Here is a 54,347-nt window from a genome sequence, read left to right as displayed (position 1 = left end):
CCGCCCGCTTAGCTGCCGTTCCCGCTTCCCCGTCCCTCCGGGCCTTCAGCAGGCTCCGGGTCCCTGACGAAAGAGTGAGAACACCTTGGGCAACCTGCAACACATCCCTGGACCGATCGTGGTCCTCATCCTGCTGCTGTTCTTCGGCGGCAGCTTCTACATGTCGGTCCGCATCAGCCGGAAGAAGGAGAACGCCGACGGCTACATGACGGGCGGCGGCAAGGTCGGCTTCGGAATCTCCGCGGCGTCGATGACCGCCACCTGGATCTGGGCGTCGTCGATGTACGCCTCCGCGACGTCCGGCTACACCTACGGTCTGTCGGGCCCCATCCACTACGGGCTCTGGGGCGCCCTGATGATCCTGCTCATCTACCCGTTCGGGCGCCGGATCCGCGCCGTCGCGCCGCGCGCGCACACGATCGCGGAGGTGATGTTCGCCCGGCACGGCCGCTCGAGCCAGCTCATGCTCGCCGGGTCCAACGTGCTCGGCAGCGTCATCAGCCTCACGTCCAACCTGATCGCCGGCGGCGCCCTGGTCGCCATGCTGACGCCCTACACGTTCACGCAGGGCATCGTCGCCATCGCGGCCGGCGTGCTCCTGTACACGCTCTGGTCCGGGTTCCGGGCGTCGGTCCTCACCGACTTCGCCCAGGTGGTGGCCCTGCTGGGCGCGGTCGTCGTCATCATCCCGGTGGTGTTCTTCGCCGCCGGCGGGCCCGGCCTGTTCGAGACCGGCGCCGCGAACCTCACCGCCCAGCAGAAGGACTTCTTCTCCTCCGACGCGTTCTTCAACCAGGGTGCCCCGTACATCGCGGCCGTCCTGGCCTACGCGATCGGCAACCAGACGATCGCCCAGCGGCTCTTCGCGGTCCGCGAGGACCTCATCAAGAAGACGTTCGTCACCGCGACGTTCGGCTACGGCGCGACGATCATCGGCGTCGGCATGCTCGGCGTCATCGCGCTGTACGCGGGCATCGAGCCCCTCGGCGGGGACGTGAACAACCTCGTCCCGCAGATGGCCGCGACCTACCTGAACCCGCTGCTCCTGTGCCTGTTCTTCGTGATGATCATCGGGTCGCTCTCGTCGACGGCGGACTCCGACCTCACGGCGCTCGCGTCGATCGCCATGGCGGACGTCTACGGGCAGAACGTCGCGGGCAAGAAGCGTGCCGACCCGCGGACCATGATCCTCGTCGGCCGGGTCACGATGGTCGTCGCGATCGCCGCGGGCCTGGTCTTCGCCGGCGCCCGGTTCAACATCCTGGACCTGCTCGTGTTCGTCGGAGCGATGTGGGGCGCGCTCGTGTTCCCCGTCATCGCGAGCTTCTACTGGGACCGGGTCACCAACGTCGCCTTCAGCGCGGCGGTGGTCGCGGGCCTCGCCGTCTTCCTGCCGGTGCGCTTCTCGTGGGTGGACCTCTCCGGCGGGCTGGGCATCGCGTCGGACGTCCTGGCCACGCTCGGCATCGGGGTCGTGCTCGGCCTGATGGCCTTCGGCTTCTTCGGCACGCGGGTCGCGCTCGTCGTCGGGGCGGTCGCCACCGTCGCGGCCGCGCCCTTCGCGATCGGGTTCCTGCACACCTACCCGGTGCTGTCGGGGTCGCTCGTGGCCTATGCGGCCAGCACGGTCGTGTGCGTCGCCCTGACGCTGCTGAGCAAGGACCGGTTCGACTTCGCCCTGATCAAGGAGCGCACCGGCGACTTCGACATGGAGCCGGCGGCCACGGGCCGTCCGGCCGACGAGCCGCGCCGGGGCGAGCCCGTCGCGGCGGGAGAGGGGATCTCATGACGTTCCTGCTGACGGTGTACGTGCTCGTCTGGCCCGTCGTCGTGGCCGGCGTGCTCTTCGTGATCAGCCGAGCGTTCTACCGCGAGCTGCGCCAGGCGAAGGCCGAGGGGCGCAGCGTGATCTAGCGACGACGCGGCGAACGGCCGCCCCGCCCCGATGCACGGGGCGGGGCGGTGTGCCGATCAGGCGCGCTCGGTCGTGCCGGCGATCGCCGCGGCCGCCTCGCGGGCCGGCAGCTCGTTCCGCCGAGCCAGCCCACCCAGCCACGCGAGGCTGGGCTTGGGCGTGCGCTCGAAGGTCCGCCGGTCCACGGCGACCAGGCCGAAGGTGGGCGCGAACGAACCCCACTCGTAGTTGTCCAGCAGCGACCAGTGCAGGTAGCCGAACACGCGGCAGCCGTCGTCGACGGCCGAGGCCAGCCCGGCCAGCGCCCCCGTCGTGTACGCGATCCGTCGCTCGTCGTCCGAGGTCGCGATGCCGTTCTCCGTCACGATCATCGGCAGCCCGCCGGTGACGCGGTGCGTGTGCTGCAGCGCGTGGCCGAGGGCCTGGGGGTAGTACTCCCACCCCGTCAGGGTGACGTCGGTGCCCTCGGGCCACGGCTGGGGGCCGTAGCCGCGGGCGTCGTCGGTGGGGCCGATGACGGTGCGCAGGTAGGCCTGGACGCCGATGAAGTCGTCGCCGCAGGCGTGCTCGAGGTAGAAGTCCTCGCGCCAGTACTGCCACGTGTCGCGCTGGGCCTCCCAGCCGGGCACGGCCTGGTAGTCCTGGTTGGCGACGGTCCAGCCGACCTGGACGCCGGGGATCTCCTGGTGGAGCACGTCGACGGCGGCGTGGTGGGCGGCCGCGATCGCGCGGGCGAGCTCGGGGTCGGGCTCGTCGGGCACGTTGACGCCGGTGCCGGTGTCGACGGTGGACTCGGCGTTGACCACCAGCATGTTCGGCTCGTTGATGGTCACCACCCAGCGCACGTCGCCGAGGATGCTCGCCGCGGTGCGGGCGTAGCGCGCGAAGACGTCGGCGCTGTCGGGCGCCTGCCAGCCGCCGCGCTCGCGCCACCAGCGCGGGAACGTGAAGTGGTGCAGCGTGACGAACGGCTCGACGCCGCGGGAGCGGCAGGTGTCGATCATGCGGCGGTAGTGGGCGAGCTGGGCGTCGGAGACGACGCCCTCCTCGGGCTCGATGCGGGCCCACTCCAGCGAGAACCGGTAGGTGGTCAGGCCGGCCTCGGCCAGCAGCGCGATGTCCTCGCCGAAGCGGTGGTAGGAGTCGCAGGCGTCGCCGGACGGCTCGCGCACGGTGGCCCGCGGGTGGTACTCGTCGGCCCAGTTCGTGGTGTTGGTGTTGCCGCCCTCGATCTGGTGCGCGGCGGTCGCGGCGCCCCACAGGAAACCTGCGGGCGCGGGCACGGTGGTGGTCATTTGATCCCTGTCATGGTGATGCCCTGGATGAAGTGCTTCTGCATGGCGACGAACAGCACGAGCACGGGGAGGACGATGAGGAACGAGCCCGCCATCTGCAGGCCGTACTCCGCCCCGTGGTTCCCGGCGTCCGAGGAGAACAGCGCGAGCGACACGGGCAGCGTGTACATCGAGTCGTCCTGGGAGATGATCAGCGGCCACAGGAAGCTGTTCCACGACCCCATGAACGTGAAGATCGCCAGGGTCGCGAGGGGTGCCTTGCACAGCGGCAGCACGATCCGGAAGAAGATCCGGAACTCGCCGGCGCCGTCGATCCGGGCGGCGTCGAGCAGCGAGTCGGGGATCTCCAGCATGAACTGCCGCATGAGGAAGACGCCGAACGCGCCGACGAGGCCCGGCAGGATGAGCCCCCAGTACGTGTTGACCATGCCGAGGCGGGCCACGAGCACGAACTGCGGGATGAGGGTGACGATGCCCGGCACGAACATCGTGGCGAGCACGACCGTGATGAGCGCCTTCTTGCCCGGGAACTCCAGCTTGGCGAGCGCCCAGCCCACCATCGAGCAGAACAGCAGGGTGCTGGCGACGGCGACGACGGCGAGCAGCACGGAGTTGAAGAACGGCCGGGAGATGTCGAAGTCGAACAGCCACGACCGGAAGTTCTCCAGCGTGGGGTTCACCGGCCACCAGGTGACCGGCCGGGACATGATCTCGGCCTTCGTCTTGAACGCGCCCAGCACCATCCAGACGAACGGCAGCAGCGTGAACGCGAGCCCGATCGACAGGACGGTGAGGACGGCGAGGTTGCCCCAGCGCACCGGCTTGCGGCGGCGACGGGGGGTGGCGGGGACGTCGGCCCGGGGCTCGACGTCGGGCGGGGTGATCACAGCGGTCATGGGTCAGGTCCTCTGCCGGAAGAACCGGAACTGGATGATGGCGAAGATGCCGATGAGGACGAACAGCACGTAGGCGCCTGCCGACCCGACGGCGTAGTTGCCGTACTTGAACTGGTTGTAGACCTGCAGGGCGATCGACGTGGTCGACTCCAGCGGTCCGCCGTTCGTCATCACGAAGGGCTCGTCGAAGAACTGCATGAACCCGGTGGTCGTGAGGATCGCGTTGAGCAGGATCGTCGGCATCATGATCGGGATCGTGATCCGGAAGAAGCTCTGGACCGGGTTCGCGCCGTCGACCGAGGCGGCCTCCTTGACCTCCTGGGGGATGCCCTGGAGGCCCGCGAGGAAGATGACCATCGTGGAGCCGAGGCTGCGCCACACGGCCATGACGGTCAGCGCGAACAGCGCCGTGCGGGTGTCCGACAACCAGTTGGGGCCGTCGATGCCCACCCACCCCAGCATCGTGTTGATGACGCCGGTGTTCTGGTACATGATCCGCCACACGATGGCGACGGCGACGATCGTCGTGACGACCGGCGTGTAGTACCCGACGCGGAAGAAGGCGGCCGCCCGCTTGCCGAGCGAGTTGAGCAGGACGGCGAGCACCAGCGACAGGAACAGGCTGAGCGGCACGCCCACGGCCACGAAGAGCAGCGTGTTGCGCAGCGCCTTGAGGAACGACGTGTTCGTCAGCACGGTCACGAAGTTCTCGAGCCCGACGAAGTTGACGGCGAACGGGCTCCGGATGTCCCGCGCGTGCATGTCGGTGAACGACATCCCGAACGAGCTGATGAGCGGGATGAGGCCGAAGATCCCGAAGGTCACGACGAACGGCGTGACGAACAGCCAGGCGACGGCCGCCGTCCGGCGGCGCCGGGCGGACAGGGAGACGGTCTTCCCTGTCCGCCGCGGCGTCGTCGGTGGTGCCGTGGTGGTGGCGGTCACCACCCGAACCCGAGGGAGTCCGCCTGGGTCTGGATCTCCTTGGCGGCGGCCGCGGAGGTCATCTCGCCGTTGGCGACGCGCTCGGAGTAGGTGCCGATGAGGTCGGAGATCTGCGACCACGCCGGGTAGCGCGGCGTCTCGATCGTGTGCTGCATCTGCTCCTTGACCACCGCGGTCACCGGGTTGTCGGTGATGGCCGGGTAGTCGGCGGCCGAGATGTTGGCGGGGAACTCACCGTTGAGGTCGTACCACTTCTGCTGCTGCTCGGGCTTGCCGAGCCACGACAGGAAGGACCAGGCGGAGTCCTTGTTGTCGGAGTCCGCGAAGACGCCGAGGTTGCCGCCGCCGATGTACTGGTCGTTGTTGCCGCCGGGGCCGGTCGGCGCCACGGCGTAGCCCACCGAGTCCATGGTGAAGTCCTTGGGCGCCGTCTTGCCGTCGATCGCGTCCTGGTAGACGTCGAGCATCCACGGGCCCGAGATGAACATCGGGGTGCCGCCGTTCTCGAACGTGGCGTCGGAGTCGCCGCCGTCGATCGGGGCCTCCTTGCGCTGGAAGAAGCCGGCGTAGTAGTCGAGCGCCTGGATGAACTCCGGGGTGTCGATCGTCCACCCGTCCTCGTCGGCCATCGCGCCGCCCGCCTGGGAGACGAACGGCACGACGACCTGCGCCGGGGTCTCGACGGGTCGCGGCAGGCTGATGCCGTACGTGCCGCCCTTGCGGTCCTGGAACGCCTTCGACATCGCCTGCATCTCCTCCCACGTGGTGGGGGCCTTGAGGCCGAGGTCGGCGGCGATGTCCTTGCGGTAGAAGAGGAAGCGCGTCTCGACGTACCAGGGGATGCCGTAGCGGGCGTCCTCGCCGGTCACGGAGGCGATGGAGGCGGGGTAGAAGTCGTCCGGGTCGTAGACGCCGTCCGGGACCTCGTCGAGGGCGCCCGTGCCGATGACGGCGGACGTCTGGTCGGCGCCGGCCATGATGATGTCCGGCCCGGTGCCGGCCGCCGCGGCGGTCTGGACCTTGGTGAGGATCTGGTCCCAGGGGACGTCGGTGACCTTGATCGAGGCGTCGGGGTTGTCGGCGAGGAACGGCTCGGCCAGCTTCTTGAGGTTGTCGGCGTGGCCGTCCGCGGTCCAGATCTCGATCTCGCCCGTGGCCTTGCCGGAGATCGGGGCCGCGTCGGCGCCGTCGGCGGAGGCGGCGTCGTCGCTGCGGCCGCAGCCGGTGGCGAGGAGGGCGACGCCGAGCGCGGCGGCGGTGAGCGTGGTGAAGCGCGTGGTGCGCATGATCACTCCTTCGTGATTTCGAACGCCTTCGCTCGAAATTTCGAGCGCTCAGGGCGAAACAGCGGGAGGAGAGTAGGGCTCGGGCGGGGGCGTGTCTAGTCGCTCTCGCCAGGTCATGACGGGTCGCACCAGGTCACAACAGCGTCATGACGGGGTCAGGGCGCACGGTCGGGGTTCCCGTACGATGTCGGCGAGCGATCCTGAGTTTCCGAAATCATCGCCCTGAGGTGTGAACCAATGACGATCCCCCTCGCCGTCGTCGCCGCCGCGGCCGGAGTGTCCGTGCCCACGGTGTCGAAGGTGCTCAACTCGCGCCCCGACGTCTCCGAGGCCACCCGCGGCCGCGTGACCGAGGTGCTCAAGCAGCACGGGTACGCCGTCCGGCGCCCGACGCCCCGCATCACCGGGCTGCTGGACGTCTGGATCATCAACCTCGAGGGCGCGTGGGCGGAGACGGTGGTGCGCGGCGCGGCCGCCGCGGCCCGGCGCCACGGCAAGGACCTCGTGCTGACCGTCGGACCCGACCCGGACGACTGCGACCGCTGGGTGCGCCACGCGCTCGGGCGCGGCACGGACGGGCTGCTCAGCGTCGTCGCCGTGCCGAGCGCCAAGGTCCGCGCGGCGCTCGCGGAGGCGGGCGTCCCGCTGGTCGCGGTCGACCCGCTGCGCCGCCCGCCCGAGGGCACGCTGTCCATCGCGTCGACCAACTTCCAGGGCGCGTTCGACGCGACCCACCACCTGCTCGGCCTCGGGCACACGCGCGTCGCCACGATCACGGGCTCGCTCGACCAGGACAACGCCATCGCGCGCCTCGCCGGCTACCGCGCCGCGATGCTGCAGGCGGGGGTCTCCGTCGACGACGACCTGGTGATCCGCTCCCGCTACGGCATCAACGAGGGGTACGCGGCGGCGCAGGCGCTGCTGGCCCTCGACGACCGCCCGACGGCGGTGTTCGCGTCCAGCGACGACACCGCGCTCGGCGCGATCCGCGCCATCCGCGACGCGGGCCTGCACGTGCCCGACGACCTGTCCGTCATCGGGTTCGACGACGTGCCCTACGGGCGCTGGACGGACCCGCCCCTGACCACCATCCGGCAGCCGCTGGCGCAGATGGGCGAGGCCGCCGTCGACATGCTCGTGCGCACCCGCGAGGACCCGAGCGCCATCCCGCGCACCGAGCTGGCGACGAGCCTCGTCGTGCGGTCGTCGACGGCGCCGGGCTGACCCGGCCCGCGCGGCTCACGGGCGTCGCGGGGCTCAGGGCTCCGCGTGCTCCAGCGCCTCCTCGGCGCGCGCGGGGCTGCCCTCGGCGAGGCCGCGCCCGATCGCGCCGCGGGTCGCGACCAGCAGCCCGACGCCGACGAGGCACACGACCACCTCGGTCACGGTGAGCGCCCAGACGATGCCGGGCAGCCCGAACCAGAGGTTGCCGAGCAGCACGACGGGGACGAACAGCACGCCCTGCGACACGGACATGACGACGGCGGGCACGGAGCGGCCGGTCGCCTGGAGCAGCGACGTGAGCAGCCCGGCGAACCCGTTGGCGACCATCGCGACGAGCTGCGCGGTGAGGATCGTGGCGCCGATCGTCAGGACCGCGGGGTCGGCGACGAACGCGGTGACGACCTGGTCGCGGACCAGGAAGACGGCGACGGCGAAGAACAGCCCGACGCCGCCCACGGTGAGGGCGGACACGCGCAGGGCCGCGGCGAGGCGTCCGCGGTCGCCCTTGCCGTAGGCGTAGGCGAGCAGCGGCAGGACGCCGAGCGTCACGCCCATGAGCAGGAACTCGGGCACCTGCGCGATCCGGACCGCGACGCCCATCGCGGCGAGCGGGCCGTCGCCGTACGCGGCGGCGAGGTTGTTGAGCACCAGCGAGGTGACGATGAGGAACGACGCCTGCAGCAGCTCGCCCACCCCGACGCCGAGCACGGGCCGCAGCACCGCGGGCGACAGGGTGAACCAGCGCGGGGCGAGGCTCATGTGGGCGCTGTGCCGCGTCAGCCAGGCGGCGAACCAGGCGACGACGGCGAGGTTCGACAGGCCGGTCGCGAGGGCCACGCCGGCGACGCCCCAGTGCAGGACGAGCACGAAGACGAGGTCGAGGACGAGGTTCGCCACCGTGGAGCCGATCAGGGCGGACATCACCTGGCGCGACGCGCCCTCGGCCCGCACCAGCTGCTCCAGGCAGAACGCCGCCGCGAGCACGGGGACGAAGGCGAGCATCACGGCGACGTAGGTGCTGGTCGCGGCCGCGGCCGCGGTGGCGGCGTCGGCCCCGAGGAGCGTGACCAGCGGCTGCAGCAGCAGGAGCCCGGCGACGCCGAGCACGGCGCCGGCGACGACGGCGCCCCAGAGCGCGAACGAGGAGACGTGCCGGATCTTCGTGGCCTCGGCGGGGTCGTTCTCGGCCGCGCCGAGCAGCCGGGCCACGAGCGCGCCGCCGCCGACGCCGAAGACGCCCCCGACGGCCATGACCAGGCCGAGGACCGGGGTGCCGAGCGTGACGGCCGCGAGCAGGGTGTTGTCGTGCAGGGAGCCGACGACGCCCGCGTTGACGACGTTGTAGACGGCGCCGACGATCATCGCGGCGGCCATCGGCACGCACAGGTGCACGAGGGCGCGGACGATCGGCGCGGACGAGAGGTACCAGCGGTCGCTGCCGACGGCGTCGGGCGGCGTGGTGGCGGGGGGCGTGGGGGAGGTGAGGTCGGTGGTGCTCATGGCTGCTCCTCTCCGGGCAGGCCGGAGCGCACGCCGACGGGAGCCGGCGCGGCAGGGTGGGACGGGCAGGGGTGGGTCAGGGCATGACGGCGTGGGGGCGCGGCGGCGCCTGCGGGGTCAGTCCCGGGTGGGCTGCGGGAGCTCCGCGGCGATCTTGGTGAGCAGGGCGCGCAGGGTGGCGCGCTCGTCGCCGTCGAGCGGGGCGAGGATCGAGTCGTCGGCGGCGGACATGGCGTCCGCGAACCCGGCGATGAGCGCGGCGCCGGCGGGGGTGGGGTGGACGCGCTTGACGCGCGCGTTGTCGGGCGCCGTGCGGCGCTCGACGAGGCCGCGCTGCTCGAGCCCCTTGAGGAGGCTCGTGACGGACGCGGGGCTGGTGCGGCTCACCTGGGCGATGTCGCGCTGGATGGCGCCGGGGTTCTGGGCCAGGTAGCCGAGGACGAAGGCCTGCTCGTGGCTGAGCTCGCGCTCGCGGACCCAGTCCTCGGCGGCCTTGCGCTGCGCCCAGCCGATCCAGCGGACGAGCTCGAGGCTGCTGGTGGGCACGGGCTGCTCGGTCATGATGTGAACTCTAACGATTAGAAATCTAACTGTCAACGGGTGACGCGCCCGGCGCCCGGAGGATCGCGACGAGGTTGACCCCGAGGCCCACGAGGAGCACGCCGATCACGGGGGCGAGGAGCGCGGCGCCGAGGTCGGGCCCGGTGGCCAGCAGGTCCCAGCGGCCGACGGCGACGGTGCCGCAGAGCAACGCCCAGAGCACGGTCTCGAGCGCCCGGAGCCGCTCGTCGGCGCGCAGGTGGAAGCCCGCGGCCATGAGCGTGACGACGGCGAGGCCGCCGGCGGCGAGGGGCGTGACCCACGGGAGGCGCCCCAGCAGCGGGGGGAGCACGAGCGCGAGCGACCCGGCGATCTCGGCGGCGCCGATCAGCACCGTGAGCGGGCGCGGCAGGGCGTCGAAGCCGGCCCAGCGGTCGAGGCCGCGGCCCAGCACCTTGGGCAGGCCCGCGAACAGGAAGAGCAGGGCGAGCACGAGCTGTGCGGCCCCGAGGGCGATGGCGAGCATGACGTTCCTTCCGTCGGCGGCCGGCGGTCGCCGGTCGTTCCGGGAGGGGACGGGCGGCGCGCCGGTTCCGTGACACCGGGCCCGGCGCCGCCGCCCGTGGCGCGCCCGTCACGTTCGCGAGGGCGGGATCGTCCAGTCTGCATGGGAGTCATCGAGGACGGCGCCGCGCGGGTCGCGGCCGCGTCGCGCGCCGACCGCGCCTACCTGCGCGCCGTCGCGGACCGGATCCTGGCCGACCCGGCCGAGGCGGAGGACGCCGTGCAGGACGCGTTCGCGCGGCTCGCCGCGCAGGACGTCGAGCAGATCCGCGACCCGCGCGCCTGGCTGGTCGTCGCGGTGCGGAGGCTCGCCCTCGACCGGGTGCGCTCGGCCCGGTCGCGCCTGTCGGCGCCGCGCGAGCCCGCCTGGCAGGGGTTCGACGGCGCCGCCGACGTCGCCGGCCCGGCCGACCGCGTCACTCTGGACGACGAGGTCCGCCGGGCCCTCGCCGTCGTGCTCGACCGCCTCACGCCGGGGGAGCGCACCGTCTTCGTGCTGCACGACGTGTTCGGGGTCCCCTTCGACGACGTCGCCGAGGTGGTGGGGCGCACCGCCGTCGCGTGCCGGCAGCTCGCCAGCCGCGCCCGGCGCGCGGTCCGCACCGCCGGGCGGGCGGCGGGCACCGCCCTCGCGGACCCCGTGCCCGCGGACCCGGCGCTGCACGACGTCGTCGACCGGTTCGTCGCGGCCTGCGACGGAGGCGACCTCGGCGCCCTCGTCCGCACGCTGCACCCGGACGTGGCGGGCTGGGCGACGTGGCGCGGCGAGCGCGTCGGTTCCGACGTCGGCGCGGCGCGCGTGGCGGCCCGCACGCTGGTCCACCTCGGCCCGGGGTCGGGCTGGACGCTGGCCCCGCTCCGGCGGGGGGAGGAGGCGGTGGTGCTGGCGGTGCAGGACGGCGAGCCCGTGGCCGTGGTCCGCCTGCTGGTGGCCGACGGGCGGATCGCCGCCGTCCACTCGGTGGTGCTGCGGCCTCCGCGCTAGCGGTCGCGCTCCTCGCGCTCGACGGCGCGGTCGAGGGCGTCCACCTCGGACCGGTCGCCCAGGAGCTCCCACCGCTGCAGCGAGAACGGCACGTTGCCGTTGCCCCACACGCGGTCGTGCAGGTCGCGGAAGCGGAAGGCGTCGCCGTCGCGGGCGATGACGTCGGCGGCCAGGCGCAGGAGCTGCTGCTTGCCCACGTGGTACGACATCGCGAGCCCCGGGGTGTTGAGGTAGGCGGCGCACTCCTCCTGCGCGGTCGTGCGGTCCATGGGGACGGTGCGGACGAAGAGGTCGACGGCCTCGGCGAGGGTGAGGTCGCCGGTCGCGAGGGAGACGTCGACGACGACGCGCAGGCAGCGCAGCCGGTTGAAGTTGTGCACCACGGTCTGGGAGTGGGGGGCGTCGTCGAACAGGCCGGCGAGCAGCATCAGCTCCTCGTTGTAGAAGGCGATGCCCTCGTTGGCGGCGGAGTCGACGTAGCGGCGTCGGATCGGGTCCGGGTGCGCGTGCGTGAGGGCGAGCTGCTTGTAGTGCGCGCCCTCGTGGACGATGCCGAGCCGCGGGTCGCGCGCGGCCGCGGCGTCGAAGTACTGCAGGTCGGGTCCGGGCTGCGGCTTGTAGGTGACGCCGTCCTGGTCGAGCCGGTGCTCGTCGGTGAGGTCGTCGTTGACGCCGAGGAAGCGCAGCGGCTCCAGGGACGCGGGCAGCGGCCGCGACAGGTAGCGCCGCAGGGTGGGCGGCTGGCTGAGCAGGTCCTCGCGCTCCAGGAAGTCGCGCGTGCGGTCCTCGAGCGCCGCGGCGCGGGCGCACTGGGCGTCGACGTCGGCATCGAGCGGCGCCTCCGGGACGTCGCGGTGCCGGTGCCGGGTGACGGTCTCGGCGACGACGGCGCGCGCGTGGTCCTGACGGGCGGCGCGGACGAGCTCCTCGGGCTCCTCGGCGATCAGCGCGACGTGCCGCAGGAACCACACGAACTGCTCGCGGCCCACGGGCCGGGACGGCTCGAACGTCCCCATCCGCTCCTGCAGCCAGGTGCGGAGGCCGGCGAGCGCGGCCCCGGCCGCGGGCGCGGCGTCGCGCAGGGCGGCCAGCACCCCGGGGTCGACGACGCCGTCGAGCCCGTCGACGGACGCGGCGAAGCGCCGCTCGATGTCGGCGAGGTCACCCGCGGCCACGACGGCGAGGTCGGCCACGGCGCCGCCGGCCAGGTTGGCCAGCGCCAGGTCGACCCGCGCCGGGATGCCACGGGCCACGGCGAGCAGGGCGTCCTGGACCTCTGCGGGGTACGGGGGAGGCGGCAGGAGCAGGTCGAACCACGGCCCGAGCACCTGCCCGAGCAGGAAGACGGGGTCGTGCTCCCAGCTGCGCAGGACGTCGAGGTCCCAGCGGCCGCGCGCGAGGACCGCGCCGAGCAGCCGGTGGTCGACCTGCACGGCGACGTCCTCGCCCGACACGTCGAGGGCCCGCAGCCGGGCCTCGAGGGCCGCGCGCCGCGCGCGCGTCTCCGCGACGTCGGACGGCGCGAAGAGCGGCACCCAGGCGGGCGGACGCGGGGTGCGCGGGATGTCGTCGGAGGGGCGGAACCCGCGCGACGTGCTCCACGCCGCCACGTCCGCACCGAGCTGCTGGAGGTCCTCGGCGATGGTCATGGGCCCCATCATCCCGCGTCCTCCGAGCGCACCGTGCCGTGATCTGACACGGTGTCACCTGGTGGCGGTGCCGGGCCGCCGCGCACGAGGCGAGAAGTGGAGCATGGGAGCAGGGACGGCCGACGACCCGACGAGCGGGACCGCGGGAGACGTCGAGCCCGCGGTGGACGACCGCGCCCACGCGCACCGGTGGCGCGCGCTGGTCGTGCTGTCGGTGGCGCTGTCGATGGTGGTCATCGACGGCACCATCGTGGCGGTCGCGATGCCGGACATCGTCGCGGACCTGAGCCTGGGCCTCAGCGAGGCGCAGTGGGTGAGCGCGTCCTACGCCGTCGTGCTCGCCGGGCTGCTGCTGTCGGCGGGGCGGCTCGGCGACCGGCTCGGGCGCCGTCGCCTGCTGGTCGTGGGCGTGGCCGCGTTCCTCGTCGGGTCGCTGCTGTCGGCGGCGGCCGACGACGGCGGCACGCTCATCGGGGGCCGCCTGGTGCAGGGCCTGGGTGCCGCGGCGATCCTGCCCACCACCCTCTCGACGGTGAACGCCACCTTCCGCGGCAAGGACCGCGCCGCGGCGTTCGGGGTGTGGGGCGCGGTGATCTCGGGGGCGGCCGCGATCGGGCCCCTGGCCGGCGGCTGGCTCACGACGTCGTTCACCTGGCCGTGGATCTTCCTCGTCAACCTGCCGATCGGCGTCGCCGTCGTGGTGGGCGCGTACCTGTGGGTCCCCGAGACGCGCACCACGGTGACCGCGCCCGGCCTGGACGTGGACGGGCTGCTGCTGTCGGGGCTCGGCTTCGGAGCGCTCGTCTTCGGCCTCATCGAGGGGCAGACGCTCGGCTGGTGGGCGCCGAAGACCGACTTCGAGGTCCTCGGCCTGACCTGGCCGGCCTCGGCGCCCGTGTCGCCGGTGCCGGTGCTGCTCGCGCTCGGGGTGGCGCTCCTGGTGCTGTTCGTCGTGTGGGAGCGGCACCGCGCCCGGGTCGGCCGCTCGGCGCTGCTCGACCTCCGGCTGTTCCGCATCGCCACCTTCCGCTGGGGCAACGTCGCCGCGACCGCCGTCGCCGTGGGGGAGTTCGGCATCATCTTCGTGCTGCCGCTGTTCCTCGTGAACGTGCTCGCCCTCTCGACGATGGGCGCCGGGCTGGTGCTCGCGGCGATGGCGATCGGCGCGTTCCTCTCCGGCGCGTCGGCCCGGCACCTCGCCGCGCGGGTGGGCGCGCCGCTCGTCGTCGTCATCGGGCTGGTGCTCGAGGTCGTGGGGGTCGTCGCCGTCGCGCTCGTCGTGACGCCCACCGTCTCCCCGTGGCTGCTCGCGCTCGTCCTCGTCGTGTACGGCGTCGGGCTGGGGCTGGCGTCCGCGCAGCTCACGAGCACGACGCTCGCGCAGGTGCCGCCCGCGGAGTCCGGCCAGGGGTCGGCGACGCAGTCCACCGTGCGGCAGGTCGGGTCGGCACTGGGCACCGCCCTGGTCGGGACGGCGCTCGCGGTCCTGCTGTCGACGACCGTGCCCGCCTCGCTCGACGGCCAGGGGCTGCCCGACGCCCAGGTGACCCAGCTCGCCGACGCCACCAGCGGGTCCGCGGGCAACGTCATCTCCGGTCTGCGCGCCCAGGGCACCGACGGGAAGCTCGGCGACCAGGGCCCCGCGGTGGTCGACGCGCTCTCCCTGGGCTTCGCCGACGCGACCCGCGGCTCGCTGCTCGTGGCCGGCGTGTTCCTGCTGCTCGGCCTGGCCGCGTCGCTCGCCGTCGTGCGCGCGTCGCGACGGCTCGGCGACGTCGGGGCCGACGGCTGAGCCCGCCGGCGCCCGGGCGGCTCCCGCCCGGCGCGCGGGGCTACGCCCCCGGCCGCGTGCGCTCGTGGATCGCGTCGAGGTGGGCGCGCAGCGCGGGCGGCCCGTGCACCTCGAAGGCGCAGTCGAGCGCCAGCAGCCGCAGCGCGAGCCACTCGACGGTGTCCGCCGCGCTGCGCCAGCGGGTGTCCTCGCCCTCGGCGGCGAGGTCGCCGTCGCCGAGGTGGTCGCGCAGCCGGGCGCGGGCGTCGTCGAGAGGCAGGCGCAGCGTGACGTCGGCCCGGGCCGTGGGCGCCAGCGCGCGCTCGCTCGCCTCGAGGTGGGCCAGCACGTCCGGCGCGGCCAGGTCGTGACGCGAGCGAGCCCCGGTCGCGCGCGGGGCGCGGACCCGGTCGGCGCGGAACGTGCGCCAGTCGTCGCGGTCGAGGTCGAACGCCACGAGGTACCAGCGCCGGTGCACGACGACCAGCTGCTGCGGCTCCACGTGCCGCGGCCCGTGCCGCCCGTCGCGGGTCTCGTACTCCAGCCGCACGCGCTCGCGGTTGGCGGCCGCGGCGGCCAGCGCGGTGAGGACGTCGGGGTCGACGGCGCTCGCGGGCCGGTCCCCGGACATCGCCGCCGCGCCGAGCGTGCGCACGCGGTGCCGCAGCCGGGGCGGGGGCGAGCGGCTCAGCTTGGTCAGCGCGCGGACCCCCGCGTCGTCGAGCCCGGGCAGGCCGTGGGCGGCGACCGTGCGCAGGCCGAGAGCGACGGCCACCGCCTCGTCGTCCTCCAGCAGCAGCGGTGGCATCGACGCGCCCGCGACCAGCCGGTACCCGCCGTGGGCGCCGAGCGTCGCCTCGACGGGGTAGCCCAGCTCGCGTAGCCGGTCGACGTCGCGCCGCACGGTGCGGTGCGTGACGCCGAGCCGGTCGGCGAGCTCGCCGCCCGACCACGTGCGGGCGGTCTGCAGCAGCGACAGCAGCGAGAGCAGGCGGGAGGTGGGTCCGGGCACGCCCCCATCCTGCCCGCTATCGAGGACAGGAACGGTCCTCATTCCCTCCTAGCGTGGCCGGCACAGCGTCACCCCACCCGAGAGGACACCGTCATGACCGCCACGCAGCACCCCGCCCCCGCCGGCTACACGAGCGTCGCCCCCTGGGTCGTCACCGACGACACCGGCGCCTTCCTCGACTTCGTGACCGCGGCGTTCGACGGCGACGAGCTCGCCCGCGTCGTCACCGAGGACGGCTCGGTCGGGCACGGCGAGACCCGCGTGGGCGACACCGTCGTGCTCGCCTTCGACCGGCGCCCCGAGTGGCCCGTCATGCCGAGCCTGCTGCGGGTGTTCGTGCCGGACGCCGACGCGGCGTTCGCGCGGGCGACGGCGGCCGGCGCGACCGTGGTGACCGACCTCGCCGACAGCGCCTTCGGGCAGCGCGGCGGCCGGGTCAAGGACCCGTTCGGCAACGTGTGGTGGGTCGTGAGCCACGTCGAGGACGTGCCCGAGGACGTCATGTGGCAGCGGCTGCAGGACCCGGTCTACGCGGGGCAGATGCGCGTGGCGCAGGAGACCCTCGACGCCGAGCTGAGCGGCCGCCACCACGGCCGCAGCAGCGCGCCGGTGCGCTGACGGCGGTCAGCGACCCGCGAGCACCTCGTCGTAGTGGGAGTTCTCCATCACGCCGAGCACGTTGCCGAACGGGTCGACGACGGCCGCGGTGACGAACCCGGGGCCGCGCTCGACCACGTCCTGGTAGGGCGCGGCGCCCAGCTCCAGCAGGCGCGCGCGGGCGGCGCGCACGTCGTCGACCGCCCAGTAGGCGACGGCCCCCGCGACGCCGTCGGGCTGCGGGGGAGCGAAGCGCCGGTCCATGATCCCGAGCTCGTGCTGGTAGTCGCCGATGCGGAACTCGGCGTAGGCGAGGCGGTCGCCGGCCTCGCGGGCGAAGTAGGCGTCGGTGCCGAGCACCTCGGCGTACCAGTCGCGGGCGGCGGCGACGTCGTCGGCGAGGTAGGTGATGGTCGTCAGTCCACGCAGCACGGGTGCTCCTCGGTCGAAGATGCTCTCGGGGCGAGAGGTGCAGGTCCGGACGACCTGACGAGCACCACTCTTCCGGTCAAAGTGCTCACCTACCGAGCACTTTGCGTGGCAGTCTCGGAGGATGCGCGCCGACCGGCTCATCCAGGTCCTGCTCCACCTCCAGTCGCGGCCGCGCGTGACGGCGGCGGAGCTCGCCGACGCCCTCGAGGTGTCGGTCGCGACCGCGCGCCGCGACCTCGAGGCGCTGTCCGCCGCCGGCGTGCCCGTCTACCCGCAGCCCGGCCGCGGCGGGGGCTGGTCGCTGCTCGGCGGCGCCCGCACCGACCTCACCGGGCTGACGGCGCCCGAGGCCCGCGCCCTGTTCCTGCTGGCCGGCCCCGGCACCCGCTCGTCCGACGACGCGCGGGCCGCCCTGCGCAAGCTCGTGCGCGCCCTGCCCGCCACGTTCCGCGCCGAGGCGGAGGCGGCCGCGGCGGCCGTCGTCGTCGACCGGGAGCGCTGGAGCGCCGCGGACCGCGCGACCCCGCCGGCGGTGGAGGCGCTGCAGGGCGCCGTCGTCGGGCGCCGGCGGGTGCGGATCGACTACACGGGCGCGACCGGGCGGTCCTCGCGCCGCGTCGTCGACCCCTGGGGCCTCGTGGACAAGGACGGCGTCTGGTACCTCGTCGCGGGCACCGGGCGCGGGCCGCGCACCTACCGGGTGGACCGGGTCGGCGCGCTGGAGGTCACGGACGAGACCGCCGCCGTGCCCGACGACCTCGACCTGCAGGCCGAGTGGCGGCGCGTCGTCGGCGAGGTCGAGGAGCGGCGCTCCGCCACCTGGGCGACCGTGCTCGTGGCGCCGGAGCACGTCGCCGTGCTCCGCGACCAGTTCGGGCGCCACACGCGGGTCGAGGACTCGGAGGGCCGCGAGGACGGCGGCGAGGACGGCGGCGAGGACGGCGGCGAGGACGGCGGCGACGCGGGCATGGTCCGGGTGCGCGTGGCCGCGCCGACGCCGCTCGACGTCGCCCGGCACCTGGCGGGCTGGGGGGCGCAGGCCCGCGTGCTCGGGCCGCCGGAGGTCCGCGCGGAGCTGGCCCGCCTGGGGGCGGAGCTGGTGGCGCAGCATCCGATGTTACTGTCTTCAGGACAGTAAATGTGTTCCCTCAGGAGGTCGTCCATGTCCACCACCGCACGCTTCGCCGACAAGGTCGCGCTCGTGACCGCCTCGGGCGCGGGGATCGGCGCGGCCGTCGCCACCCGGCTCGCCGCCGAGGGGGCCGCGGTCGTCGTCTCCGACGTCGACGCGGACGCCGGGGCGCGGGTCGTCGAGGCGATCACCGCGGCCGGCGGGCGCGCCGTGTTCCGGGCCGCCGACGTCAGCGACCCCGCCGCCGTGGACGCGCTCGTCGCGACCGCCGTCGAGACGTTCGGCGGGCTCCACCTGGCGGTGAACAACGCAGGGGTCGGCACGCGGCCGACGCGCGTGCACGAGATGCCGGTCGAGGCCTGGGACCGCGCGGAGGACATCACCCTGCGCGGCACGTTCCTGTGCCTGCGGGCGGAGACCGCCCACATGGTCGCCCACGGCGGCGGCTCGATCGTCAACACCGCGTCGATCGCCGGGCTCAAGGCGTCGCCGGGCATGACGCCCTACTCGGCGGCCAAGGCCGGCGTCGTCTCGCTCACCCACGCGACGGCCCTGGAGTACGTCCGCGACGGCATCCGCGTCAACGCGGTCGCGCCCGGCGCGATCGAGACCGCCGCGCTCGCCTCGCTCCCCGCGGACGCGCGCGCCGGGTACGCCGCCGACGTGCCGATGGGCCGCCTCGGTCGCCCCGAGGAGATCGCCGCCGCCACCGCGTTCCTCCTGTCCGACGAGGCGGCCTTCGTCACCGGCGTCGTGCTGCCCGTCGACGGCGGCACGCGGATCGCATGACGGGCGCGCCGGACGCCGGGCCCGCGGACGGGCCCGCGGGCGTCCCGGGCTACCGCTCGGACCTGCTCGACGCGCTGGTGCGCGTCATGGGCCTGTGGACCGGCGGGGACCTCATGTCGACGATCGCGCGCCGGGCGGGGGTCGACCTCGACGCCCCCGCGATCGTCGTCATGACGGTGCTCTGGCGGCACGGGCCCCGCCGGCCCTCCGACGTCGCCGAGCACCTGTCGACGGGAGCGTCCAACGTCAGCAAGATCCTCGGCCGCCTGGAGGCGAGGGGCCTCGTCGAACGGAGGCCGGACCCCGACGACGCCCGGGCCTCCCGCGTGCACCTCATGCCCGCGGGCGTCGACGTCGCCCGCCGGTTCGTCGAGGGCGGCGACCTCCTCGTGGACGAGCTCCTCGCCGGGTGGGACGTCGCCGACCGGCACGCGCTCGCGGGGCTGCTGCGCCGGTTCGAGGCCGCCACGGAGGACCACCTGCGCCGGTCGTGACGGCCGGGCCCGGTGCCGGGCCCGGTGCCGGGCCCGGTGCCGGGCCCGGCCGCGAGGACCGGGCCCGACGCCGGTGTCAGTCGTGGGCGGCGGCGGTCAGCGCCTCCAGCCAGTCGGCCCAGTAGCCCTTCCACTGCTCGGCCTCGGCCGCGGTGGCGATCCGCTCGTGGGTGGCGGTGAGGCGCAGCCGCCGCCCGGCCGGGTCCAGGGAGACGAGCAGGACGCCGTGCGCGCCGTCGCCGTCGGAGACGCCGAACCGCGGGCTCCGCACGCCCGGCCGCGACCTCGGGGTGAGCGTCAGGCCCGGGACGAGGTCGGCGCGGGCGTCGTCGTCGGCGAGCAGGGCGCGGAGCTGGTCCGGGTCGAGGTCGGTCAGCCGCGACCGGCTCACGGAGAACGTGCCGTCGGGCCGCTGCCCGGGCACGCGCAGCCCGGTGATGCGCTCGTAGCCCACGGTGACGGACTGCGCCCACCACCCCGACACGCCGTGCTGCTCGGCCACCCAGGCGGCGATGGCGGTGTGACCGGCGTCGCGGCCCGGGCCGGCGTCGACGAGCCCGACCCACTCGTCCCAGCCGTGGCCGGTGTTCTCGCGGACGACGTCGTCGGCCACGTCGGGCTGCGAGACCCAGGGGCGGGCACCCGGCGCCGTGCCCGGTGCGGTGGAGGGTGCGGTCCGGGCGAGGAGGGCGCGGCGCGCGGCGCCGTACTTCTCGCCGGTGCGGGTCATGCGCTCGCGGACGCGGCGCTTGAACGATTCCTGCGTGGTCATGAGGACTCCTGGGTGCTCGCTCGGCGCGCCACCCGCGGCCCGCGCCCGCCGGCAGGCACCGGGGAACACGGTGTCCTGACCCGCGTCGAGCACTCGAGGTCCCCTCTGCCCCCACCGCTCGCGCGGTCCCGGTGGCGCGAGCACCGGTCCGGGGGTCGGGCGGGACGCGCCGCCCTGCCGTCCAGCGTAGGGCGCGCCGCCGACGGCCGCGAGGCAGGCCGGGGTCAGGCCGGCGCGCCGACCAGCTCCCGCAGCTCCTCGCGCGGCACGTTGGCGCCGAACGCCGGGGTGCCGGGCTGCAGCGTCGCGCCGGCGGCCAGCGGGCCCGCGACCAGCGGGTCGAAGCCGAGGCGGTCGACGAGCTCGGTCACCTGCCGCACGTCCTCGGGGTCGTCCCCGGCGACGGCGATCGCCCGGCGACCCGGCGCGCCCGCGGGCCGGGCCCCGGCGTCGAGGTCGTGGTAGCCCATGTGGTTGAACGCCTTGACGACCCGGGACGCCGGGAGGAAGTCCTGCACCAGCTCGCTCGTCGACGTGGCCGGCTCGGCGAGGTCGCCCCGGTGCCCGTCGACCTCCCACCAGTAGTTCATGGCGTCGACGACGAGCTTGCCGGCGAGCGCGTCCGCGGGCACGGTGCGGTACCTGCCGAGCGGGAGCGCGAGGACGACGACGTCGGACCTCGCCGCGGCCTCCTGGGCGGTGACGGCCTGCGCACCGGGGGCGAGGACCTCCACCGTCAGCGCGATCCGCCCGGGATCGCCCGAGCCCGCGACGAGCACGCGGTACCCGGCGGCCGCGGCGAGGCGTGCCAGGACGGTCCCGACCTTCCCGGCGCCGAGGATGCCCACGGTCACCTCCCGCTCCGCGGGCGACGGCCCGGTCACGCGGCACCGTCCTGCGCGGCGACCTCGTCGGTCGCGGCGTGCTCGGCGGCGTGCTCGGCGACCAGCTCGCGCACGCGCGGGACCACCTGGGTGCCGTACAGCTCGACGTTGCGCAGCCGGGCCTCGGCGGGCTGGGCGCCGGTGGTGTAGATCATGTCGAACCGGCCCACCCCGAGGTCGGTGACCGCGGTCGCGATCTTCCGGGCGACGGTCTCCGGCGACCCGATGTACAGGGAGCCGTGCGCGATCTCGGCGTCGTACTCCTCGCGCCGGATCGGCGGCCACCCGCGGGACGCCCCGATGCGGTCGCGCTGGAGCCGGTAGTGCGGCCAGAAGATCTCGACGGCCTCCTCGTCGGTGTCGGCGACGAACCCGGGGGAGTGCATGCCCACCGGGTGCGTCGTCGTGCCGAGCTGGGCGGTGGCGCGGCGGTAGAGGTCCACGTACGGCGCGAACCGCGCGGGCTCCCCGCCGATGATCGCGAGCATCAGCGGCAGGCCGTAGTGCGCGGCGCGGACCACGGACTGCGGGGAGCCGCCCACCCCCACCCACGTCGACAGGCGGCCCGACTCCGTCTTGGGGAAGACGTCGGCGTCCCGCAGCGCGGGCCGGGTGGTGCCCGACCAGGTGACGGGCTCCTCCTTCAGGAGCTCGGTGAAGAGGTGGATCTTCTCGTCGAACAGGAGGTCGTAGTCCTCCAGGTCGTAGCCGAACAGCGGGAACGACTCGGTGAACGAGCCTCGCCCCAGGATCACCTCGGCGCGCCCGTCCGACAGGGCGTCGAGCGTCGCGAACCGCTGGAACACGCGGACGGGGTCGTCGGAGGACAGGACCGTCACGCCCGAGGCCAGGCGGATCCGCTCGGTGCGGGCGGCGATCGCGGCGAGCACGGTCTCGGGCGACGAGATGGCGTACTCCGGCCGGTGGTGCTCGCCGAGCGCGACGACGTCGACGCCCACCTGGTCGGCCAGGACGGCCTCGTCGACGACCTGGCGGATCGCCGCGGCGTGCGAGACGAGCTCCCCGTCGGCGCCCACCGGGCGGTCGCCGAACGAGTCGAGCCCGAGCTGGAGCGTGGTCATGGTGCCCTCCCGTGGCGGTCCGGGCCGCGGTCCGCCCGATCTGTCGTGCCGGTGTGCGTTCGCGGGGGGTAACGTCGTGATTGACATGTCAATTCCCGAACGGGCGGTGGTCGCATGACGCAGGGCCGGGACGGGGCGCGGCGCTCGCCGACCCTCGACCAGCTGCGCACCTGGCGCGAGTTCGTCGAGGCGACCGAGGCGCTGCGGTCGCGCCTGTCGTCCCGCCTGCAGGCGGAGTCCGGGCTGTCCTGGGCCGACTACGCGGTGCTGCTCGCGCTGCACGACGCCGACGGGGGCTGCCTGCGGTCCTCGGCGCTCGCCGCGGCCGTCGGCTGGGAGCGCAGCCGGGTGTCGCACCAGGTGGGACGCATGGAGCGGCGCGGCCTGGTCGCGCGGCGCGGCGGCCGCGCGGCGGGCGTCGCGCTCACCGACGACGGTGCGGCGTCGTTCCGCCGTGCGTCGGTCGCGCACCTGCGGGACGTCCGGGACCTGTTCGTCGACGCGCTGAGCGACGACCAGCTCGCCGCCGCCGGCGAGATCGCCGTCGCGCTGCGCGCCTCGCTGGAGGGAGCGCCGGACGCCTCGGAGGACCGGGCCGTGTGACGAGGCGCGCGTCGGTGGGCCGTGCCACGCTCGTCGCATGTCCACCACGTCCGGGCGCGTCCCGGTGACCCCTCTCGTCGACCTGCACGGCCGGTCGGCCTGGAGCGTGCTCCCGCCGCTCATCCTCGGCTTCTTCATGATCATGGTCGACACGACGATCGTGAACATCGCCATCCCCACGCTGACCGAGCAGTTCTCCGCCTCCCTCATCGAGGTGGGCTGGGTGAACAGCGCCTACCTGCTCTCGTACGCCGTGCTGATGCTCCTGGCCGGCCGGCTCGGCGACCGGTACGGGCAGAAGTCGGTCTTCATCGTCGGGCTCGTGGTGTTCACGACGTTCTCGTTCCTCTGCGGCTTCTCCGGGAACATCGGCTCCGCGCCGGAGATCGGCTGGCTGATCGGCTTCCGCGTCCTGCAGGGCGTCGGCGCGGCGATGATGACCCCGCAGACGATGTCGATGATCACGCGCGTCTTCCCGCCCACCCAGCGCGGCGCGGCGATGGGCCTGTGGGGCGCGACGGCGGGCGTCGCGACCATCGCGGGCCCGCTCCTCGGCGGCATCTTCGTCGAGACGGTCGGCTGGGAGTGGATCTTCTACGTCAACATCCCGGTGGGGATCGCCGCGCTGTGGTTCTCCTTCGCGCGGCTGCCGCACCTCCCGTCGCACGGGACCACGATGGACCCGCTGGGCGTGGTCCTGTCGGTGGTCGGCCTCGCGGCCGTCGTCTTCGGCCTGCAGGAGGGCGAGAACTACGACTGGGGCCACATCTGGGGGCCGTTCTCCGTGTGGACGCTCGTGGGGCTGGGGCTGCTCGTCCTCGTCGGGTTCGTCTGGTGGCAGCACCGGCAGGGGCCGCGCGCGCTGCTCCCGTTGCGGCTGTTCCGCTCGCGCAACTTCTCGCTCGCCAACGTCGACGGCATGGTCGTGACGTTCGCCATGATCGGCATCTTCTTCCCGCTGACGATCTTCCTGCAGTCGATCCTCGGCCTGACGCCGATCCAGGCCGCGCTGGTCATGATGCCGGGGTCGCTGGTGTCGGGCGTGGTCGCGCCGTTCGCCGGCCGGCTCTCCGACCGGGTGCCGGCCAAGTGGGTGGTGGCGGCCGGCTTCGCCGCGATCGCCGGGGCGGTGCTCTGGCTCGCCGCGGTCCTGGACCCCGACCTGTCGCCGTACGCGCTGCTGTGGCCGATGGCGCTGTTCGGCGTCGGGACCGGCCTCACGTTCTCGCCGCTGTCCAACCTGGCCACCTCGGGGCTCGACGCCCGTACGGCCGGCGCGGGGGCGGGCGCGTTCAACACCAACCGTCAGGTCGGCGGTGTCATCGGCTCCGCCGTCGTGGTGGCGCTGCTGTCCGCGCGCCTCGCGATCACCGTCCCGGCGGCCGCGCAGGACGCCGCGGCCCAGCTGCCGGAGCAGTACCGGCAGCCGTTCGTCGACGGGATCACGCAGGCCAGCGGCAGCCTCGGCACCACGGCGGTCGGCTCGGTGCAGCTGCCCGACGGCGTCCCGGCGTCGGTCGCGGAGCAGGTGGGCGCCGCGGCCCAGCACGCGTTCTTCGCGGGCTTCGCGGACGCCGCCGGCCAGACGCTCCTGCTGGTGGGCGCCGTCCTGGTGATCGGCGTCGTCTGCGCGGCGGCGATGTCGCCCGTGCAGCACCGCGAGCACGTGCCGGCCGAGGCGGACGCGGCCGCCTGAGGCGCCGGACGCGCTCCCGTACGGACGACGGCGCCGCCCCTCCGCACGGAGGGGCGGCGCCGTCGTCGTGCCGGGCGGTGCGCCGTCGTCAGGCGGAGATGTCCCCGCTGAAGTCGACGTCCTTGGTCTCCTTCTGCAGCCACAGCGCGACGAAGGTGACCGCGGCCATCGCGGCGAGGTACACGCCGACGAGGACGGGGGAGCCGGCCTTCTCCCAGAGCCACACCGCGATGAACGGCGCCACGGCGGCGCCGAGGATCGACGCGAGGTTGTACGCCACGGACGCGCCCGTGTAGCGGACGTTCGCCGGGAACAGCTCGGGCAGCAGGGCGGCCATCGGGCCGAACGTCAGCCCCATCAGCGTGAAGCCGAGGATGAGGAGCGTCTGGACGCCCACGGTGCCGCCGGCGAAGAGGGGCACGAAGAGCAGGCCGAAGGCGGCGATGGCGCCGGTCACGACCAGCAGCATGGGGCGGCGGCCGTACCGCTCGGCGAGCGGGCCGGACACGAGCGTGAAGATGCCGAAGAAGACGCAGCCCACGATGAGCATCCAGAGGAAGTCGATCTTCTCGTAGCCCAGGCCGGCGGGGGAGCCGTCGGCGGGGTCCGTGGCGGCGATGCCGTAGTTCAGCGTGAACGTCGTCATCAGGTAGAAGAGCCCGTAGGTGGCGACCATGATGAACGTGCCCGAGAGGACCTTGCGCCACGAGGAGCGGAACACCTCGGCCACGGGTACCTTCGCGACGGCCTCGGCCTCGACGACCTTCTGGAACGCGGGCGTCTCGATGAGCCTGAGGCGCACCCACAGGCCCACGATCACCAGGATCGAGCTGGCGAGGAACGGCACGCGCCAGCCCCACGACGTGAACTGCGCGTCGGTGAGGGTCTGCGAGAGGCCGATGAACACCAGGTTGGCGAGGATGAAGCCGATCGGGGCGCCCAGCTGGGGGAACGTGCCCCACACGGCGCGCTTGCCGGCCGGGGCGTTCTCCGTCGCCAGCAGCGCGGCGCCGCCCCACTCGCCGCCGAGGCCGAGGCCCTGGCAGAAGCGGCACAGCACCAGGACGACGGGCGCGAGCACGGCCCATCCCGGGTTCGTGGCGGCGGGGATGATGCCGATCACCACGGTCGCGATCCCCATCGTGAGCAGCGACGCGACGAGCGTCGTCTTGCGGCCCACCCGGTCGCCGAAGTGGCCGAAGAGGACCGACCCGACAGGCCGCGCGACGAACGCGACGCCGAACGCGGCGAACGACGCGAGCAGGGCCGTGGTGCCGTCCTGGTTCGGGAAGAACAGGGCCGGGAAGACGAGCGATGCCGCGGTCGCGTACGCGTAGAAGTCGTAGAACTCGATGGACGTGCCGATGAGCGACGCGACGATGACGCGGCCGCGCGAGTTGACGGCCGGCGTCGGCGTGCTGGGGGCTCCCGACGTGACGGAGGTGGACATGGTCGGCGACGGTACGCCTGGCGGTCCGCATCATGAACACGTGTCTCGGAATACGAAATCGTCCGCCCTGCGAGGGGGTGCCCGGCGCGTGAAGGTGTGGTGAACGTGGATACGGCTCCCCGGGAGCGTGTTGGCACCACCGGGCCGGGCGGGGCAGGATCGACGGCGCGCTGGGACCGCGACACGGACGACGTCCCAGCACCACTGCACTCGGAACGACGGGACGAACACGACGACATGAACGATCTGCTGCACGTGAACGGCGGGACCCCGCTCGAGGGCACCATCACGGTGCGCGGGGCGAAGAACTTCGTCTCGAAGGCGATGGTCGCGTCCCTCCTGGGAGAGTCGGCGAGCGTGCTGCGGAACGTCCCGCAGATCCGCGACGTCGCGGTGGTCACGGGCCTGCTCGAGCTGCACGGCGTGAACGTCAAGGCGGACCCCGACGCGGGCATCCTCGACCTCGACCCCTCGAACGTGGAGTCCGCGCACGTGGCGGACATCGACGCGCACGCGGGCTCGTCGCGGATCCCGATCCTGTTCTGCGGCCCGCTGCTCCACCGGCTGGGCGAGGCGTTCATCCCCGACCTGGGCGGCTGCCGGATCGGCGACCGGCCGATCAACTACCACCTGGACATCCTGCGGCAGTTCGGCGCCGTCGTGGACAAGATGCCGAACGGCATCCAGCTCCGCGCCCCGCGCCGCCTGCAGGGCACCAAGATCTCGCTGCCGTACCCGTCCGTCGGCGCCACGGAGCAGCTGCTGCTCACGGCCGTGCGCGCGGAGGGCATCACCGAGCTCACCGGCGCGGCGATCGAGCCCGAGATCATGGACCTCATCGCCGTCCTGCAGAAGATGGGCGCGATCATCTCCGTCGACACCGACCGGGTGATCCGCATCGAGGGCGTGGACCGCCTCGACGGGTACTCGCACACGGCGCTCGGCGACCGGATCGAGACGGCGTCGTGGGCGTCGGCGGCGCTGGCCACCGGCGGCGACGTGACGATCAAGGGCGCGACGCAGCCGGAGATGATGACGTTCCTCAACACCTTCCGGAAGGTGGGCGGCCGGTTCGACGTGGCCGAGGACGGCATCCGGTTCTGGCACCCGGGCGGCGACCTGCGCTCGATCGTCCTGGAGACCGACGTGCACCCCGGGTTCATGACCGACTGGCAGCAGCCGCTCGTGGTGGCGCTGACCCAGGCGAAGGGCCTGTCGATCGTGCACGAGACGGTGTACGAGAACCGGTTCGGCTTCGCCGACGCGCTGCGCAAGATGGGCGCCACCATCCAGGTCTACAAGGAGTGCCTGGGCGGGCGGGCCTGCCGGTTCGGGCAGCGCAACTTCCAGCACTCGGCGGTCATCTCGGGCCCGACGCCGCTCAGCGCGGCCGACATCGAGGTCCCGGACCTGCGCGGCGGGTTCTCCCACCTCATCGCGGCGCTGACGGCCAAGGGCACCTCCACGGTGCGCGGCATCAGCCTCATCGACCGCGGGTACGAGAACTTCCAGGAGAAGCTGGTCTCGCTCGGGGCCGACGTCTCGCGGGGCTGACCCGCGGCGTCCGCCGCACGGCTGACACGGTCGGTCGGCACGGGCGGGTAGGCTCTGAGCCCGTGCCGATCGCCCGACCTGACTCCCGTGGTTACCGCGCCGTCGCGCGGATCGTGCGGCCCCTGCTGTTCTCGATGGTCCGCTACGACTGGGACGGCGGGGAGGAGAACCTGCCCCGCGACGGCGGCTTCATCGCCGCCGCGAACCACGTCACGGAGTTCGACGCCCTCACGCTGGCGCACTACCTCTTCGACAAGGGATTCGAGCCGCGGATCCTGGCCAAGCGGGGGCTGTTCACCGCGCCGGTCGTCGGCTCCGTGCTCCGCGCCACGCGGATGATCCCCGTCGACCGGGGCACGGCGGCGGCGGCGGGGTCGCTCGAGGACGCGGGCGCGCAGCTCGGCCACGGCGCGTGCGTCGCCATCCTGCCGGAGGGCACCCTCACCCGGGACCCGGACCTGTGGCCCATGGAGGCCAAGACCGGCCTGGCGCGGATGGCGCTGGCCAGCCGCCTGCCGGTGGTGCCGGTCGCCCAGTGGGGGGCGCACAAGATCCTGCCGCGGTACGGGCGCCTGCTGCGCCCGTGGCCGCGCAAGCGTGTGACGATCGTCGCCGGGCCGCCCGTGGACCTGTCCGACCTGTACGACCGGCCGCTCGACACGCAGGTGCTGCGCGAGGCCACCAACCGCGTCATGGACGCGATCGCGGTGCAGCTGGGAGAGATCCGCGGCGAGACCCCGCCGGCCGTCCGGTTCGACCTGCGCAAGCACCCCGAGTACGAGAAGAAGCAGACCCACTACCCACCCGTGGAGCGCCCTTGAGCAACGACCTGACCACCGAGCTGCCGATCGTCCCGCGCCCGGCCGTCGTGCCGCTGCCCGTCGCCGTCCTCGGCTCCGGGTCGTGGGGCACGACGTTCGCGAAGGTCCTGGCCGACGCCGGGTGCGACGTCCGGCTGTGGGGGCGGGATGCCGTGGTGGCCGACGAGGTCACGACCGCGCACCGCAACGAGAAGTACCTGCCGGGCATCCAGCTGCCGCCGATGCGCGGCACCACCGACGCGGCCGCCGCCCTCGCCGGGGCGCGGATCGTCGTCGTGGCGGTGCCGTCGCAGGTCGCGCGGGACACGCTGCGCGGCCTGCGCGAGCTCGTCGAGCCCGACGCGGTGATCGTCTCCCTCATGAAGGGCGTCGAGCTCAGCACCGACCAGCGGATGAGCGAGGTCATCGCCGAGGCGCTCGACGTCCCGGCGGCGCGCGTCACCGTCGTGTCGGGCCCCAACCTGGCGCGGGAGATCGCCGAGGAGCAGCCCACCGCGACCGTCGTCGCCGGCACGGACGAGGCCGCCACGCGGCTCGTCGCCGAGGCGTGCACCACGCCGTACTTCCGGCCGTACCTCAACAGCGACGTCATCGGCGTCGAGCTGTGCGGCGCCGTGAAGAACGTCATCGCGCTGGCCGTGGGCATGGCCCAGGGGCGCGGCTTCGGCGACAACACGACGGGCACCGTCATCACGCGCGGCCTGGTCGAGATCACGCGGCTCGGGCTCGCGCTCGGGGCGGACGCCGCCACCTTCGCCGGCCTCGCCGGCATGGGCGACCTGGTCGCGACCTGCGCCTCGCCGCTGTCGCGCAACCACATGGTCGGCCGCCGCATCGGCGAGGGGCGCACGCTGGAGGAGGCGGTCGAGGCCACCGGCACGACGGCGGAGGGCGCCAAGTCGTGCCGGTCCGTGCTGGACCTCGCGGGCAAGCACGGCGTCGACATGCCGATCACCGCCGGCGTCGTGGCCGTCCTCTACGACGGCCTGCCGGTGGAGGACATGGCGCGCGGCCTGCTCTCCCGTCCGCAGAAGTCCGAGGGCGTCGGCGCCTGACGCGTCCGGGGCGCGGGCGCCGTACGGTGGCGGGATGACCTCCACGACGCCCCGCCCCGTGCTCGTGCTCGACGTGCTCGGCACGCTGGTCGACCAGGCCGGCAGCCTGGCCGCCCAGGTCCGCGACGTCGGCCTGGACGCCGCCGCGGCGGAGCGGGTCGTGGAGACGTGGCTGGCGCGCGTCGCGGAGCGGGAGCGCGCCGTCGTCGACGGGCGCGAGCCCTTCGAGCCGAGCCACGCGCTGGACCGCGAGGTGCTGGCCGGGCTGGTCGACGAGGGCGCGCTGCCGGCCGGCGCGGACGCCCGGCTCGCCACGGCCGCGCACCGCCTGAGCCCGTGGCCCGACAGCGCCGCGGGGACCGCGAGGCTCGACCGCGACTTCACCGTCGTGGGCCTGTCCAACGCGGACCGGAGCACCCTGGCGGCGCTGCGCGACGGCGCCGGGCTGCGCTGGGACGGGGCCTTGTCGGCGCAGGACGTGGGCACGTACAAGCCCGCGCCGGACCTCTACGCCGCGGCCGTCGAGGCCACCACCGTGCCCGGGGCGGGCGCGCCGGTCATGGTGGCCGCGCACGCGTGGGACCTGCGGGCCGCGGCCGAGGTCGGGATGCGCACCGCGTACGTGCCGCGGCCGCAGGGCGACCCGCCGCGCCCCGGCGAGACCTTCGACGTGCACGCCGCCGACCTGGGCGACCTGCACGAGCAGCTGCTCGCCGGCGCGCTCGGCTGAGTCAGGCGCCGGCGGCGCGCAGGGCCTGGTCGAGGTCGGCCCACAGGTCCTCGACGTCCTCGACGCCGACCGAGAGCCGCAGCAGGTCCTCGGGGACGGTGGGGGACTCGGTCGCGAACCGGCGCCGGCGCTCCAGCGTGGACTCGACGCCCCCGAGCGAGGTGGCCGGGACCCAGAGCCGGACCGCTGCCACGACGGCGTCCGCCGCGGCGGGCCCGCCGTGGGGGCGCAGGCCGAGCACCGCGCCGAACCCGTTCATCAGGCCGGCCGCGCGCTCGTGCCCGGGGTCGCCGGGCAGGGACGGGTGACGCACCTCCGCGACGCCCGGGTGCTCGGCGAGGCGCCGGGCCAGCTCCGCGGCGCTGGCGCCCGCCCGCTCTACCCGCAGGTGCAGGGTGCGCAGGCCGCGCAGCGCGAGCCACACCTCCATCGGCCCCGGGATCGCGCCGTGCATCGTGCGGTACGCGCGCAGGCCGGCGCCGATCGCGTCGTCGCTCGTCACCGCGGCGCCGAGCACGACGTCGGAGTGGCCGGCCAGGTACTTGGTCACCGAGTGCACGACGACGTCCGCGCCCAGGTCCAGCGGGCGCTGGCCGAGCGGCGTCGCGAACGTGTTGTCCACGACCGAGCGCACCCCGCGCTCGCGCGCCGCCGCGAGGATCGCGGGCAGGTCCGCGACCTCCAGCATGGGGTTGGTGGGCGACTCGGCCAGCAGCACCGTGGCGCCGTCGAGGGCGGCCACCACCTGGTCCGTGTCCGCCACGTCCACGCGCCGCACCTCGACGCCGCGGGTGGCGGCGAGGTCGTCGAGGTAGCCGAGCGAGACCTGGTAGGCGTGCCGCGGCACGACCACCGCGCCGCCCTCGGGCACGTGGCCGACCGCCGCGATCACCGCGGCCATCCCCGAGCCGAAGACGACGCCGTGCGACGCGCCCTCGAGGGCCGCCAGGGCCTCCTCGAACGGGTGCCACGTCTCGGTGTCCATCCGCGTGTACAGCAGCTCGCCCGGGCCGGAGACGCCCTGGTTCACGTACGTGGAGCTGAGCACGACCGGCGGGTTCACGGGCCCGCCCTGCGTGCGCGGCGGACGCCCCGCCGTGACGGCGAGGGTGGCGGGGGAGAGGGAGCCCTGGGGGTCGTGCGTCATGGCCGCAGGGTACGACGACGGCCCGGGGTGCCGCGGATCCGTTCGGCAGGCGGTGGATCCGGTCGGCAGCCGCCCCTGCCGATCCGATCCACCGCCTGCCGACCAGATCCGGCAGATCAGGAGGGACGGGGCTCGACGAGGCGCGCGAGCAGCTCGACCAGCAGCCGCTCGACCAGGGGAGCGGGCAGCGCCTCGACCAGGGCCAGCAGCGGCGCCATCGGCCCGACGCCGGGGGCCGCGTCGGGGTCGCCGCCCACCGCCCCGAGGCCGACCGCGTCGAGCAGGGCGGCGGCCGTCGCGGAGTCGAGGGGCGCCGTGAGGTCGAGGGGCGGCAGCGCCCCGAGCAGCGCGCCGGCGTCGGGCCGGGGCCGCCCCCGGACCTCGTCGGCGGCGGCGCGCAGCACGGGCACCAGGTCGCCGAGCACGCCCTCGGTGACGGGGGTGACGGTGAGGTGGGTGGTGTGCGGCAGGCGGGTGCCGTCGGCCTGGTCCAGGCCGGGCTGGGCCTGGAGCGTCCAGCCGCGCGCGCCGACGGCGTCCGCCCACACGTGCGGGTCCACGCGCCGGTCCGCGGGGACGGCGTCGTCCGCGGCGACGGCGAGCAGCGGACCGACCGGGGAGCCGACGACGCGCAGCCCGTCGATCTCGCCCACGGCGTCGCGCAGGGCCAGCGTGGCGCGGCGCGCCCGGCCGGCGAGCGTCGCGAGCCCGTCCGTGCCCAGGGCCTGCAGGATCGCCCAGGCCGCGGCGAGGGGCCCGCCGGACCGGGAACCGAGCAGCGTCGGGTTGACGACGGGGTAGCCGGGCCAGCGGGTGGTCGCGAAGTACTGCGCGCGCTGCCGGTCGCGGTCGCGGTGCAGCAGCACCGAGGCGCCCTTGGGCGCGAACGCGTACTTGTGCAGGTCGGCGCTCAGGCTGGTGACGCCCGGCACGCGCAGGTCCCACGCGGGCAGGCCGGGCCAGAACGGCAGGGCGAATCCGCCGATGCAGGCGTCCACGTGCACCGGCACCCCGGCGGCGGAGGCGAGGGCCGCGACGTCGGCCACCGGGTCGGCCGCGGCGTGCGGGTAGGACGGCGCGGAGACGACCACGAGCGCGACGCCGTCCGCGCCGCCGGTGCCGTCGTGCAGGCGGGCGCCCAGCGCGGCGGCCTCGACCGCCCCGGCGGCGGGCCCGTCCGCGGCGACGGGCACGAGGTCGAGCTCCAGCCCGTACAGGTGGGCGGCCTTCTGGAACGCGGCGTGCACCGTCACCGGGGCCACCAGGCGGGGTCGGGCCTCGCCCGGGCGGAGGCCGCGGGCGGCGAGCCAGGTGTCGCGCGCCGACTGGACGGCGAGCAGGCAGCTCTCCGTGCCGCCGCTGGTCACCGTGCCGACGGTGTCGTCGTCGCCGCCCAGCAGGTCGCGCGCGAACGCGACGACGTCCCGCTCGAGCGCGGCCACGGAGCCGAACGTCGTCGGGTCGAGGCCGTTGACCGGCTGCATGGCGCGGACGGCGCCGGCGGCGAGCTCGTCGAGCTCCGGCACGCCCGGGTCGTAGACGTAGCTGAGCACGCGCCCGCCGTGGGTGGGTGCGTCCCGGTGCCGCAGCGCGGCCAGGGCGGCGAGGACCGCCTCCGGGGGCTGCTCCAGGTCGAGGGCGGCGTCGGGCAGGGCGGGGCGGTTCACGGGGTCTCCTGGTGGTCGGGCGTGCCGGGGGTGGGGAGGCCGTCGGCGGGGCGGGCGGCGTCGACGTCGCGGCGGCGCAGCGGGTAGCGGCCGAGCGGGAACAGGCTGGCGGCCACGAGCGCCGCGGGCAGCACGCTGAACGCGGCGACGATGCCGAGCACGGCGGCGCCGGGCTGGGCGACCGACTGCCCGCCGGTGGACTCGACGTAGCCGGTGACCGCGAGCACGACGGTGAGCAGCGTGGTGCCGAGCGCCATGCCCGTGGTCTCGCCGGCCGTCCAGACGCCGCCGAACGCACCGGCCCGGTCGGAGCCGGTGGTGCGGGCGTCGTGGGCGATGACGTCGGGCAGCATCGCCATCGGCAGGGACTGCATGCCCGCGTACGCGGCGCCGGCCAGCGCCACCGGCGCGTACACCCAGGCGCCCGGCGCCCAGGCCAGCGGCAGCAGGGCGAGCGCGGCGACGGCGAACAGCCCGGAGGCGAGCCGGAACGCGCGCTCCTTGCCGACCCGGCGGGCGAGCACGCCCCACACCGGCGTCACGACCAGGGCCGGCCCGACCAGGGCCACGAACAGGAACGTCACGGCCGCGGTGTCGCGCAGCACCCAGGTGGCGACGTACTGCGCGCCGGCGAGCATCGCCCCGGTGGCGAGCGCCTGCAGCACGAACGTGCCGAGCAGCGTGCGGAACGGGCGGCTCGTGCGCAGGAGCCCGAGCCCCTCGCGGTAGTGGGCGGCGAGCCGGGCGCGCGCCGGGACGGGCCTCGGTGGCGCGGGCGGTCCCGCGGACCTCTCCACCGTCGAGGCGACGAGCAGCGCCGCGCCGAGCACCAGGCCGGCGGCCAGGGCCATGACCAGGTAGCCGAGGCGCTCGTCGTCGCCGCCCAGCCCGCGCAGGGCGGGGCCGCCGCCCCCGAACAGCAGGATGGCGGCGGTGAGCACCACGACCCGTGCGGTGAGCAGGCGGGTGCGGGCGTCGTAGGTGTCGGCGAGCTCGGCCGGCAGGGCGATGTACGGCACCTGGAACAGGCTGAACGCCGTCGCGGCGGCCAGGAACGCGAGCAGCACCCACACCGCCGCGCCGGCGGGCGCCAGGCCGCCCGGCACGGCGAACGTGAGGACGAAGAACACGGGCAGGGCGACGCCGCCCGCCACCATGAGCCGGCGGCGCCGGCCGGTGCGCGCGCGCTCACGGTCGCTGGCCGCGCCGATCAGGGGGTCGATGACCACGTCCCAGACCTTCGCGGCGGTGACCAGCAGGCCCGCGACGGCCGCCGTCACGCCGAGGGTGTCCGTGAGGTAGAAGACGAGCACCAGCCCGGGCAGCGTGGCGAACCCGCCGGTGCCGACGGACCCGACGGCGTACCGGGCGACCGTGCCCCTGCGCAGCGTCATGAGCGGGGATCGTAGCGCTCCGGCGGGAATGTTCCGGACGCCGTCGGGCTTGTGCGATCTGTGACCCAGGCGACCACCACGCACCCCGACGTCCCGCTCGGCTCCCTCGACCTCGACGCGGCGCCGCTGGTGCTCGGCGGCAACGTCTTCGGCTGGACGGCGGACGACGCCGCGTCCTTCGCCGTCCTCGACGCGTTCGCGGACGCCGGCGGCCGGATGATCGACACGGCCGACGTCTACTCCGCGTGGGTGCCGGGCAACTCCGGCGGCGAGAGCGAGCGCACGATCGGGCGCTGGCTGGCCCGCACGGGCCGGCGCGACGACGTGCTGGTCGCGACCAAGGGCTCGCAGCACCCCGAGTTCCGCGGGCTGGCGGCGAGCACGGTCCGCGCCGCCGCGGAGGCGTCGCTCGAGCGCCTGGGCACCGACCGCATCGACCTGTACTACGCGCACTTCGACGACGCCGAGACGCCGATCGCGGAGACCGCCGCCGCGTTCTCCGCGCTCGTCGACGACGGCCTGGTGCGCGAGATCGGCGTCTCCAACTACACGCCGGAGCGGATCGACGAGTGGTTCTCCGCCGTCGACGCCGGCGGGCTGCACCGGCCCGTCGCGCTGCAGCCGCACTACAACCTCGTGGAGCGCGGCTTCGAGGACGGCCTGCGCGAGGCGGCCGCGCGGCACCGCCTGGGCGTGCTGCCCTACTACGCGCTGGCGTCCGGGTTCCTCGCCGGCACGTACCGCGACGGCGAGACGCCCGACAGCCCGCGCGCGCAGGGCGCCGCGCGCTACCTCGACGACCGCGGCCGCCGCGTGCTGGCCGCCCTCGACGAGGTCGCGGCCGTGCAGGGCGTGCCCGTCGCCTCCGTCGCGCTGGCGTGGCTGCGCCAGCAGCCCACCGTCGTGGCGCCCGTCGCGAGCGCCCGCCGCACCGGGCAGCTCGAGGCGCTCCTGCGGTCGATGACCCTCGAGCTGAGCCCGGACGAGCTCGCGCGGCTGGACGGCGCCTCCGCCTGACGACGCGGTGCGGCGTCAGTCCTCGAGAGGGCCGAGCACGGCCTGCGCGACGGTGGAGTGCGCCGACTCGTCGTCGGACGGGTGGAAGATCCCGGCCAGCACGTCGCGGTAGAGGCGCCCCAGCTCGGAGCGGTTGAAGTACGTGGACCCGCCGGAGCAGCGGATCGCCTCGTCGACGACCTCCCGGGCCGTCTCGGTGACGCGCACCTTGAGCCCCGCCGTCGAGCGGAAGAAGCCGGCACCCTTGTCGACCTGCGCGTCGACCTCCCCGGCCACCAGGTCGAGCTGCGGCCACAGTCCGTCCAGCGCGAGCGCGGCGGTGCCGATGCGCCAGCGGATGTCGGGGTCCTGCGAGTACGCCTTGCCCGTCTTCATCGACCGGCGCCTGTTCACGGTCTCGACGGCGAGCGCCAGCGCGCGGTCCGCGATGCCGAGGTACACGGACGCGAGCAGGATCTCGAAGCTCGTGAAGATGCCGAGCACGTACGGGTCCAGGCTCGGGCCCGGCGCGATGCGGCGCAGCACGCGGTCCGCGGGGGCGTGGGCGCCGTCGAGCACCGTGGTGCAGGACTGCGACGCCCGCATGCCGAGCGTGTCCCAGTCGTCCTTGATCTCGAAGCCGCCGCCGTCGCGGGTGACGAAGGCGTGCACGATGCGCGGGTCGTCGGGGTCGGTCGCGTCGTCGAGGCCCATGACGCCCAGGCGGGTCCAGCCGGGGGAGTTGGACGTGAAGATCTTGGTGCCGTGGAACGAGTAGCCGCCCTCGCCGTCGGGGCGGGCCTCGGTGCGCGAGCCGAGCAGCACCAGGTCGTTGCCGGCCTCGGAGTAGCCGAAGCCGAACACCTCGCCGCGCGCCGTCTCCTCGAGCAGCCAGTCGAGGGAGCGGTCGCCGCGCTCGTGCAGGAACCGGGCGACGCCCACCCACACGTGGTGCATGTTGACCGCGAGGGCGGTCGCGGGCGCCGCGCCCGCCAGCCTGGCCTGCTCGCGCGCCGCCTCCCGCAGGGTGAGCCCGGCGCCGCCGAGGTGCTGGGGCACCATCGCCGCGAGGTAGCCCGCGGCCTTGAGGTCCGCGAGGTCGTCGGCGAAGAACGTGTTCTCGCGGTCGTGGGTCGCCGCCCGGCCCCGGACGGTCTCCAGGAGCTCGTCGGTGAGGATCTGACGGGGGGTCGAGAACGGCGACGGCGCGTCGTACGGTGAGGGCGCAGGCATGCCCTCACCGTACGACGCGCCCGGGCGGTCAGCCGCCTGCGGGGACGGGCTCGGGCAGCAGGCGTCGCAGCACGTCGGCGAGGGTGATCACGCCGAGCGTGCGCCCGTCGCGGCGGACCAGCGCGAGCTGCTCGCCCGCCTCGCGCAGCAGCGCGATGGCCGCGTGCACGGTGGTCGACGCGTCCAGCACGAACGCCGGCCGCGCGAGCGGCGCGACGGGGGCGTCGTCGGCCAGCAGCAGGGTGTCGCGCACGTGCACGACGCCGCCCACCTCGCCGTCGTCCGACCGCAGCAGGATGCGCAGGTGGCCCGACGTGACGGACACGGCCCGCACGTCCGCGGCCGTGGCGGCGGCCGGCACCGCCGTGGGCCGCGACCCGGGCGCCACGAGCGTGTCGACCGTGAGCGTCTCCAGCTCCAGCGCCCCGGCGATCTGCGACGAGTACGCCGCGTCGAGCGCCCCGACGTTCGCCGAGTGCTCCACCAGGTGGCGCAGCGTGGTCGGGTCGTGCCCGACGTCGACGTGGTCCACCGGCTCCACCCCGACGGCCCGCAGGCACCGGTTGGCGAGGGTGTTGAGCCAGCGCAGCACCGGCCGCGTGAGCCACATGAACCCGCGCATCGGCAGCGCGAGCAGCGTGGCCGACGCCTCGGGGTGCGCGATGGCCCAGGACTTCGGCGCCATCTCGCCCACCACGAGGTGCAGGAACGTGACGATGATCAGCGCGAGCACGAAGCCCGCGACGTCGGCCACCCAGTACGGCGCGCCCCAGCCCGCGATGAGCGGGGTGAGCCAGTGGTGCACCGCGGGCTTGGTCACGGCGCCGAGCGCCAGCGTGCACGCGGTGATGCCGAGCTGCGAGCCCGCCAGGAGCAGCGTCAGCTCGGACGAGCTGCGCAGCGCGGCCCGCGCCGACCGGCTGGTGGGCGCGGCGTCCTCCAGGCGGTGGCGGCGCGCCCCGAGCAGGGCGAACTCCACGGCCACGAAGAACGCGCTGAGCGCGATGATGACGACGGTCGCGCCGAGGACGACCCAGGGGTTGCTCATCGGTCCTCCTCCGTCGCGGTCACGGCGTCAGCCGTCGTGGCGGTCGTGCGGTCGGTCGCGCTCGCGGTGTCGGCGGTGTCGTCGGTGTCGTCGGTGTCGTCGACGCCGTCCACCAGGCGCACGCGCACCAGGTGCGGCACGTGCCGCTCGACGGCGAGCACCTCCACCTCGATCCGGCGCTCGACGGGCTCGTCGTGCGCGAGGTCGGCCGGGTCGGGCGGCAGCTCCACCGTGACCGCGTCGCCCGCGCGGGGCAGGGCGCCGAGCTGCGCGATGAGCAGCCCGGCGACGGTCTCGTGGTCGCCGCGGGGCAGGTCGTGCCCCAGGGCCCGCTCCGCCTCGTCGAGGTGCACGTCGCCGCCCATCACCCAGGTGTCGTCGGTCTCCGCCGTGACGGTGGCCGTCTCGTCGTCGTCGTGCTCGTCCGTGATCTCGCCGACGAGCTCCTCCGCGAGGTCCTCGAGGGTGAGGACGCCGGCGAAGCCGCCGTACTCGTCGACGACGACGGCGAGCTGGTTGCGCGAGCGCGTCAGCTCCGTCAGGGCGGCGGGCAGCGGCATGAGGGTCGGCAGCACGGTGACGGGGCGCATCAGGTCCGTCACAGGAGCGTCGTCCGTGAGCCCGGTGCGCAGCACGTCCATGAGCTGGACGACGCCGAGCGCCTGGTCCTCGCCGTCGACCACCGGGTAGCGCGAGTGGCCCCCCGCCATGAGGGTGCGCAGCTCGCCCACCGTGAGGCCGGGCTCGACCGTCCCGACGCGCGAGCGGGGGATCATCGCGTGGCGGGCGTCGTGCTGCGGGAAGTCGAGGATGCGGTCCAGCAGCATCGACAGGTCGTCGGGCAGGTCGCCGCTGGAGCGCGAGTCCGCGACGATGTGCTCCAGGTCGCGGGCCGTGGCGGAGTGCTCGACGTCGTGCACCGGCTCGATGCGCAGCAGGCGCAGCAGCGCGTTCGACGCCTTGTCGAACACGGCGATGAGCCAGCCGAGCACCGTGAGGTACGCCGTCGTGGAGCCCGCCAGGCGCAGGGCCGTGGGCTCCGGGCGGGCGATCGCTAGGTTCTTCGGGAACAGCTCGCCGAACAGCATCTGCACCAGCGTCGAGACGGCCAGCGCCGCGACGGTGCCGACGGCCACGCCGACGCCGGTCGGGACGCCGACGCCGCCCAGCAGGGTGCCGAGCGCGTCGCCGACCAGCGGTTCGGCCACGTAGCCGACCAGCAGGCCGGTGACGGTGATGCCGAGCTGGGCGCCCGAGAGCACGAACGACGTGCGCCGGGTGACGGCGAGGGCCCGCTGCGCGGTCGCGTCACCGGCCTCCGCGCGGGCGGCGAGCCGGGAGCGGTCCACGGTCATGTAGGCGAACTCCTGGGCGACGAAGTACGCCGTCGCCGCGGTGATCACGAGGATCACCAGGAGCCCGAGGAGGAGGGAGAGGGCGGCGGTCATCGGACGCGCACCGCCTCTCGTCGGGGCTGCGGGGAGCCCGGACTATGGCTGGGGTCGTCGGCGGGCGCGGCGCTCTCGTCGGCCGCGGGCGCCATGACGGCTTCCGTCGTGAGGGTGATGTCCACGAACGCCCCAACGCCGGCACCGCGCGATCGGTTCCCGGCGCTACGCTCCGGTGCCACACGGTCGACGAGGACCGTGCCGCACGAAGGGACCGCCATGTCCGACACCAGCGCAGCCCGCCCTGAAGCCAGCCCTGCCGACAGCGGCGTCATCCGCAGCCTCCATCCCGACGTCGAGATCCCCGACGTCAGTCTGTACGACTTCCTCTTCGCGCCGCTCGCGGGCGCCGACCTCGACCGCGTCGCCCTGGTGGACGGCCCCACCGCCGCCACCACCACCTACGGCGAGCTGCGCGCGCAGGTCGACGCGATCGCGGGCGCGTTCGCCGCGCGCGGGCTCGGCGTCGGGGACGTCGTGGCCCTGCACTGCCCCAACGTGCCCGCGTTCGTCGCCGTCTTCCACGGGCTCCTGCGCGCGGGGATCACGGTCACGACGGTCAACGCCCTCGCGTCGGGGCGGGAGGTCGCCAAGCAGCTGCGGTCGTCGGGGGCGAAGGCGCTCGTCACGGTGTCCGCGCTGCTGGCCGCGGCGGAGGCGGGCGCCGAGGCCGCCGGCACGGACCCGGGCGACGTCGTCGTGCTCGACGGCGCGGACGGGCACCCGTCGCTGGCGGAGCTGCTGGCCGGCGGGCACGCCGCGCCGGACGTCGACCTCGACCCCCGCACGCACCTCGCGGTGCTGCCGTACTCGTCCGGGACCACGGGGCTGCCCAAGGGCGTGATGCTCACGCACCGCAACCTCGTGGCGAACGTGCTGCAGACCGAGGCGTTCCTCCCGCTGGTGCCGGAGGACGTCATCCCGGCCGTGCTGCCGTTCTTCCACATCTACGGGATGACGGTGCTCATGAACGGCGCCGTGTACCAGCGCTCGACGCTCGTCACGCTGCCCCGGTTCGACCTCGCGGAGTACCTGCGGGTCGTCGAGCAGCACCGCGCCACGGTGCTGTTCGTCGCGCCGCCGATCGCGCTGGCGCTCGCGAAGCACCCGGCGGCGGCCGGCCGCGACCTGTCCAGCGTGCGGATGCTCATGTCCGGGGCGGCGCCGTTCGACGAGCACCTGGCCGAGGCGGTGGGCCGCCGGCTGCCCGGCGCGCGCGTGCTGCAGGGCTACGGGATGTCGGAGATGTCGCCGGTCTCGCACGTGGTGCCCGTCGACCGGCCCGACGTCTCGCCGGGCACCGTCGGCATGCTCGTGCCGAACATGCTGGCCCGGATCGTGGACCCGGCGACGGGGGAGACCATCGCGCAGCCGGAGACGGGCGTGAGCGCGCCGGGCGAGCTGCTGTGCGCCGGGCCGAACGTCATGGTCGGGTACCTGGCGGACGAGCAGGCCACCCGCGACACGCTCGAGCCCGACGGGTTCCTGCACACCGGCGACATCGTCACCGTCGACGCCGACGGCGCGTTCACCGTCGTCGACCGGCTCAAGGAGCTGATCAAGCACAAGGGCTACCAGGTGGCGCCCGCCGAGCTCGAGGCGCTGCTGCTCACCCACCCCGAGGTCGCGGACGCCGCGGTGATCGGTGTGCCCGACCCGGAGTCCGGCGAGGTGCCGAAGGCGTTCGTGGTGCGGGCCGAGGGCAGCACGCTCACGGCCGACGACGTGCAGGCGTTCGTCGCCGAGCAGGTCGCCCCGTACAAGAAGGTGCGCGTCGTCGAGTTCGTCGAGGCGGTGCCGAAGTCCGCGGCGGGCAAGATCCTGCGCAAGGAGCTGCGCGCCCGGTGATCCGGTCCGGACGGCGGGGGCGGGTCCGGTAGGTTGGGCGGCGATGTCCGACGCCACCACCGCCTCCGTCCCTGTCGTCCCGACCGCGGGCGACGGCGCCTCGCGCAAGACCCGCGTCGCCGTGCTGTTCGGCGGCCGCTCGGGCGAGCACGCCATCTCCGCGTCGACCGCGAGCGGCGTGCTGCGCGCGATCGACCGCGACCGGTACGACGTCGTGCCCGTGGGCATCACGCGCGAGGGCCGCTGGGTCGTCGCGGCCGACGACCCGGACCGCTGGCAGATCGCCGACGGCCGCCTCCCCGAGGTCACCGCCGAGTCCGGCGCCGAGGTGGTGCTCTCCCTGACGCAGGGCGAGCGCACCCTGCGCGTGCTGGAGCCCGGCCAGGTGCCGGCGCTGCTCGGCGAGGTCGACGTCGTCTTCCCGCTGCTGCACGGGCCGTTCGGCGAGGACGGCACCGTGCAGGGCCTGCTGGAGCTGTCGGACGTGCACTACGTCGGCGCGGGCGTGCTCGCGTCGGCCGTGGGCATGGACAAGCACTTCATGAAGCTCGTGCTGGCGGGCCAGGGGCTCGCCGTCGGGCCGTACGTCGTGCTGCGCCCGCGCGACTGGGAGCGGGACCCCGCGGCCTGCGTCGCCGCCGTCGAGCCGCTGGGGCTGCCGCTGTTCGTCAAGCCGGCGCGCGCCGGGTCGTCGCTCGGCATCACCCGCGTGGACGACCTGGCGGACCTGCCCGCCGCCGTCGAGGCCGCGCGCGTGCACGACCCCAAGGTGATCGTGGAGGCCGGCATCGACGGCCGCGAGATCGAGTGCGCCGTGCTCGGCGGCCGCGACGGCGCCCCGACGCGCGCGTCCCTGCCGGGCGAGATCGTCGTCGACCACGACAGCCACGCGTTCTACGACTTCGAGGCCAAGTACCTCGACGAGGCGCACGTCGACCTGCGCTGCCCGGCGGACCTGCCCCCGCACGTGCTGGACGAGGTCCGCGAGGTCGCCGTGCGCACCTTCGAGGCCGTGGAGGCCGAGGGGCTCTCGCGCGTGGACGTCTTCGTCACGCCCGACGAGCGCGTCGTGGTCAACGAGATCAACACCATGCCCGGCTTCACGCCGTTCTCGATGTACCCGCGCATGTGGGAGGCCTCGGGCGTGAGCTACCCGGAGCTGGTGGACGAGCTCATCCAGCTCGCCCTCGAGCGCCCCACCGGGCTGCGCTGACCGCCGCCCGCTCGGCGGGTCAGGGCACGACGAGCTCGCCGAGCGGCCCGGGCGCGTGCGCCACCTCCCAGAGGAACCCGTCCGGGTCGGTGAAGTAGCCGGAGTAGCCGCCCCACTCGCGCCGCACGCCGTCGCGGACGGTCGGCGCGCCGGCCCGGCGGGCGTCCTCGAGCACGGCGTCCACCGCCGCGGGCGCGCCCACGTTGTGCGCGAGCGTGAGCGGCGCCGTGCCGCCCCGCACGACCGGCCCGATCTCCTCGACGGCGTGCCCCTCGTCCCACAGCGACAGCACCACGTGCTGACCCACCTGGAACATGAGCACCTCGCCGGGCGCCTCGAGCAGCGGGTCCCAGCCCAGCCCGTCGACGTAGAAGCGCCGGGTGGCGGCGAGGTCGGAGACGACGAGGGTGACGAGGCTCACGCGCTGGTCCATGCCCCCCACCGTGGCACGAGGCGCCGACAGGCGCCCCGGCGGCGCGTCAGGTGCAGGTCGCGGTGGCGGGGACGGTGTTGACGGCCTGCGCGAGGTCGCCCACGAACGACGTCGAGTGGTTCTCGGTGACGGACGGCGGCACCAGGACCTCGACTGCCGGCTCGCGCCCGTAGGTGGTGAACCTCCAGGTGCCGTCCTTGCCGGCCACGACGATCCAGTCGACCGCGCCCGCGCCGGACTCGACGCGCTGGCAGTCGGCCGACGGGCCGGGCGGGGTGACGCCGCAGCGCAGCGTGACGGCCGCGCCGGGGTCGCCCCACGCCGAGGTGGCCTGGGCGTTGGTGTCGCGCTGCGGCAGGTCGCCGGCGAGCGTGTCCGGCAGCGCGAGCATGACCGGGGCGCACGCCGGGTCGGCGGCGTCCTCGGCCGGCGTCTCGCCGATGGTCGGGGCGCATGCCGCGAGCGGGGCGACGACGAGGGCGGCCAGCGCGACGGCACGGGTCCGGGGAGCGCGGGTCAGCGGGAAACGACGACGGGGCACGACGCCCACGCTACCGGGCCGGGAGGGCCCGCCGACCGCCTACAGTCGTCCCGTGACCGACGCCACCCGCCCCCTCGTGCGCGACCTCTCCGAGGAGGAGCTCCTCGCCCGGATCTTCCCCCTCCTGCCGGGTGCCGAGGCAACGCTCCTGGGGCCCGGGGACGACGCCGCGGTGGTCGCGGCCCCCGACGGGCGGTTCGTCGTCACCACCGACGTGCTGGTCGAGGACCGGCACTTCCGCCGCCGCTGGTCGACGGGGTACGACGTCGGCGTCCGGGCCGCGACGGCCAACCTGGCGGACGTCGCGGCGATGGGCGCTCGTCCGACGTCCCTCGTGGTCTCGCTGGTGGTGCCCGGCGACCTGCCGGTGGGCTGGGTGACCGGGCTGGCGCGCGGGCTGGCGGACGCCGGGACCCCCGCGGGCGCGGGCGTCGTCGGCGGCGACCTGTCGGGCGGCGACGCCGTCGTGGTGGCGGTGACCGCGCACGGCGACCTGCAGGGCCGGGCACCGGTGACGCGCTCCGGCGCGCGGGCGGGGGACGTCGTCGCGTACGCGGGGAACAGGGGCCTGTCGGCCGCTGGCCTGGCGCTGCTCGACGCGGGCGCCGCCGCCCCGGCGGACGGCGCGCCGGGCGCGGACGGGGAGCTCGGGCCGTACGTCGGGGGCTACCTGCGCCCCGACGCCCCGCTCGCCGCGGGGCCCGGGGCGGCGACCGCGGGCGCCACCGCGATGCTCGACGTCTCGGACGGTCTGCTGCGCGACGCGGGCCGGATCGCGCGCGCCAGCGGGGTGGGCCTGGACCTGGAGACCACGGCCCTCGCCACCGACGTGGCGCGACTGCTGCCCGCGGCGCGGGCGCTCGGGGCGGACGCGGTCGCGGCGCTCGGCTGGGTGCTGTCCGGGGGAGAGGACCACGGCCTGCTCGCCACGTTCCCGCCGGACGCGGCGCTGCCCGCGGGGTTCCGGCGGGTCGGGCGGGTGCTCGCCGCTGCGGAGCCCGGCGTCACCGTCGACGGCGGCGAGCCCGCGACCGGCCCCGGCTGGGACCACTTCGCGGGCTGAGTCGGCGGCCGCGCCGCACCGTCGGGGTCAGCCCCGGCGGTAGCGGACCTCGGTGACCGGGGTGTCGCCGATGTCGTCCATGCGCTCGACGCCGTCGGGGTGGAAGCCGTGGCGGCGGTAGAAGTGCCGCGCGCGGTCGTTCTGCGACAGCACCCACAGCGACATGGGCACGCCCTCGGGCACGTCCGACAGGACGGTGCGCATGAGGTCGCGGGCCACGCCGCGGCCCCACGACTCGGGGTCGAGGTAGATCGCGTACAGCTCGAGGTCGCCCTCCTCGGCGTCCTCGTCGCGCGACGGGCCGTAGGAGGCGAAGCCGAGGAGGCGGCCGTCACCCTCGGCGACCAGCGTCGTGCGCGTGCCCTCGTCGAGGATCCGCTGCCACTGCGCGGCGCGGTCGTCGACGTCGAGGGAGTCGAGGTACTCGGCCGGCAGCACGGCGGCGTAGGCGCCCTTCCACGACGTGACGTGCACCTGCGCGATGCGCCCGGCGTCGGTCACGTCGGCGGGACGGATCTCCACGTCGTTGTCGGTCTGCACGATCATCTGCTCAGGGTGCCACGACGGCATGCCCTCGGCCAAGGCAGTTTGGTGAATCCTTCACGAATTCTTTGCCGGTCGCGGCGGGCAACGGAGCGGACGGAACCCGGGACGACAAGACGCCCGCCGGGAAAGATCCCGACGGGCGTCTCGCGACAAGCGTCGACGACCGGGCGTGCGCCCGGCGCGCAGGCTCAGGCCTGGCGCGTCACCTTGCCTGCCTTGAGGCAAGAGGTGCAGACGTTGACACGCTTGGGGGTACCCGCGACCACGGCACGGACGCGCTGGATGTTCGGGTTCCAGCGGCGCTTCGTGCGGATGTGGGAGTGCGAGATGCTGTGCCCGAAGCCCGGGCCCTTGCCGCAGACGTCGCAGTTGGCAGCCACGGTCTCTCCTGAATCGTCGTGACACGTCCCGCGCCAGGGCAGCAGGACGTGAAGTGTGTGGTCTGGGGGAGCCCGGAACCGCCCGGGCAACCACACGAGGATAGCCGATCCTGAGGGTGACCCTCAACGTGGGGTGCCTCACCGCTACCGTGGGCCGCGGACGCCGCCGGGCCAGGGGAGCATGGCGGGGTGGTCGAGAGCCAGCGGGAGGCGACGTGACGGACCCGGACCTGAGGGACGCGGCCGTCGTGCGGCTGTGGGTCCGGACGGCCGTGGAGGCGCTCGGCGGGGCCCGCACGGCGCTCGACGGGGTCAACGTGTTCCCGGTCGCCGACGGCGACACCGGGACGAACCTGTACCTCACGCTGCGCGAGGGCGCGCACGCCGTGCAGGAGGAGCCCGAGGGCGCGGGCGGAGCGCGCCTCCTGCGGGTGCTGGCCCGCGGCGCCCTCCTCGCCGCGCGCGGCAACTCCGGCGTGATCCTCAGCGAGTGGCTGCGGGGCCTGGCCGCTGCCGCCACCCGCGGCGAGCCCCTCGCGTGGGCGCTGGCCACGGCCGCGCGGACCGCCCGGCTCGCCGTCGCGCACCCCGCACCGGGCACGATCCTCACCGCCGCGGACGCGGCGGCGGACGCGGCACGCACGGCGGCCCCGGACGGCCTGCCCGCCGCCGTCGCGGAGCCGGACCGGCACCGCCGCCGCCAGGAGGTGCTCGACGCCGCCCGCTCGGGGGCACGCGACGCCCTGCTCACGAGCGCCGGCTCGCTCGAGACCCTCCGCGCCGCGGGCGTGCTCGACGCCGGGGCCGGCGGCCTGCTGCTGGTGCTGGGGGCGCTCGCCGAGGCGCACCGGGCCGTGTCGGAGGCGCCCGGCACGATGGCGCCCGTGACCGGCCCCGTGACCCTTGACGTCGAGCTGCGCCAGGGCGAGCCGCGGCCCGCCGACGCGGACGCGGGGCGAGACCCTGGGCTCGTCGCCGACGGGCACGCGCACGACGACGCGCTCGAGCTGATGTTCGTGCTGCACCGCCCCGCCGCCGCCGCGGACTTCGGCCCCGGGGCCGTCGCGGACGCGCTGCGCCGCGACCTGGACGCCATCGGCGAGTCGGTGGTCGTGGTGGGCGGCGCGGACGAGCCCGACGAGCCGGACGACCTCGACTCCCCGGACGAGCCGGCCACTCCGGGCGACGAGTCGCTCTGGCAGGCGCACGTGCACACGAACGATCTCGCGGGCGGGCTCGACGTGGCCCGCCGCTGGGCCGCCGACGGCGCCGTCTCGCGCGTGCACGTGCGGCACCTCGCGGTGCTCGGGGAGCACGGGGTGGGGTCGGGCGTCCCCGTCGACGCGGCGTGGGGCGCGGTGGTCGCGACGGGCGCCCCCGCGCTCGCCGGCGAGCTGGCGCGCGGCGGCGCCGTCGTGCTGCTCGACCTCGACCGGCCCGTGACGGCCGACGACCTCGCCCAGGCCGCCCTCGGCGTGCCGGCCGCGCGCGTGCTGGTCGTGCCGGGCCCGGTGCCCGGCGGCACCGACGCGCTGACGCGGTCGCTGGCCGACCACCGCGACCCCGGGGCGGACGAGCCCGCCGTCGTGCTGCTGGACGCGGCCGACGACGTGCGCGTCGTCACGGCGGTCGCCGCGCTCGCGGAGGTGGGTGCGGACGAGGACGGCACCGACGGCGTGCCCGCGGCCGTGCGCGCGGCGCTCGGGCGCCTGACGACGTGGGCCGGCGACGCCGCGGAGGCGGCGCGCGCGCTCGACAGGCTCCTCGCCGCGGCGCCGGACGCGGAGCTGGTCACCGTCCTGGCGGACGCGGACGCCGCGCCCGCGGCGCTGGACGACCTCGTCCGGGCGGCGGCCGACGCGGTGCCCGACGCGGAGGTGGTGGTGCTCACGACCGGCCGGCCCGGCGCGGGCGTGACGCTCGGGGTCGAGACGCACGGGGTCGAGACGCACGGGGTCGAGACGCACGGGGTCGAGACGCACGGGGTCGAGAGGCTCGGGGTCGAGACGCACGGTGCCGGGGTGCCGGGGGTCGCGGTGCCCGGGGTGGAGGCGCAGGCGTGACGGGACGCGAGGGCGAGGCCCTGACGAAGGTGCTCGGCGCGCGCAGCGCCGCGCCGCTGGAGAAGCTCGGGCTGGTCACGGCGGGCGACCTGCTGCGCCACTACCCGCGGCGCTACGGCGACCCGGGCACGCTCACGGACATGGACCGGCTCGCGCTCGGCGAGCACGTCACGGTGATGGCCCGCGTCGCGCACGCCACCGTCCGGACGATGCGGTCGCGGGCCGGCGCGATGCTCCAGGCCGTCGTGACCGACGGGCGGCACGAGCTCGCCCTGACGTTCTTCGCGAAGCGCGCCGGCGCGCTGCGGCCGCACGAGGACAAGCTGCGGCCGGGCCGCGTGGGCCTGTTCACCGGCGTGGTCAGCGAGTACCGGGGGACCCGCCAGCTCACGCACCCGGACTACGTGCTGGTCGGCGTCGACGCGGACGACGCCGAGTCCGCCATGTTCGAGGCGAGCCGGCCCATCCCGATCTACCCCGCGTCGTCGGCCGTGCCGAGCTGGCGCATCCAGCGCGCCGTGCGCACGGTGCTCGACCCGCTCACCGAGGCCGACGTCGAGGACCCGGTGCCCGCCGACGTCCGGGAGCGCGCCGGGCTGCCGGGGCGGCTCGACGCCCTGCGGGCGATCCACGTGCCGGACGACCAGCGCGCGTGGCAGCGGGCGCGCCACCGGTTCCGGTTCGAGGAGGCGTTCGTGCTGCAGGCGGCGCTCGCGCAGCGGCGCGCGCACGCCGCGGAGCAGGAGGCCACCGCGCGCCCGCTGCGCGGGTCGGGCGGGGCGAGCCTGCTGGCCGACTTCGACGCCGGCCTGCCGTTCACGCTCACCGAGGGCCAGCGGTCCGTCGGGGAGGACCTCGCGGCCGAGCTCGCGCAGGCGCGGCCCATGCAGCGGCTGCTGCAGGGCGAGGTGGGCTCGGGCAAGACGGTCGTGGCGCTGCGCGCGATGCTGCAGGTCGTCGACGCCGGCGGCCAGGCCGCGCTCCTCGCGCCCACCGAGGTGCTCGCCGCGCAGCACGCGCGCACGCTGCGTGCCCTGCTCGGCCCGCTCGCCGAGGGCGGCCTGCTCGGCGGCGCCGCGCACGGCACCCGGGTGGCGCTCCTCACCGGCTCGCTCGGCGCGGCCGCGCGCAAGGAGGCGCTGCTGCAGGCGGCGAGCGGCGAGGCGGGGATCGTCGTGGGCACCCACGCCCTGCTCGGCGACCAGGTGCAGTTCGCCGACCTCGGGCTGGTCGTCGTGGACGAGCAGCACCGGTTCGGCGTCGAGCAGCGCGACGCGCTGCGCGCCAAGGGACGGGTGGCGCCGCACGTGCTCGTCATGACGGCCACGCCCATCCCGCGGACGGTCGCGATGACGGTGTTCGGCGACCTCGAGACGTCGTCGCTCACCGAGGTGCCCGCCGGGCGGGCCGGGATCACGTCGCACGTGGTGCCCGCCGGCAACCCGCGCTGGATGGAGCGCACGTGGGCGCGTGTGCGCGAGGAGGTCGACAAGGGGCACCGGGCGTACGTCGTGTGCCCGCGGATCCACCCCGACGCCGACCTGCCGGCGGGCGGCGGGGCCGCGTCGAAGGACTTCGACGACGTGCCCGACCTCCTGGAGCTCGTGGACGCCGAGGGGGCCGACGACCGGCCGCCGCTGCGCGCCGTGCTCGAGGTCGCCGACATGCTCCGGGAGACGCCCGCGCTCGCCGGGCTGGACGTCGGCGTGCTGCACGGGCAGATGGCGGCCGCGGACAAGGAGTCCGCCATGGCCGCGTTCGCGGCCGGCGAGCTGCAGGTGCTGGTCTCCACGACGGTGATCGAGGTGGGCGTCGACGTCCCCGAGGCGACCGTGATGGTGGTGTTCGACGCCGACCGCTTCGGCCTGTCGCAGCTGCACCAGCTGCGCGGCCGGGTGGGGCGTGGCGCCGCGGCCGGGCTGTGCCTGCTCGTCTCGACGGCGCAGCCGGGCACGCCCGCCGCGACGCGCGTCGAGGCGCTCGCGGAGACCACGGACGGCTTCCGGCTCGCGACCCTCGACCTGGAGCTGCGCTCCGAGGGCGACGTGCTCGGCGCGGCCCAGTCCGGGAAGTCCAGCTCCCTGCGCCTCCTGCGGGTGGTGCAGGACGCCGACCTCATCGCCGACGCGCGCCGCGAGGCGTCCGCGGTGGTCGACGCCGACCTGGAGCTCGGCGACCACCCGGTGCTGCGCGCGGCGATCGCGGCCCAGCTGGACGACGAGCAGGAGGAGTTCCTCGAGCGGGCCTGACCGCCGCGCGGGTCGCGGGGCCGGGGGGCGGGTGACCTAGGCTCGGCGGCATGACGAGGATCGTGGCCGGCCGGTTCGGCGGGCGCTCGCTGCAGGTGCCGCCGAAGGGGACGCGACCCACCAGCGACCGGGTCCGCGAGGCGATCTTCTCCCGGCTGGACCACCTCGACGTGCTGGACGGCGCGCGGGTGCTGGACCTGTACGCCGGCTCCGGCGCGCTCGGTCTGGAGGCCGCCAGCCGCGGCGCCGCCGAGGTGGTGCTCGTCGACGCGAACCGGCGGGCGGCGGACGTCGCCCGCCGCAACGTCGCGACCCTGGGCCTGCAGCGCGAGGTGCGGGTCGTCGCCGACGCCGCCGAGCGGTTCGCCGCGGGCGCGGCGCCCGCCGGCGGGACCGCGGGGCGGGGGTTCGACGTCGTCTTCCTCGACCCGCCCTACGACCTGGCCGACGACGCGCTCACGACGGTGCTCGCACACCTCGCCGCCCCCGGCGTGCTCGCCGCGGGCGCCGTCGTCGTGGTCGAGCGCTCGACGCGCAGCCCCGAGCCGGCCTGGCCCGCCGGCCTGGCGGCGTTCGCGCGCAAGGACTACGGCGAGACGGCGGTGCACTACGCCGAGCCCGAGCCCGAGCCCGAGTCCGAGCCGGCGGCCGACGTCGCGGCCGAGGGCGACGAGGCGGGCTCAGCCGGCTGACCGGGGCGGGGCGTAGCGCTCCGCGCCCTCGAGCGTGGCGACGGGGACGGCGGCCAGCGCGACCGGGTCGGCGGGGTCGACGAGCGGGACGCGGTCGCCGGCCGCGGCGCCGAGCAGCCGTCGCGTGGCGGCGTCCTCGACCAGCGCGCCCTCGCAGGCGACGAGGTGCTCGGCGAGGAACCCGTGGACGGGGTCGCCGGGCACGGAGTCCGGCCACCCGTCCCCGCCCTCGTCCGCGCCGCCGCCCGCCTCCGCGCCCACGTCCAGCGCGACGAGCAGCATCGCCGGGACGCGAGGCGAGCCCGGCCCGCCCATGCCCGGCTGGAAGTAGGGGAGCGCCAGGGCCCGTGCGCCGTGCCGCGCGTAGAAGCGCAGGCGGGCCGCCGGGTCCCCGTGCTGGGGGTGCGCGGGGTGGTGGGCGGGGTGCTCGACCTCCGCCAGCACGAGGGCCGGCGAGCGCTCCGCCCGCCAGGCCGCGACGGACCGGTCCAGCAGCAGGCCGCCGACGCCGCCGCCGCGCCCGCCCGGGGCGATGGCGAGGTAGTCGACCAGCAGCACCCGCGTGGACGGCGACCAGGACGCGACGATCCCGGCGGCGACGCGGCCGTCGCGCTCGACCCCCAGCGCCGTCTGCGCGCCCGCACGGCAGCCGGCGCGCAGGTCCTCCAGCGACATCAGCTCGGCGGGCGGGAACGACGGTGCGAGGACGTCGCGCCACAGCGACGCGAGCTGGGTGTCGGTGGTGAGCGGGACGACCGCGGGCGCCGGGCCGGGGGCTGGGGGCATGCCCACCATGGTGTCCCCGCCGGGCGTCCGCGGCACCCCGCGGGCGCCCGCGGGGCACCCGCGACGGGCCCGGCCGGGCTCCCGGGGATCGCCGTCGCCCTGTACTAGCGTGACGGCGTGAGCATCGCCGTCTGCCCCGGGTCGTTCGACCCGATCACCCTCGGCCACCTCGACATCGTCCGGCGCACGCGCCGGATGTTCGACGAGGTCGTGGTCGGGGTGGCCCGCAACGCGTCCAAGAACGCGCTGCTGGGCCCGGAGCAGCGGGTGGAGCTCGCCCGGGCCGCGCTCGCCGCCGACCCGGAGACCGCCGACGTGCGGGTCGAGGTCGTGCCGGGCCTGCTGGTCGACTTCTGCCACGAGGTCGGCGCGGTCGCCGTGGTCAAGGGGCTGCGTGGCGGTGCGGACTTCGACGCCGAGCTGCCGATGGCCCTCATGAACCGGCACCTGACGGGCGTCGAGACGGTCTTCGTGCCCGGCGAGCAGCGCTACGCGCACGTCGCGTCGTCGCTGGTCAAGGACGTGGCGCGGTACGGCGGGCCGATCGAGGACCTCGTGCCGCCCGGCGTCGCCGCGGCGGTGCGGGCGGCACTGGAGCGAGGGAGCAAGTGATGAGCGAGACGACCGAGACCCCGACCGTGGACGACCAGGAGAACCCCGCGGGCGGGCTCCTGGACATCCTCGAGGACCTGGCGGCGCTGGTCGAGAACGCGCGGTCGGTGCCGCTGTCGACCAACGTCAAGGTCGACCGCGAGCAGGCCCTCGCGCTGGTCGACGAGCTGCGCGACGCGCTGCCCACCCAGGTGGCCCGCGCCGACGAGGTGCTCGCCTCCGCGCGGGACACGCTGGACGACGCGCACCGCCAGGCGGAGGAGATCGTGGCGTCGGCCCGGGCCCGCGCCATCGAGCTGGTGCAGACCGAGCAGGTGGTCGTGCAGGCGCAGTCCCGGGCCGCGGAGATCGTGGCCGAGGCGGAGCGCCGCGCGGCCGCGCTGCGGACCGACGCGGACGCGTACTGCGACGGCCGCCTCGCCGACTTCCAGCAGGACCTGGACGCCCTCACGAGCCAGGTGCGCGCGGGCCGGGACAAGCTGGCCGACCGCCTGGAGCAGGGCTCGCCCCGCGTGCGGTGGGACGCCGTCGCCGACCCGCGGTGGCCGCAGGGGAAGCAGTCCTGACCAGCGCATGAGAGACGGGTCACGTCCGGGCGTGCTGCCACCTGCGGCCGCGATGGCCTAGACTAGGTCGCTGGTCCGAGTCCGGGCCGCCCCCTTTCTTCCCGTCTGTCCCTGGAGCCTGCCATCGCTACCGCGAAGCCCTCGCCGCTCGTGCTCGACACGCACGAGCTGTCGCGGCGACCCGGCACGATGCTGGAGGTCGCGCGCGTCGTGCCCGCCCCCGCGGACATGGGTACCGCCGTCATCGGCGTGCCCGAGGGCGACAACCTGACCCTGGGCCTGCGGCTCGAGTCGGTGCTGGAAGGGGTGCTGGTCTCCGGAGTCGTGCGCGGCACGGCGGTGGGGGAGTGCGTGCGCTGCCTCGATCCGGTGTCCCGGCAGGTGACCGTGCACGTGCAGGAGCTCTTCGCCTACCCCGACAGGGCGCAGGCGGCGGAGGACGCGGGCGACGAGGAGGCCGAGGACGAGGCGGTGCTGGTCGACGACCAGGCCGACATCGAGCCGGCGGTTCGGGATTCGCTCGTGACTGCACTACCATTTCAACCGCTGTGCCGTCAGGACTGCCCCGGCCTGTGCTCCGTCTGCGGGGCCCGGCTGGCCGACGATCCTGACCACCATCACGACCTGGTCGACCCTCGCTGGTCGGCACTGCAGACCATGCTCGAGGAGTCGAGCGTGTCCGACGAGACGAAAGAGAGCTAGCCGTGGCTGTTCCGAAGCGCAAGATGTCGCGCAGCAACACCCGGGCGCGTCGCTCGCAGTGGAAGACCACCGCGGCCGTCCTCACCACGTGCCCGAGCTGCAAGGGGCAGAAGCTGTCCCACGCCGCGTGCCCCACCTGTGGCGCGTACAAGGGCCGTCAGTACGCCGAGGCGCTGCGCACCGAGCACGCGGGCTGACATGCCTGCACGCGGCACCCGGCAGCAGCCGGAGCCGACCGCTCTTCTCGAGAAGCTCGGGGTCCACCTGGACCCCGAGCTTCTCGTGCTCGCCCTGACGCACCGCTCGTTCGCGCACGAGGCCGGGGGCATCCCCACCAACGAGCGGCTCGAGTTCCTGGGCGACACCGTGCTCGGCCTCGTCGTCACGGAGGCGCTCTACCGGCGTCACCCGGACCAGTCCGAGGGCGAGCTGGCGAAGATGCGCGCGGCGACGGTGTCCCAGCGCGCGCTCGCCGCGATCGCCCGCCGCCTCGACCTCGGCGCCTACGTGCTGCTGGGCAAGGGCGAGATCCGCACGCGCGGCTTCGACAAGGACTCGATCCTGTCGGACACCGTCGAGGCGTTGATCGGCGCGACCTACCTGTCGCACGGGCTGGAGCCGGCGCGCGCGCTGGTGCACCGCCTCGTGGACACCACCCTCGAGGCCGCCGCCGACCTCGGCGCGGGCCTCGACTGGAAGACCTCGCTGCAGGAGGCGGCCGCCGCGCGCGGGTTCGGCGCCCCCGTGTACGAGGTGACGGGCGAGGGCCCGGAGCACGCCCGCGTCTTCCACGCGCAGGTGGCGGCCGGCCCGGTGCTGGGCCTCGGCACGGGGACCGCCAAGAAGCACGCCGAGCAGGCGGCCGCCGAGGAGGCGTACCACGCCCTGCAGGACCTGCCGGTCCCGGGGTCGGCACCGGTGACCGACGCCGCCGGTGCCTGAGCTCCCCGAGGTCGAGACCGTCCGCGACGGCCTCGACCGCCTGGTGGTGGGCGCCGTCGTGCGCGACGTCGAGGTGTTCCGCGACTACTCCGTACGGCGCCAGGACGGCGGCCCCGCGGGCTTCGCGGACCAGCTCCGCGGCCGGCGCCTGGACGCCGCCGTCCGGCGCGGCAAGTTCCTCTGGCTGCCCCTGGGCGCGCCGGCCGGGGCCGGGACGGCGTCCGACGACGGCGCCGCCCTCCTCGCGCACCTCGGGATGTCCGGGCAGCTCCTCGTGCGCGACCCGGCCGTGGCGGGGGACTGGGCGCACCCGCACCTGCGCGTCCGCCTGCATCTCGCGGGCGCGCCCAGCGGCGCCGAGTACCTCGACTTCGTCGACCAGCGGACGTTCGGGCACCTGTCGGTGGTGGACCTGGAGCCGACCCCCGACGGCGCGCCCGGCGGCCTGGGCAGCGACCTCGCGGCCGTGCCGGAGCCGGCGGCGCACATCGGCCGCGACCCGCTGGACCCGTCGTTCGACGCCGACGCGGTGGTCGCCGCGGTGCGCCGCCGCCGTACGGGGATCAAGCGCGCGCTGCTCGACCAGGGCCTGCTGTCCGGCGTGGGGAACATCTACGCCGACGAGGCGCTGTGGCGGGCGCGCCTGCACTTCGCGCGCGCGACCGACCGGCTGCGGCCGGTGGAGGTGCGCCGCGCCCTGGACGCCGCCACCGAGGTGATGACGGAGTCCCTCGCGCAGGGCGGCACCAGCTTCGACGCGCTGTACGTCAACGTCAACGGCGAGTCCGGCTACTTCGCCCGCGGCCTCGCGGCCTACGGGCGCGAGGGCGAGCCGTGCCCGCGCTGCGGCACGCCGATCCGCCGCGACGCGTTCATGAACCGCTCGTCGTACACCTGCCCCGTCTGCCAGCCGCGGCCCCGCACCGGCCGCTGGTAGCGCCCGGCCCGGGGGCCTCAGCGCGCGACGACGTTGCGCAGCCCCGCCGCGCCGTCGGCCAGCCACGCCTCCAGCTGCGCGGTGACGAACGCGGCCGCGTCCTGGGGCCGCCCGCCGGCGACGTGCGGCGTGAGGATCAGGTGCGGCGCGTCCCACAGCGGGGAGGTC

54 protein-coding genes (1 of these 54 only partly in view) are annotated in these 54,347 nt (G+C 75.1%); 28 read left to right on the top strand and 26 right to left on the bottom strand.

Annotation, left to right across the window (positions count from 1 at the left end; all coding sequences use genetic code 11):
- The first annotated feature begins 160 nt into the window (after positions 1 to 160).
- Positions 161 to 1,789, top strand: coding sequence for a sodium:proline symporter (locus tag ACFU9A_RS16295; protein WP_430576479.1), 1,629 nt, complete (start codon positions 161 to 163; stop codon positions 1,787 to 1,789).
- Complete coding sequence (locus tag ACFU9A_RS16290; protein WP_430576322.1) at positions 1,786 to 1,914, top strand: putative transporter small subunit; 129 nt, start codon at positions 1,786 to 1,788, stop codon at positions 1,912 to 1,914. Before ACFU9A_RS16295 ends, ACFU9A_RS16290 begins: the two co-directional genes overlap by 4 nt.
- Positions 1,915 to 1,971: 57 nt before the next feature.
- Here the strand turns inward: ACFU9A_RS16290 and ACFU9A_RS16285 are convergent, their stop codons facing one another.
- The 4 genes from ACFU9A_RS16285 to ACFU9A_RS16270 are packed head-to-tail and all read right to left on the bottom strand — an operon-like array spanning position 1,972 to position 6,337.
- The gene (locus ACFU9A_RS16285) at positions 1,972 to 3,210 is read right to left on the bottom strand and encodes a glycoside hydrolase family 1 protein (RefSeq protein ID WP_430576321.1); all 1,239 of its coding nucleotides are present in this window, start codon (positions 3,208 to 3,210) and stop codon (positions 1,972 to 1,974) included.
- Complete coding sequence (locus ACFU9A_RS16280; protein WP_430576320.1) at positions 3,207 to 4,106, bottom strand: carbohydrate ABC transporter permease; 900 nt, start codon at positions 4,104 to 4,106, stop codon at positions 3,207 to 3,209. Before ACFU9A_RS16280 ends, ACFU9A_RS16285 begins: the two co-directional genes overlap by 4 nt.
- 3 nt (positions 4,107 to 4,109) lie before the next feature.
- The gene (locus tag ACFU9A_RS16275; RefSeq protein ID WP_430576319.1) at positions 4,110 to 5,051 is read right to left on the bottom strand and encodes a carbohydrate ABC transporter permease; all 942 of its coding nucleotides are present in this window, start codon (positions 5,049 to 5,051) and stop codon (positions 4,110 to 4,112) included.
- On the bottom strand, positions 5,048 to 6,337 hold the full coding sequence (locus tag ACFU9A_RS16270) for an extracellular solute-binding protein (RefSeq protein ID WP_430576318.1): 1,290 nt from the start codon (positions 6,335 to 6,337) through the stop codon (positions 5,048 to 5,050). Before ACFU9A_RS16270 ends, ACFU9A_RS16275 begins: the two co-directional genes overlap by 4 nt.
- A 237-nt stretch (positions 6,338 to 6,574) precedes the next feature.
- Here ACFU9A_RS16270 and ACFU9A_RS16265 point away from each other — a divergent pair, with 237 nt between their 5' ends.
- Positions 6,575 to 7,561, top strand: a complete 987-nt coding sequence (locus tag ACFU9A_RS16265) for a LacI family DNA-binding transcriptional regulator (protein WP_430576317.1) — start codon at positions 6,575 to 6,577, stop codon at positions 7,559 to 7,561.
- Positions 7,562 to 7,594: 33 nt separating this feature from the next.
- Here the strand turns inward: ACFU9A_RS16265 and ACFU9A_RS16260 are convergent, their stop codons facing one another.
- The 3 genes from ACFU9A_RS16260 to ACFU9A_RS16250 all read right to left on the bottom strand — a co-directional run bounded on the left by ACFU9A_RS16260 (position 7,595) and on the right by ACFU9A_RS16250 (position 10,127).
- Positions 7,595 to 9,061, bottom strand: a complete 1,467-nt coding sequence (locus ACFU9A_RS16260) for an MATE family efflux transporter (protein ID WP_430576316.1) — start codon at positions 9,059 to 9,061, stop codon at positions 7,595 to 7,597.
- 117 nt (positions 9,062 to 9,178) lie between these two features.
- Positions 9,179 to 9,622 carry a MarR family winged helix-turn-helix transcriptional regulator gene (locus ACFU9A_RS16255; protein ID WP_430576315.1) on the bottom strand — a complete coding sequence of 148 codons (444 nt, stop codon included), beginning with the start codon at positions 9,620 to 9,622 and terminating at the stop codon, positions 9,179 to 9,181.
- 25 nt (positions 9,623 to 9,647) lie between these two features.
- Positions 9,648 to 10,127 (bottom strand): DoxX family protein, encoded by a 480-nt coding sequence (locus ACFU9A_RS16250; RefSeq protein ID WP_430576314.1) that lies wholly within the window; start codon positions 10,125 to 10,127, stop codon positions 9,648 to 9,650.
- A gap of 141 nt (positions 10,128 to 10,268) precedes the next feature.
- Between ACFU9A_RS16250 and ACFU9A_RS16245 the strand changes: the two genes are divergently transcribed.
- Complete coding sequence (locus ACFU9A_RS16245; RefSeq protein WP_430576313.1) at positions 10,269 to 11,150, top strand: sigma-70 family RNA polymerase sigma factor; 882 nt, start codon at positions 10,269 to 10,271, stop codon at positions 11,148 to 11,150.
- Here ACFU9A_RS16245 and ACFU9A_RS16240 read toward each other — a convergent pair.
- The gene (locus ACFU9A_RS16240; protein WP_430576312.1) at positions 11,147 to 12,799 is read right to left on the bottom strand and encodes a DUF885 family protein; all 1,653 of its coding nucleotides are present in this window, start codon (positions 12,797 to 12,799) and stop codon (positions 11,147 to 11,149) included. The genes ACFU9A_RS16245 and ACFU9A_RS16240 overlap by 4 nt on opposite strands.
- 103 nt (positions 12,800 to 12,902) lie before the next feature.
- Here ACFU9A_RS16240 and ACFU9A_RS16235 point away from each other — a divergent pair, with 103 nt between their 5' ends.
- Positions 12,903 to 14,591, top strand: coding sequence for a DHA2 family efflux MFS transporter permease subunit (locus tag ACFU9A_RS16235; protein ID WP_430576311.1), 1,689 nt, complete (start codon positions 12,903 to 12,905; stop codon positions 14,589 to 14,591).
- 40 nt (positions 14,592 to 14,631) lie between these two features.
- On the opposite strand, the gene ACFU9A_RS16230 is transcribed toward ACFU9A_RS16235, so the two are convergent.
- Positions 14,632 to 15,582 carry a helix-turn-helix transcriptional regulator gene (locus tag ACFU9A_RS16230; protein WP_430576310.1) on the bottom strand — a complete coding sequence of 317 codons (951 nt, stop codon included), beginning with the start codon at positions 15,580 to 15,582 and terminating at the stop codon, positions 14,632 to 14,634.
- 93 nt (positions 15,583 to 15,675) lie between these two features.
- On the opposite strand from ACFU9A_RS16230, the gene ACFU9A_RS16225 reads away from it, so the two are divergent.
- Entirely contained in the window at positions 15,676 to 16,200 is a 525-nt protein-coding gene (locus tag ACFU9A_RS16225; RefSeq protein WP_430576309.1) for a VOC family protein, read from the top strand.
- 6 nt (positions 16,201 to 16,206) lie between these two features.
- Here the strand turns inward: ACFU9A_RS16225 and ACFU9A_RS16220 are convergent, their stop codons facing one another.
- On the bottom strand, positions 16,207 to 16,611 hold the full coding sequence (locus tag ACFU9A_RS16220) for a VOC family protein (RefSeq protein ID WP_430576308.1): 405 nt from the start codon (positions 16,609 to 16,611) through the stop codon (positions 16,207 to 16,209).
- Positions 16,612 to 16,732: 121 nt separating this feature from the next.
- Here ACFU9A_RS16220 and ACFU9A_RS16215 point away from each other — a divergent pair, with 121 nt between their 5' ends.
- From ACFU9A_RS16215 to ACFU9A_RS16205, 3 genes are read left to right on the top strand one after another with little or no spacing between them, the layout of a single operon-like run.
- Positions 16,733 to 17,749, top strand: coding sequence for a helix-turn-helix transcriptional regulator (locus ACFU9A_RS16215; RefSeq protein WP_430576307.1), 1,017 nt, complete (start codon positions 16,733 to 16,735; stop codon positions 17,747 to 17,749).
- Between the two features lie 24 nt (positions 17,750 to 17,773).
- Positions 17,774 to 18,532 (top strand): SDR family NAD(P)-dependent oxidoreductase, encoded by a 759-nt coding sequence (locus ACFU9A_RS16210; RefSeq protein WP_430576306.1) that lies wholly within the window; start codon positions 17,774 to 17,776, stop codon positions 18,530 to 18,532.
- Positions 18,529 to 19,026 (top strand): MarR family winged helix-turn-helix transcriptional regulator, encoded by a 498-nt coding sequence (locus tag ACFU9A_RS16205; protein WP_430576305.1) that lies wholly within the window; start codon positions 18,529 to 18,531, stop codon positions 19,024 to 19,026. Before ACFU9A_RS16210 ends, ACFU9A_RS16205 begins: the two co-directional genes overlap by 4 nt.
- Before the next feature lie 76 nt (positions 19,027 to 19,102).
- Here ACFU9A_RS16205 and ACFU9A_RS16200 read toward each other — a convergent pair whose 3' ends face one another.
- The 3 genes from ACFU9A_RS16200 to ACFU9A_RS16190 form a co-directional block, all read right to left on the bottom strand.
- Positions 19,103 to 19,798: a DUF4287 domain-containing protein gene (locus ACFU9A_RS16200; RefSeq protein WP_430576304.1), complete on the bottom strand. Its 696-nt coding sequence runs from the start codon at positions 19,796 to 19,798 to the stop codon at positions 19,103 to 19,105.
- A 224-nt stretch (positions 19,799 to 20,022) separates the two neighbouring features.
- Complete coding sequence (locus tag ACFU9A_RS16195) at positions 20,023 to 20,682, bottom strand: NADPH-dependent F420 reductase (protein WP_430576303.1); 660 nt, start codon at positions 20,680 to 20,682, stop codon at positions 20,023 to 20,025.
- Positions 20,679 to 21,764 carry an LLM class flavin-dependent oxidoreductase gene (locus ACFU9A_RS16190; protein WP_430576302.1) on the bottom strand — a complete coding sequence of 362 codons (1,086 nt, stop codon included), beginning with the start codon at positions 21,762 to 21,764 and terminating at the stop codon, positions 20,679 to 20,681. The genes ACFU9A_RS16195 and ACFU9A_RS16190 overlap by 4 nt, the downstream gene beginning before the upstream one ends.
- Before the next feature lie 114 nt (positions 21,765 to 21,878).
- Between ACFU9A_RS16190 and ACFU9A_RS16185 the strand changes: the two genes are divergently transcribed.
- Together ACFU9A_RS16185 and ACFU9A_RS16180 are read left to right on the top strand one after the other, a co-directional pair.
- Positions 21,879 to 22,367, top strand: a complete 489-nt coding sequence (locus ACFU9A_RS16185; protein ID WP_430576301.1) for a MarR family winged helix-turn-helix transcriptional regulator — start codon at positions 21,879 to 21,881, stop codon at positions 22,365 to 22,367.
- Between the two features lie 37 nt (positions 22,368 to 22,404).
- Positions 22,405 to 24,063 carry a DHA2 family efflux MFS transporter permease subunit gene (locus tag ACFU9A_RS16180; RefSeq protein ID WP_430576300.1) on the top strand — a complete coding sequence of 553 codons (1,659 nt, stop codon included), beginning with the start codon at positions 22,405 to 22,407 and terminating at the stop codon, positions 24,061 to 24,063.
- 88 nt (positions 24,064 to 24,151) lie between these two features.
- Here the strand turns inward: ACFU9A_RS16180 and ACFU9A_RS16175 are convergent, their stop codons facing one another.
- Positions 24,152 to 25,513, bottom strand: a complete 1,362-nt coding sequence (locus ACFU9A_RS16175; RefSeq protein ID WP_430576299.1) for an MFS transporter — start codon at positions 25,511 to 25,513, stop codon at positions 24,152 to 24,154.
- Between the two features lie 237 nt (positions 25,514 to 25,750).
- Here ACFU9A_RS16175 and murA point away from each other — a divergent pair, with 237 nt between their 5' ends.
- From murA to ACFU9A_RS16155, 4 genes are all read left to right on the top strand, one after another.
- Positions 25,751 to 27,067 (top strand): UDP-N-acetylglucosamine 1-carboxyvinyltransferase, encoded by a 1,317-nt coding sequence (gene murA, locus ACFU9A_RS16170; RefSeq protein ID WP_430576298.1) that lies wholly within the window; start codon positions 25,751 to 25,753, stop codon positions 27,065 to 27,067.
- A gap of 62 nt (positions 27,068 to 27,129) precedes the next feature.
- Positions 27,130 to 27,888 (top strand): lysophospholipid acyltransferase family protein, encoded by a 759-nt coding sequence (locus tag ACFU9A_RS16165; protein WP_430576297.1) that lies wholly within the window; start codon positions 27,130 to 27,132, stop codon positions 27,886 to 27,888.
- The gene (locus ACFU9A_RS16160; RefSeq protein ID WP_430576296.1) at positions 27,885 to 28,943 is read left to right on the top strand and encodes an NAD(P)H-dependent glycerol-3-phosphate dehydrogenase; all 1,059 of its coding nucleotides are present in this window, start codon (positions 27,885 to 27,887) and stop codon (positions 28,941 to 28,943) included. Before ACFU9A_RS16165 ends, ACFU9A_RS16160 begins: the two co-directional genes overlap by 4 nt.
- Before the next feature lie 34 nt (positions 28,944 to 28,977).
- Positions 28,978 to 29,673, top strand: a complete 696-nt coding sequence (locus tag ACFU9A_RS16155) for a haloacid dehalogenase type II (RefSeq protein WP_430576295.1) — start codon at positions 28,978 to 28,980, stop codon at positions 29,671 to 29,673.
- Position 29,674: 1 nt separating this feature from the next.
- Here the strand turns inward: ACFU9A_RS16155 and ACFU9A_RS16150 are convergent, their stop codons facing one another.
- From ACFU9A_RS16150 to ACFU9A_RS16140, 3 genes are all read right to left on the bottom strand, one after another.
- Entirely contained in the window at positions 29,675 to 30,820 is a 1,146-nt protein-coding gene (locus ACFU9A_RS16150) for a trans-sulfuration enzyme family protein (protein WP_430576294.1), read from the bottom strand.
- A gap of 116 nt (positions 30,821 to 30,936) precedes the next feature.
- Positions 30,937 to 32,487, bottom strand: coding sequence for a pyridoxal phosphate-dependent decarboxylase family protein (locus ACFU9A_RS16145; RefSeq protein ID WP_430576293.1), 1,551 nt, complete (start codon positions 32,485 to 32,487; stop codon positions 30,937 to 30,939).
- On the bottom strand, positions 32,484 to 33,881 hold the full coding sequence (locus ACFU9A_RS16140; protein ID WP_430576292.1) for an MFS transporter: 1,398 nt from the start codon (positions 33,879 to 33,881) through the stop codon (positions 32,484 to 32,486). Before ACFU9A_RS16140 ends, ACFU9A_RS16145 begins: the two co-directional genes overlap by 4 nt.
- Positions 33,882 to 33,941: 60 nt before the next feature.
- On the opposite strand from ACFU9A_RS16140, the gene ACFU9A_RS16135 reads away from it, so the two are divergent.
- Positions 33,942 to 34,898, top strand: a complete 957-nt coding sequence (locus tag ACFU9A_RS16135; protein ID WP_430576291.1) for an aldo/keto reductase — start codon at positions 33,942 to 33,944, stop codon at positions 34,896 to 34,898.
- A 15-nt stretch (positions 34,899 to 34,913) separates the two neighbouring features.
- On the opposite strand, the gene ACFU9A_RS16130 is transcribed toward ACFU9A_RS16135, so the two are convergent.
- Genes ACFU9A_RS16130 through ACFU9A_RS16120 form a run of 3 tightly spaced genes read right to left on the bottom strand, consistent with a single transcriptional unit; the run spans position 34,914 to position 38,606 of the window.
- Positions 34,914 to 36,110, bottom strand: coding sequence for an acyl-CoA dehydrogenase family protein (locus tag ACFU9A_RS16130; protein WP_430576290.1), 1,197 nt, complete (start codon positions 36,108 to 36,110; stop codon positions 34,914 to 34,916).
- Positions 36,111 to 36,138: 28 nt separating this feature from the next.
- Complete coding sequence (locus tag ACFU9A_RS16125) at positions 36,139 to 37,158, bottom strand: CNNM domain-containing protein (RefSeq protein ID WP_430576289.1); 1,020 nt, start codon at positions 37,156 to 37,158, stop codon at positions 36,139 to 36,141.
- A complete protein-coding gene (locus ACFU9A_RS16120) occupies positions 37,155 to 38,606 on the bottom strand; it encodes a hemolysin family protein (protein WP_430576288.1) in 1,452 nt (483 codons plus the stop codon). Before ACFU9A_RS16120 ends, ACFU9A_RS16125 begins: the two co-directional genes overlap by 4 nt.
- Positions 38,607 to 38,825: 219 nt before the next feature.
- Between ACFU9A_RS16120 and ACFU9A_RS16115 the strand changes: the two genes are divergently transcribed.
- Positions 38,826 to 40,454, top strand: a complete 1,629-nt coding sequence (locus ACFU9A_RS16115; protein ID WP_430576287.1) for an AMP-binding protein — start codon at positions 38,826 to 38,828, stop codon at positions 40,452 to 40,454.
- A 43-nt stretch (positions 40,455 to 40,497) separates the two neighbouring features.
- On the top strand, positions 40,498 to 41,667 hold the full coding sequence (locus ACFU9A_RS16110) for a D-alanine--D-alanine ligase family protein (RefSeq protein ID WP_430576286.1): 1,170 nt from the start codon (positions 40,498 to 40,500) through the stop codon (positions 41,665 to 41,667).
- Positions 41,668 to 41,686: 19 nt separating this feature from the next.
- Here ACFU9A_RS16110 and ACFU9A_RS16105 read toward each other — a convergent pair whose 3' ends face one another.
- Positions 41,687 to 42,100, bottom strand: coding sequence for a VOC family protein (locus tag ACFU9A_RS16105; RefSeq protein ID WP_430576285.1), 414 nt, complete (start codon positions 42,098 to 42,100; stop codon positions 41,687 to 41,689).
- Between the two features lie 46 nt (positions 42,101 to 42,146).
- Positions 42,147 to 42,641, bottom strand: coding sequence for a DUF3515 domain-containing protein (locus ACFU9A_RS16100; protein WP_430576284.1), 495 nt, complete (start codon positions 42,639 to 42,641; stop codon positions 42,147 to 42,149).
- A 52-nt stretch (positions 42,642 to 42,693) separates the two neighbouring features.
- On the opposite strand from ACFU9A_RS16100, the gene ACFU9A_RS16095 reads away from it, so the two are divergent.
- A complete protein-coding gene (locus ACFU9A_RS16095; protein ID WP_430576283.1) occupies positions 42,694 to 43,704 on the top strand; it encodes a thiamine-phosphate kinase in 1,011 nt (336 codons plus the stop codon).
- Positions 43,705 to 43,731: 27 nt separating this feature from the next.
- Here ACFU9A_RS16095 and ACFU9A_RS16090 read toward each other — a convergent pair whose 3' ends face one another.
- Positions 43,732 to 44,250, bottom strand: coding sequence for a GNAT family N-acetyltransferase (locus ACFU9A_RS16090; protein WP_430576282.1), 519 nt, complete (start codon positions 44,248 to 44,250; stop codon positions 43,732 to 43,734).
- Between the two features lie 188 nt (positions 44,251 to 44,438).
- Positions 44,439 to 44,630, bottom strand: coding sequence for a 50S ribosomal protein L28 (rpmB, locus tag ACFU9A_RS16085; RefSeq protein ID WP_069984843.1), 192 nt, complete (start codon positions 44,628 to 44,630; stop codon positions 44,439 to 44,441).
- 215 nt (positions 44,631 to 44,845) lie between these two features.
- Here rpmB and ACFU9A_RS16080 point away from each other — a divergent pair, with 215 nt between their 5' ends.
- The 3 genes from ACFU9A_RS16080 to rsmD are packed head-to-tail and all read left to right on the top strand — an operon-like array spanning position 44,846 to position 49,634.
- Positions 44,846 to 46,693 carry a DAK2 domain-containing protein gene (locus ACFU9A_RS16080; RefSeq protein WP_430576281.1) on the top strand — a complete coding sequence of 616 codons (1,848 nt, stop codon included), beginning with the start codon at positions 44,846 to 44,848 and terminating at the stop codon, positions 46,691 to 46,693.
- A complete protein-coding gene (locus ACFU9A_RS16075; RefSeq protein ID WP_430576280.1) occupies positions 46,690 to 48,942 on the top strand; it encodes an ATP-dependent DNA helicase RecG in 2,253 nt (750 codons plus the stop codon). Before ACFU9A_RS16080 ends, ACFU9A_RS16075 begins: the two co-directional genes overlap by 4 nt.
- A 50-nt stretch (positions 48,943 to 48,992) precedes the next feature.
- On the top strand, positions 48,993 to 49,634 hold the full coding sequence (gene rsmD / locus ACFU9A_RS16070) for a 16S rRNA (guanine(966)-N(2))-methyltransferase RsmD (protein ID WP_430576279.1): 642 nt from the start codon (positions 48,993 to 48,995) through the stop codon (positions 49,632 to 49,634).
- Here the strand turns inward: rsmD and ACFU9A_RS16065 are convergent.
- Positions 49,623 to 50,420: a GNAT family N-acetyltransferase gene (locus ACFU9A_RS16065; RefSeq protein WP_430576278.1), complete on the bottom strand. Its 798-nt coding sequence runs from the start codon at positions 50,418 to 50,420 to the stop codon at positions 49,623 to 49,625. The two genes, rsmD and ACFU9A_RS16065, sit on opposite strands and share 12 nt — an antisense overlap.
- 117 nt (positions 50,421 to 50,537) lie before the next feature.
- Here ACFU9A_RS16065 and coaD point away from each other — a divergent pair, with 117 nt between their 5' ends.
- The 6 genes from coaD (at position 50,538) to mutM (ending at position 54,179) form a co-directional block, all read left to right on the top strand.
- Positions 50,538 to 51,032, top strand: a complete 495-nt coding sequence (gene coaD, locus ACFU9A_RS16060; RefSeq protein ID WP_430576277.1) for a pantetheine-phosphate adenylyltransferase — start codon at positions 50,538 to 50,540, stop codon at positions 51,030 to 51,032.
- On the top strand, positions 51,032 to 51,598 hold the full coding sequence (locus tag ACFU9A_RS16055; protein WP_430576276.1) for a hypothetical protein: 567 nt from the start codon (positions 51,032 to 51,034) through the stop codon (positions 51,596 to 51,598). The genes coaD and ACFU9A_RS16055 overlap by 1 nt, the downstream gene beginning before the upstream one ends.
- A gap of 150 nt (positions 51,599 to 51,748) precedes the next feature.
- Positions 51,749 to 52,300, top strand: coding sequence for a YceD family protein (locus ACFU9A_RS16050; protein WP_430576275.1), 552 nt, complete (start codon positions 51,749 to 51,751; stop codon positions 52,298 to 52,300).
- Between the two features lie 2 nt (positions 52,301 to 52,302).
- Positions 52,303 to 52,497, top strand: a complete 195-nt coding sequence (rpmF, locus tag ACFU9A_RS16045) for a 50S ribosomal protein L32 (protein ID WP_079574722.1) — start codon at positions 52,303 to 52,305, stop codon at positions 52,495 to 52,497.
- Position 52,498: 1 nt separating this feature from the next.
- On the top strand, positions 52,499 to 53,242 hold the full coding sequence (rnc, locus tag ACFU9A_RS16040; RefSeq protein ID WP_430576274.1) for a ribonuclease III: 744 nt from the start codon (positions 52,499 to 52,501) through the stop codon (positions 53,240 to 53,242).
- A complete protein-coding gene (gene mutM, locus ACFU9A_RS16035; protein ID WP_430576273.1) occupies positions 53,235 to 54,179 on the top strand; it encodes a bifunctional DNA-formamidopyrimidine glycosylase/DNA-(apurinic or apyrimidinic site) lyase in 945 nt (314 codons plus the stop codon). Before rnc ends, mutM begins: the two co-directional genes overlap by 8 nt.
- Positions 54,180 to 54,196: 17 nt before the next feature.
- On the opposite strand, the gene ACFU9A_RS16030 is transcribed toward mutM, so the two are convergent.
- Positions 54,197 to 54,347 carry the end of an NAD(P)-dependent oxidoreductase gene (locus ACFU9A_RS16030; protein WP_430576272.1) on the bottom strand. It continues 788 nt past the right edge of the window, so 151 of the gene's 939 nt are visible here — the last part of the coding sequence; the start codon falls outside the window, past its right edge; the stop codon is at positions 54,197 to 54,199.

This window comes from Isoptericola sp. NPDC057653 (assembly GCF_042799955.1).
Taxonomy (GTDB): domain Bacteria; phylum Actinomycetota; class Actinomycetes; order Actinomycetales; family Cellulomonadaceae; genus Isoptericola.
The sequence above is the reverse complement of the archived record's forward strand: the minus strand, read 5'-3'. Positions and strand labels throughout refer to the sequence as shown.

What these genes read in the sequence shown, in the direction of transcription:
- ACFU9A_RS16295 (WP_430576479.1), top strand. Translation starts at nt 161, where the DNA reads ATGTCGGTCCGCATCAGCCGGAAGAAGGAGAACGCCGACGGCTACATG.
- ACFU9A_RS16290 (WP_430576322.1), top strand. Translation starts at nt 1,786, where the DNA reads ATGACGTTCCTGCTGACGGTGTACGTGCTCGTCTGGCCCGTCGTCGTG.
- ACFU9A_RS16285 (WP_430576321.1), bottom strand. Translation starts at nt 3,210, where the DNA reads ATGACCACCACCGTGCCCGCGCCCGCAGGTTTCCTGTGGGGCGCCGCG.
- ACFU9A_RS16280 (WP_430576320.1), bottom strand. Translation starts at nt 4,106, where the DNA reads ATGACCGCTGTGATCACCCCGCCCGACGTCGAGCCCCGGGCCGACGTC.
- ACFU9A_RS16270 (WP_430576318.1), bottom strand. Translation starts at nt 6,337, where the DNA reads ATGCGCACCACGCGCTTCACCACGCTCACCGCCGCCGCGCTCGGCGTC.
- ACFU9A_RS16265 (WP_430576317.1), top strand. Translation starts at nt 6,575, where the DNA reads ATGACGATCCCCCTCGCCGTCGTCGCCGCCGCGGCCGGAGTGTCCGTG.
- ACFU9A_RS16260 (WP_430576316.1), bottom strand. Translation starts at nt 9,061, where the DNA reads ATGAGCACCACCGACCTCACCTCCCCCACGCCCCCCGCCACCACGCCG.
- ACFU9A_RS16255 (WP_430576315.1), bottom strand. Translation starts at nt 9,622, where the DNA reads ATGACCGAGCAGCCCGTGCCCACCAGCAGCCTCGAGCTCGTCCGCTGG.
- ACFU9A_RS16250 (WP_430576314.1), bottom strand. Translation starts at nt 10,127, where the DNA reads ATGCTCGCCATCGCCCTCGGGGCCGCACAGCTCGTGCTCGCCCTGCTC.
- ACFU9A_RS16245 (WP_430576313.1), top strand. Translation starts at nt 10,269, where the DNA reads ATGGGAGTCATCGAGGACGGCGCCGCGCGGGTCGCGGCCGCGTCGCGC.
- ACFU9A_RS16240 (WP_430576312.1), bottom strand. Translation starts at nt 12,799, where the DNA reads ATGACCATCGCCGAGGACCTCCAGCAGCTCGGTGCGGACGTGGCGGCG.
- ACFU9A_RS16235 (WP_430576311.1), top strand. Translation starts at nt 12,903, where the DNA reads ATGGGAGCAGGGACGGCCGACGACCCGACGAGCGGGACCGCGGGAGAC.
- ACFU9A_RS16225 (WP_430576309.1), top strand. Translation starts at nt 15,676, where the DNA reads ATGACCGCCACGCAGCACCCCGCCCCCGCCGGCTACACGAGCGTCGCC.
- ACFU9A_RS16215 (WP_430576307.1), top strand. Translation starts at nt 16,733, where the DNA reads ATGCGCGCCGACCGGCTCATCCAGGTCCTGCTCCACCTCCAGTCGCGG.
- ACFU9A_RS16210 (WP_430576306.1), top strand. Translation starts at nt 17,774, where the DNA reads ATGTCCACCACCGCACGCTTCGCCGACAAGGTCGCGCTCGTGACCGCC.
- ACFU9A_RS16205 (WP_430576305.1), top strand. Translation starts at nt 18,529, where the DNA reads ATGACGGGCGCGCCGGACGCCGGGCCCGCGGACGGGCCCGCGGGCGTC.
- ACFU9A_RS16200 (WP_430576304.1), bottom strand. Translation starts at nt 19,798, where the DNA reads ATGACCACGCAGGAATCGTTCAAGCGCCGCGTCCGCGAGCGCATGACC.
- ACFU9A_RS16190 (WP_430576302.1), bottom strand. Translation starts at nt 21,764, where the DNA reads ATGACCACGCTCCAGCTCGGGCTCGACTCGTTCGGCGACCGCCCGGTG.
- ACFU9A_RS16185 (WP_430576301.1), top strand. Translation starts at nt 21,879, where the DNA reads ATGACGCAGGGCCGGGACGGGGCGCGGCGCTCGCCGACCCTCGACCAG.
- ACFU9A_RS16180 (WP_430576300.1), top strand. Translation starts at nt 22,405, where the DNA reads ATGTCCACCACGTCCGGGCGCGTCCCGGTGACCCCTCTCGTCGACCTG.
- ACFU9A_RS16175 (WP_430576299.1), bottom strand. Translation starts at nt 25,513, where the DNA reads ATGTCCACCTCCGTCACGTCGGGAGCCCCCAGCACGCCGACGCCGGCC.
- murA (WP_430576298.1), top strand. Translation starts at nt 25,751, where the DNA reads ATGAACGATCTGCTGCACGTGAACGGCGGGACCCCGCTCGAGGGCACC.
- ACFU9A_RS16155 (WP_430576295.1), top strand. Translation starts at nt 28,978, where the DNA reads ATGACCTCCACGACGCCCCGCCCCGTGCTCGTGCTCGACGTGCTCGGC.
- ACFU9A_RS16150 (WP_430576294.1), bottom strand. Translation starts at nt 30,820, where the DNA reads ATGACGCACGACCCCCAGGGCTCCCTCTCCCCCGCCACCCTCGCCGTC.
- ACFU9A_RS16140 (WP_430576292.1), bottom strand. Translation starts at nt 33,881, where the DNA reads ATGACGCTGCGCAGGGGCACGGTCGCCCGGTACGCCGTCGGGTCCGTC.
- ACFU9A_RS16130 (WP_430576290.1), bottom strand. Translation starts at nt 36,110, where the DNA reads ATGCCTGCGCCCTCACCGTACGACGCGCCGTCGCCGTTCTCGACCCCC.
- ACFU9A_RS16125 (WP_430576289.1), bottom strand. Translation starts at nt 37,158, where the DNA reads ATGAGCAACCCCTGGGTCGTCCTCGGCGCGACCGTCGTCATCATCGCG.
- ACFU9A_RS16120 (WP_430576288.1), bottom strand. Translation starts at nt 38,606, where the DNA reads ATGACCGCCGCCCTCTCCCTCCTCCTCGGGCTCCTGGTGATCCTCGTG.
- ACFU9A_RS16115 (WP_430576287.1), top strand. Translation starts at nt 38,826, where the DNA reads ATGTCCGACACCAGCGCAGCCCGCCCTGAAGCCAGCCCTGCCGACAGC.
- ACFU9A_RS16110 (WP_430576286.1), top strand. Translation starts at nt 40,498, where the DNA reads ATGTCCGACGCCACCACCGCCTCCGTCCCTGTCGTCCCGACCGCGGGC.
- ACFU9A_RS16105 (WP_430576285.1), bottom strand. Translation starts at nt 42,100, where the DNA reads ATGGACCAGCGCGTGAGCCTCGTCACCCTCGTCGTCTCCGACCTCGCC.
- ACFU9A_RS16090 (WP_430576282.1), bottom strand. Translation starts at nt 44,250, where the DNA reads ATGATCGTGCAGACCGACAACGACGTGGAGATCCGTCCCGCCGACGTG.
- rsmD (WP_430576279.1), top strand. Translation starts at nt 48,993, where the DNA reads ATGACGAGGATCGTGGCCGGCCGGTTCGGCGGGCGCTCGCTGCAGGTG.
- ACFU9A_RS16065 (WP_430576278.1), bottom strand. Translation starts at nt 50,420, where the DNA reads ATGCCCCCAGCCCCCGGCCCGGCGCCCGCGGTCGTCCCGCTCACCACC.
- ACFU9A_RS16055 (WP_430576276.1), top strand. Translation starts at nt 51,032, where the DNA reads ATGAGCGAGACGACCGAGACCCCGACCGTGGACGACCAGGAGAACCCC.
- rnc (WP_430576274.1), top strand. Translation starts at nt 52,499, where the DNA reads ATGCCTGCACGCGGCACCCGGCAGCAGCCGGAGCCGACCGCTCTTCTC.